Annotated in this window: 46 protein-coding genes (2 of these 46 running past the window's edge); 32 read left to right on the forward strand and 14 right to left on the reverse strand. The window is 52.9% G+C overall.

The genetic code is table 11. The features are described from left to right. The 3 genes from BLW37_RS10005 to BLW37_RS10015 form a co-directional block, all read right to left on the reverse strand. A protein-coding gene (locus tag BLW37_RS10005; RefSeq protein WP_091342402.1) for an EAL domain-containing protein crosses the window boundary here: on the reverse strand, positions 1 to 69 show its 5' end (the start). The gene continues 2511 nt to the left of window position 1, outside the view; the window shows 69 of its 2580 coding nt (coding positions 1-69); the start codon lies at positions 67 to 69; the stop codon falls past the left edge of the window. Between the two features lie 98 nt (positions 70 to 167). Further along, positions 168 to 1355 (reverse strand): acyltransferase family protein, encoded by a 1188-nt coding sequence (locus BLW37_RS10010; RefSeq protein WP_091342404.1) that lies wholly within the window; start codon positions 1353 to 1355, stop codon positions 168 to 170. After that, complete coding sequence (locus tag BLW37_RS10015; RefSeq protein ID WP_245785688.1) at positions 1355 to 3199, reverse strand: glycoside hydrolase family 3 protein; 1845 nt, start codon at positions 3197 to 3199, stop codon at positions 1355 to 1357. The genes BLW37_RS10010 and BLW37_RS10015 overlap by 1 nt, the downstream gene beginning before the upstream one ends. Positions 3200 to 3352: 153 nt before the next feature. Here BLW37_RS10015 and BLW37_RS10020 point away from each other — a divergent pair, with 153 nt between their 5' ends. Further along, a complete protein-coding gene (locus BLW37_RS10020; RefSeq protein ID WP_091342407.1) occupies positions 3353 to 4561 on the forward strand; it encodes an exo-beta-N-acetylmuramidase NamZ family protein in 1209 nt (402 codons plus the stop codon). A gap of 49 nt (positions 4562 to 4610) precedes the next feature. After that, positions 4611 to 5162: an NADPH-dependent FMN reductase gene (locus tag BLW37_RS10025; RefSeq protein WP_091342409.1), complete on the forward strand. Its 552-nt coding sequence runs from the start codon at positions 4611 to 4613 to the stop codon at positions 5160 to 5162. Between the two features lie 75 nt (positions 5163 to 5237). Here BLW37_RS10025 and BLW37_RS10030 read toward each other — a convergent pair whose 3' ends face one another. Beyond that, positions 5238 to 6641, reverse strand: a complete 1404-nt coding sequence (locus tag BLW37_RS10030; protein WP_091342411.1) for a M14 family zinc carboxypeptidase — start codon at positions 6639 to 6641, stop codon at positions 5238 to 5240. Positions 6642 to 6968: 327 nt separating this feature from the next. Here BLW37_RS10030 and BLW37_RS10035 point away from each other — a divergent pair, with 327 nt between their 5' ends. The 4 genes from BLW37_RS10035 (at position 6969) to BLW37_RS10050 (ending at position 11539) form a co-directional block, all read left to right on the forward strand. Then, positions 6969 to 7685: an OmpW/AlkL family protein gene (locus BLW37_RS10035; protein WP_091342413.1), complete on the forward strand. Its 717-nt coding sequence runs from the start codon at positions 6969 to 6971 to the stop codon at positions 7683 to 7685. Between the two features lie 220 nt (positions 7686 to 7905). Next, on the forward strand, positions 7906 to 9297 hold the full coding sequence (locus tag BLW37_RS10040) for a Na+/H+ antiporter NhaC family protein (protein WP_091342415.1): 1392 nt from the start codon (positions 7906 to 7908) through the stop codon (positions 9295 to 9297). After that, positions 9297 to 10007 (forward strand): M15 family metallopeptidase, encoded by a 711-nt coding sequence (locus BLW37_RS10045; RefSeq protein ID WP_091342416.1) that lies wholly within the window; start codon positions 9297 to 9299, stop codon positions 10005 to 10007. Before BLW37_RS10040 ends, BLW37_RS10045 begins: the two co-directional genes overlap by 1 nt. Before the next feature lie 110 nt (positions 10008 to 10117). Then, positions 10118 to 11539 (forward strand): amidase, encoded by a 1422-nt coding sequence (locus tag BLW37_RS10050; RefSeq protein WP_091342418.1) that lies wholly within the window; start codon positions 10118 to 10120, stop codon positions 11537 to 11539. Between the two features lie 217 nt (positions 11540 to 11756). On the opposite strand, the gene BLW37_RS10055 is transcribed toward BLW37_RS10050, so the two are convergent. The 5 genes from BLW37_RS10055 to BLW37_RS10075 form a co-directional block, all read right to left on the reverse strand. Then, a complete protein-coding gene (locus tag BLW37_RS10055) occupies positions 11757 to 12611 on the reverse strand; it encodes a universal stress protein (protein WP_091342419.1) in 855 nt (284 codons plus the stop codon). A 10-nt stretch (positions 12612 to 12621) separates the two neighbouring features. Beyond that, positions 12622 to 14106, reverse strand: coding sequence for a SulP family inorganic anion transporter (locus tag BLW37_RS10060; RefSeq protein ID WP_091342421.1), 1485 nt, complete (start codon positions 14104 to 14106; stop codon positions 12622 to 12624). 305 nt (positions 14107 to 14411) lie between these two features. After that, positions 14412 to 14639 carry an addiction module protein gene (locus tag BLW37_RS10065; RefSeq protein ID WP_091342423.1) on the reverse strand — a complete coding sequence of 76 codons (228 nt, stop codon included), beginning with the start codon at positions 14637 to 14639 and terminating at the stop codon, positions 14412 to 14414. Between the two features lie 106 nt (positions 14640 to 14745). Next, positions 14746 to 16032 (reverse strand): 4-aminobutyrate--2-oxoglutarate transaminase, encoded by a 1287-nt coding sequence (gabT, locus tag BLW37_RS10070; RefSeq protein WP_091342424.1) that lies wholly within the window; start codon positions 16030 to 16032, stop codon positions 14746 to 14748. Positions 16033 to 16075: 43 nt separating this feature from the next. Then, complete coding sequence (locus BLW37_RS10075) at positions 16076 to 17533, reverse strand: NAD-dependent succinate-semialdehyde dehydrogenase (RefSeq protein ID WP_091342426.1); 1458 nt, start codon at positions 17531 to 17533, stop codon at positions 16076 to 16078. A 119-nt stretch (positions 17534 to 17652) separates the two neighbouring features. Between BLW37_RS10075 and BLW37_RS10080 the strand changes: the two genes are divergently transcribed. From BLW37_RS10080 to BLW37_RS10110, 7 genes are all read left to right on the forward strand, one after another. Then, the gene (locus tag BLW37_RS10080; RefSeq protein ID WP_091342428.1) at positions 17653 to 18564 is read left to right on the forward strand and encodes a LysR family transcriptional regulator; all 912 of its coding nucleotides are present in this window, start codon (positions 17653 to 17655) and stop codon (positions 18562 to 18564) included. Between the two features lie 22 nt (positions 18565 to 18586). Then, positions 18587 to 20341 carry a bifunctional isocitrate dehydrogenase kinase/phosphatase gene (aceK, locus tag BLW37_RS10085; protein WP_091342430.1) on the forward strand — a complete coding sequence of 585 codons (1755 nt, stop codon included), beginning with the start codon at positions 18587 to 18589 and terminating at the stop codon, positions 20339 to 20341. A gap of 59 nt (positions 20342 to 20400) precedes the next feature. Beyond that, complete coding sequence (locus tag BLW37_RS10090) at positions 20401 to 21144, forward strand: tRNA-uridine aminocarboxypropyltransferase (RefSeq protein WP_245785689.1); 744 nt, start codon at positions 20401 to 20403, stop codon at positions 21142 to 21144. A 121-nt stretch (positions 21145 to 21265) separates the two neighbouring features. Then, positions 21266 to 21817 (forward strand): GbsR/MarR family transcriptional regulator, encoded by a 552-nt coding sequence (locus BLW37_RS10095; RefSeq protein ID WP_091342432.1) that lies wholly within the window; start codon positions 21266 to 21268, stop codon positions 21815 to 21817. 10 nt (positions 21818 to 21827) lie between these two features. After that, positions 21828 to 23201 carry a cytochrome ubiquinol oxidase subunit I gene (locus BLW37_RS10100; RefSeq protein WP_091342434.1) on the forward strand — a complete coding sequence of 458 codons (1374 nt, stop codon included), beginning with the start codon at positions 21828 to 21830 and terminating at the stop codon, positions 23199 to 23201. After that, positions 23198 to 24202 (forward strand): cytochrome d ubiquinol oxidase subunit II, encoded by a 1005-nt coding sequence (gene cydB, locus BLW37_RS10105; protein ID WP_091342436.1) that lies wholly within the window; start codon positions 23198 to 23200, stop codon positions 24200 to 24202. The genes BLW37_RS10100 and cydB overlap by 4 nt, the downstream gene beginning before the upstream one ends. Positions 24203 to 24312: 110 nt before the next feature. Next, positions 24313 to 25254 carry a LysR family transcriptional regulator gene (locus tag BLW37_RS10110; RefSeq protein WP_091342437.1) on the forward strand — a complete coding sequence of 314 codons (942 nt, stop codon included), beginning with the start codon at positions 24313 to 24315 and terminating at the stop codon, positions 25252 to 25254. A gap of 107 nt (positions 25255 to 25361) precedes the next feature. Here BLW37_RS10110 and aceB read toward each other — a convergent pair whose 3' ends face one another. Further along, positions 25362 to 26981 (reverse strand): malate synthase A, encoded by a 1620-nt coding sequence (aceB, locus tag BLW37_RS10115; RefSeq protein WP_091342439.1) that lies wholly within the window; start codon positions 26979 to 26981, stop codon positions 25362 to 25364. Between the two features lie 259 nt (positions 26982 to 27240). Between aceB and BLW37_RS10120 the strand changes: the two genes are divergently transcribed. The 4 genes from BLW37_RS10120 to BLW37_RS10135 all read left to right on the forward strand — a co-directional run bounded on the left by BLW37_RS10120 (position 27241) and on the right by BLW37_RS10135 (position 29389). Further along, the gene (locus BLW37_RS10120) at positions 27241 to 27936 is read left to right on the forward strand and encodes a DUF2726 domain-containing protein (RefSeq protein ID WP_091342441.1); all 696 of its coding nucleotides are present in this window, start codon (positions 27241 to 27243) and stop codon (positions 27934 to 27936) included. A 244-nt stretch (positions 27937 to 28180) separates the two neighbouring features. Then, a complete protein-coding gene (locus BLW37_RS10125) occupies positions 28181 to 28555 on the forward strand; it encodes a response regulator (protein WP_171907592.1) in 375 nt (124 codons plus the stop codon). A gap of 75 nt (positions 28556 to 28630) precedes the next feature. Continuing rightward, a complete protein-coding gene (locus tag BLW37_RS10130; protein ID WP_091342445.1) occupies positions 28631 to 28825 on the forward strand; it encodes a hypothetical protein in 195 nt (64 codons plus the stop codon). Positions 28826 to 28972: 147 nt separating this feature from the next. Further along, positions 28973 to 29389, forward strand: coding sequence for a response regulator (locus tag BLW37_RS10135; RefSeq protein WP_091342447.1), 417 nt, complete (start codon positions 28973 to 28975; stop codon positions 29387 to 29389). On the opposite strand, the gene BLW37_RS10140 is transcribed toward BLW37_RS10135, so the two are convergent. Then, on the reverse strand, positions 29386 to 32547 hold the full coding sequence (locus tag BLW37_RS10140; RefSeq protein WP_091342448.1) for an efflux RND transporter permease subunit: 3162 nt from the start codon (positions 32545 to 32547) through the stop codon (positions 29386 to 29388). The genes BLW37_RS10135 and BLW37_RS10140 overlap by 4 nt on opposite strands. 5 nt (positions 32548 to 32552) lie before the next feature. Next, positions 32553 to 33611: an efflux RND transporter periplasmic adaptor subunit gene (locus BLW37_RS10145; protein WP_091342450.1), complete on the reverse strand. Its 1059-nt coding sequence runs from the start codon at positions 33609 to 33611 to the stop codon at positions 32553 to 32555. 254 nt (positions 33612 to 33865) lie between these two features. Between BLW37_RS10145 and BLW37_RS10150 the strand changes: the two genes are divergently transcribed. From BLW37_RS10150 to BLW37_RS10165, 4 genes are all read left to right on the forward strand, one after another. After that, positions 33866 to 34882, forward strand: a complete 1017-nt coding sequence (locus tag BLW37_RS10150; protein ID WP_091342452.1) for a hypothetical protein — start codon at positions 33866 to 33868, stop codon at positions 34880 to 34882. A gap of 366 nt (positions 34883 to 35248) precedes the next feature. Further along, positions 35249 to 38611, forward strand: coding sequence for a TonB-dependent receptor domain-containing protein (locus BLW37_RS10155; protein WP_091342454.1), 3363 nt, complete (start codon positions 35249 to 35251; stop codon positions 38609 to 38611). Positions 38612 to 38740: 129 nt separating this feature from the next. After that, the gene (locus BLW37_RS10160; RefSeq protein ID WP_091342455.1) at positions 38741 to 40114 is read left to right on the forward strand and encodes an AlkA N-terminal domain-containing protein; all 1374 of its coding nucleotides are present in this window, start codon (positions 38741 to 38743) and stop codon (positions 40112 to 40114) included. Between the two features lie 19 nt (positions 40115 to 40133). Further along, on the forward strand, positions 40134 to 40604 hold the full coding sequence (locus BLW37_RS10165) for a methylated-DNA--[protein]-cysteine S-methyltransferase (RefSeq protein ID WP_091342457.1): 471 nt from the start codon (positions 40134 to 40136) through the stop codon (positions 40602 to 40604). A 37-nt stretch (positions 40605 to 40641) separates the two neighbouring features. On the opposite strand, the gene BLW37_RS10170 is transcribed toward BLW37_RS10165, so the two are convergent. Continuing rightward, a complete protein-coding gene (locus BLW37_RS10170; RefSeq protein WP_245785691.1) occupies positions 40642 to 41208 on the reverse strand; it encodes a hypothetical protein in 567 nt (188 codons plus the stop codon). A gap of 205 nt (positions 41209 to 41413) precedes the next feature. Here BLW37_RS10170 and BLW37_RS10175 point away from each other — a divergent pair, with 205 nt between their 5' ends. The 11 genes from BLW37_RS10175 to BLW37_RS10225 all read left to right on the forward strand — a co-directional run bounded on the left by BLW37_RS10175 (position 41414) and on the right by BLW37_RS10225 (position 57246). Next, positions 41414 to 42298 (forward strand): pirin family protein, encoded by an 885-nt coding sequence (locus tag BLW37_RS10175; protein WP_091342459.1) that lies wholly within the window; start codon positions 41414 to 41416, stop codon positions 42296 to 42298. 50 nt (positions 42299 to 42348) lie between these two features. Further along, positions 42349 to 43050, forward strand: a complete 702-nt coding sequence (locus BLW37_RS10180) for a 5'-methylthioadenosine/adenosylhomocysteine nucleosidase (protein ID WP_091342461.1) — start codon at positions 42349 to 42351, stop codon at positions 43048 to 43050. 5 nt (positions 43051 to 43055) lie between these two features. After that, complete coding sequence (locus BLW37_RS10185) at positions 43056 to 44021, forward strand: cobalamin biosynthesis protein (RefSeq protein WP_091342462.1); 966 nt, start codon at positions 43056 to 43058, stop codon at positions 44019 to 44021. A gap of 136 nt (positions 44022 to 44157) precedes the next feature. Further along, a complete protein-coding gene (locus tag BLW37_RS10190; RefSeq protein ID WP_245785692.1) occupies positions 44158 to 48687 on the forward strand; it encodes an EAL domain-containing protein in 4530 nt (1509 codons plus the stop codon). Positions 48688 to 48756: 69 nt separating this feature from the next. Then, positions 48757 to 49605 carry a DMT family transporter gene (locus BLW37_RS10195; protein ID WP_091342466.1) on the forward strand — a complete coding sequence of 283 codons (849 nt, stop codon included), beginning with the start codon at positions 48757 to 48759 and terminating at the stop codon, positions 49603 to 49605. Positions 49606 to 49683: 78 nt separating this feature from the next. Continuing rightward, positions 49684 to 51108 (forward strand): tRNA (N6-isopentenyl adenosine(37)-C2)-methylthiotransferase MiaB, encoded by a 1425-nt coding sequence (miaB, locus tag BLW37_RS10200; protein WP_091342467.1) that lies wholly within the window; start codon positions 49684 to 49686, stop codon positions 51106 to 51108. Positions 51109 to 51165: 57 nt separating this feature from the next. Continuing rightward, the gene (locus tag BLW37_RS10205) at positions 51166 to 52197 is read left to right on the forward strand and encodes a PhoH family protein (RefSeq protein WP_091342469.1); all 1032 of its coding nucleotides are present in this window, start codon (positions 51166 to 51168) and stop codon (positions 52195 to 52197) included. Then, positions 52194 to 52655, forward strand: coding sequence for an rRNA maturation RNase YbeY (gene ybeY, locus BLW37_RS10210; RefSeq protein WP_091342470.1), 462 nt, complete (start codon positions 52194 to 52196; stop codon positions 52653 to 52655). The genes BLW37_RS10205 and ybeY overlap by 4 nt, the downstream gene beginning before the upstream one ends. Positions 52656 to 52690: 35 nt before the next feature. Beyond that, positions 52691 to 53563, forward strand: coding sequence for a CorC family transporter (locus BLW37_RS10215; protein ID WP_091342472.1), 873 nt, complete (start codon positions 52691 to 52693; stop codon positions 53561 to 53563). A gap of 64 nt (positions 53564 to 53627) precedes the next feature. Further along, positions 53628 to 55118 (forward strand): apolipoprotein N-acyltransferase, encoded by a 1491-nt coding sequence (lnt, locus tag BLW37_RS10220; protein WP_171907597.1) that lies wholly within the window; start codon positions 53628 to 53630, stop codon positions 55116 to 55118. A 205-nt stretch (positions 55119 to 55323) separates the two neighbouring features. Further along, positions 55324 to 57246, forward strand: coding sequence for a S8 family serine peptidase (locus BLW37_RS10225; protein ID WP_091342473.1), 1923 nt, complete (start codon positions 55324 to 55326; stop codon positions 57244 to 57246). 61 nt (positions 57247 to 57307) lie between these two features. Here BLW37_RS10225 and BLW37_RS10230 read toward each other — a convergent pair whose 3' ends face one another. Next, positions 57308 to 57671 carry the 3' end of a TIGR00341 family protein gene (locus BLW37_RS10230; RefSeq protein WP_245785694.1) on the reverse strand. 1538 nt of this gene lie beyond the right edge of the window, so 364 of the gene's 1902 nt are visible here — the last part of the coding sequence; its start codon lies beyond the right edge, outside the window; the stop codon is at positions 57308 to 57310.

Below are 57671 nucleotides of genomic sequence, written 5' to 3' on the forward strand. Positions count from 1 at the left end.
CGCCCAAAGGATGCCAGGAAATACAAGCAACAAGCACCCAACAAAAGCAAAGCCCGCAAGAAAGTGCATGGTTTCAATTCTGTTAATGAATTAACCTCAAGCTTAAGTCATGTCCCTGAAAATGCAAACCTGCACTCAAGAAGTACCCTCCAGTAACGCGGGTTTATTCAGACTTTCCAAATCCAGCCTTTACGGTAACAGCCATACATGGCCAGGTAAGCCAAGGCTAAAAAGCACAATGCAAAAGCAAGCGAGCCGTTGTAGTTGCCAAAGAGTGGCTGAAACCAGTGACGATACAGCCAGGCCTGCAGCACAGTGTCACCAACCGGGATCATCGACAGCAACCGGGCGGCCAGCCCGGCTGAGACAAAGAATAAAATAGCATTGGCACCAAACACCACAAAGGGCGCAGTCCAGCGCCGGTATCCTTTTACATCACACAACCATAAACAGGTCGCCAGCACCAGCCAGGCATAACCGGTGCTCAGCAGCACGTAACTGGGAGTCCATAAGGGTTTGTTGACTGGTAGCCAGCCATGCCAAAGCTCGGCCAGCAGCACAGCGGCCAGCCCTGCCAGCAGCATGGCTTTGATTTTACCACTGAGCGCACCCGGTTGCTGCAGCCATTGCGCTGTCAGTACTCCAGCCAGACAACTGCTGATGGCTGGTAAAGTAGACCATAGCCCTTCCGGATCAAAGGCAAAAGGGCTAGCGCTGCGGTAATACACATGGTTTGGACCTAGCAAGCTATGATCCAGCCAGGCAGCAAAACTGTTGCCATGCTCCAGCAAGCCGCGGTAGCTGTTGCCGGCATCGTCCTGATAGGAAATACCGTACATTCCCAGCAGGTAAAGGCCGCACAATGCCAGGGCTGCCAGCAAACGGCCTCGCCAGGGCAGCCACAGCACCAACAACAGACAGCAAAAATACACCAGGCCAATCCGCTGCAGGACACCGGGATAACGCAGTGCCAGTAAACGCTGCGCTACCCAGTCAAAATTGGCATCGCGCAGATTGTAGTACGACAATGCCAGCAACAACCCTAGCCCTATCAGTTTCAGACTACGCAGTGCCCCAGCCTGCAATTGCACACCTGGACTGCGCTGGTGCTTGCACAAACTAAGCTGCATCGACACACCGACAATAAAAATAAAAAACGGAAAGATCAGATCGGTGGGTGTCCAGCCGTGCCAGTCGGCATGACGCAGCGGTCCATAGATGTAAGCCCAGCTACCTGGGTTGTTCACCAAAATCATGGCGGTAATGGTCAGGCCGCGAAATACATCCAGCGCCAGCAGCCGATCGGCGGGCAACTGCTGCAAAATGCCATCGGCATGGCGCTGCCATAACCCCATCACGGTAAGACAGGCTCTGGCAACTGAACGGGCAAAACCCCACTGGCAGGATAAAGCCCCAACAAAACATCGGCCAGGGCTTCAAATGCCGGGCCGCTGTGCTGCTTACTGCCTGGTTGCACCACGGTGTGGTAGTCGTAACTGGCCAGCACCGCCTGCGCTTGCTGGCCAAAGGTTGCCACGTCGTAGGGGCTGCGCAGGCTCAGATAGACATGCGGTAGCTGCTGTTGTCCGGCTTGGCGGATAGCGGCCTGCAAGCGCTGCTGTTGCTGCGCAAAAGCCTGCTGCAAACCGCCCAGGGCGGCCACATCATCCATGCCGCCCAATTCGGCCACGCTTTGCATCGGTGTTACAAAAGCACTGATTAACAGGGTGCTTTGCTGAAGCTGTGCCAGCACTTCTGGCCAGTCGCGGCTAAGCAAACTACCGCAACTCAGATGGACAGCGGCGCTAACCCGCGCCTGCAAGGCTGTCATCAAGGCCTGGCACCGGCTGCTGTCGGGCATCAGCAGGAACCAGCGCTGGCCCGGCGTCTGTTGCAATGGCAGCAGTTGGTTGCGGTTTCGCAGTAGCGTGATGCTGTTACGTGCCAAGGCCTGCTCCAGTGCTTTGTGCTCGGGGTGTGCCAGCAAGCTCAGCGCTGGTTGTTGCGTCGGTAGCTGTTGTTTCAGCGCCTGAATGCGGGCTTGTGAGGCTCGCAGCTCGCTTTCATCCAGCTTGCCGCTGGCCACCGCCTGCTCCAATGCATCCAGCAGCATATCCAACTGCTGTAATTCTGCCGGGCTTTGAATTTTTACTGGCATCAATGCAATGTCGGCACCGGCAGCAAAGGCATGGATCACTGCTTGTTCAGCAGTAAAAAAATCGCTGATGCCTTTCATATCGAGCGCATCGGTCACGATCACGCCCTGGTAGCCGAGCTGTCGCCGTAGTAATTCGGTTAGGATCGCACGCGACAAAGTCGCCGGCTTCATGAAAGAACGACCATCCCGGCCTTGCAAGGTGCTGCTATCCAGCGCCGGAAACTGAATATGAGCGGTCATGATCATCGCCGGTGGTTGCTGCTCGATAATGTGAGCAAAAGGTGCCAGCTCCACCGCGGTAATCCGCTCTTTGCTGTGTCGTACCAGCGGCAAACCAAGATGACTGTCAACTTCGGTATCGCCATGGCCGGGAAAATGCTTCAGTGCGCTCAGCAGGCCCTGTTGCTGCATGCCGGCCACCATGGCTGCGCCCAGTTCAGCCACCTTGCTTGGCTCATCGCCAAAAGCACGCACATTGATCACCGGGTTGGCCGGGTTGTTATTCACATCGACCGTGGGGGCAAAGTTCAGGTTAAAGCCAAGTGCCAGCAGCTCTTTGGCCTGCACTTGAGCAACTTGGTTTGCATAACGCACGCCATGTGCCTGGTAGGTGGCACCAATGGCCATATTGCCACTGAAGGTGGTGGCCTGATGCTTGGGCAAACGCGCGACCCGACCACCTTCCTGATCCACCGCAATAAATAGCGGCAAACGATGCTTACTACGACTGGCAGCATGCTGCAATTGCTGATTAAGCCGGTAAATCTGCCTGATGTCTTGTAAATTCTCAGCAAAATGAATCACGCCGCCAAGCTCAGTGCTGGCTATCAGCTGCGCCAATTCGGCAGGCAACTCGGTTAACGGAGCACGGCAATGCCCAGCCGGCACTGGATCTTGGCAGTAGTAACGTAAATCCAGCATAATTTTCTGCGCCAGTACAGTACGGATTGGCAGTGGCTCTGACCGCTGGGCCAACACCGGACCCGACCATGCCAACCAGCCAGTTGCCAGTATCATGGCGGCCCATTTAATCAAACGCATTGTTTACTCCCAGAATTCTTTCGGTCATCTTACCCTGAATGTGCAGCCAGCATACAACCAAAATGCAGCAGCGCTTATTCCCCGCCGGGGGGTTCGCACTGGGGCTTTGGCATGCTATAAAGTAAGTAAGTTCCTGTTTTTGAGAATAATACCATGCTTTTGCTACGCCTACGCCAGTGCCTGCTGCTGCCATGCTTGCTCTGGGCACTGAGTGCCTGCCAGCCAACGATTCCTCCCGCTCAGGCTGAAGCGGCTCCCTTACAACTGGGTGCAGAACAAAGTGGACTTTATTTGCCGATAGTGCAGGGGAAAAAAGTCGGCTTATTGGTCAATCAAACCTCTCTGGTTGGCGAGCAACACCTGGTTGATGTGCTGCTGGCTGAAGGGGTAAGCATCGTGACAATTTTCGCGCCGGAACATGGTTTTCGTGGCGATCATGATGCAGGCGCCAAGGTGGATCACAGTGTGGACCAGCGCACCGGCCTGCTCATTAGCTCAATGTATGGCAGCAACCGCAAGCCCTCTGCTGAGCTGATGCGTGAGCTGGATCTGGTGATTTTTGATATTCAGGATGTCGGTGTGCGCTATTACACCTACATCAGTTCGATGCATTACCTGATGGAGGTTGCCGCTGCTGAAGGCACCGAAGTGCTTATTTTAGACCGGCCCAACCCGAATGGCCGTTATGTCGATGGCCCGGTACTGGACCTGGCGTTTCAGTCTTTTGTTGGCATGCACCCCATTCCTTTGCTGCATGGCATGACGGTGGGCGAGCTGGCCCTGATGATCCAGGGTGAAGGCTGGATCCCCAATGCCGAAGCCCTGCAACTGACCGTGATCCCCATGCAGCAGTACCAACGCGAGCAGCACTATTCCTTGCCGGTGCGTCCCAGCCCCAACTTACCCAATGATCAGTCCATTGCGCTCTATGCCTCGCTGGGCTTTTTTGAAGCCACCCCGATGAGTGTCGGTCGCGGTACCCCCTTCCCTTTTCAGGTGCTGGGGTTTGATCAGTTCGGCCTGACCGAGGATCTCAGCACAGCGTTCTCCTTTACGCCGGTCTCCACCCCAGGCGCAGCTCTGACGCCCCCGCTGCAGGATAAAACTGTTTATGGTCAGGACTTACGCCAGGTGCCGGCAGGCGGGCTGGATCTGAGCTATCTGCTCAGCTGGCAGCGACGCTTTGCCGAGCAAGGCCTGCCACTGTTTAATTCACCTGGCTTTATGGACCGACTGGCTGGCACCGATCAATTGCGCTTGCAACTGCAAGCCGGCGCCTCAGAAGCGGAAATTCGTGCCAGCTGGCAACCAGGGCTGGAGGCTTTTCTGCAACAACGTCAGCCGTATTTGCTTTACCCTTAAGCGCCATCTAGGCTTGGTAACAGCACCAACATAAGCTAAGGAACACAGCATGACGTTAAGGGTACTTGGCCTGAGCGGCAGTTTGCGGGCAAAATCCACCAACCGGGGGCTGCTGCGCTATGCCCAGGCCCATGCCCCTAATGGCATGAAAATCCATATTGCCGACTTGCTGGAAGTACCGCTGTACAACGCCGATCTGGCAGAAAAACCACCGGCGGTCGAGCACTTATTGCAGGAGTTTGCCGAAGCCGATGCGCTGCTGCTGGCCTGCACCGAATACAATTATTCGATTGCCCCGGCGCTGAAAAATGCGCTGGATTGGGCCTCGCGCGAGCCGGACAACCACCTGCTGCGCGGCAAAGCAGCAGCTTTGATTGGTGCCGGCGGCGGCATGGGCACCGCCCGGGCGCAGTACCATCTGCGGCAAATTTGCGTCTATCTGGATCTGCAGGTGATGACCAAACCCGAGTTTTTTGCCAGCGCCTTTAACGACAACTTCGATACCGACGGCAGCCTGCAGGATGAAAAACTGCAGGAAAAACTGCAACAAAGCCTGCAGGCACTGAAAGACTGGCATCAGCAGTTGCATGGTGTGAAATAAACTACTGCCGGCAACGAACCCATAAACAAAAAAAGCGAAGGGCTGAGCCTTCGCTTTTTTAATGACCTATAGCCTTTAACTGCCGTAACGGTACATCACCCGGCCACGGTCCAGTTCAATCACCTGGCCATTCACTACCGCATACTGCACACCATCCTCATTGCGCAGCAAGAAGGTGGCACTTTGCTGACGGACCAATGCCTCACGGGGTAAGCGACGCGTTGGATTGACCAGCACCGGCAGACGACTGTTGTTGCGCAACAGCTCTTCATCGCCAATAAAATGGGTGTAACCGCCGCGCAGTAACTCAATGTACTGCGCCTGCTCCAGGGTCAGCAGCTCGGTTAAGCGGTAAGCACGCCCGGCTTTAAAGTGCAGACCTTCAGCATCAAAGCTGTGGTAAGCACCAAAAATGGACAAATCACCAATGTCGTCAATCCGGGCACGGCGGCTGGCTTCCCAATCCAGATCAAAGGCCAGATCCAGCAGCGCCGGCTGCTCATTCAGCGTGAAAGTCACATTGTGAATAAGCACATCTTTCATACCGCGCTGGTTAAAAGGGATGGCATCGTGATCGGCCACATCCGCAGTGCGGTAGCTGCCACTGGCAATGCCATCCAGCCACTTCACGTACATCAAAAAGTTCAAGCGGCGCGGCACCTGACGGTTGTCGTCATTGCGATGCCCACCCGCTTCCACCAACACCGTACTGATACCAAAGGAAGAGAAGGTATCGCCAAAAGAGCGTACCGAGAAGGTATCGTCGTAACGGCCCAGATGGTTCGGGATTTCACGGTCAATCAAGGGTTTGACATAGGCAATCAGCTGCATCGCCCGTTTACGGCTTTCATTGATGTCCCGCGCTTCGTTAAAGGCAGGCGCCAGCAAGGAAATGGTAGCCGGGTTTTTCGCATCGCCCGCCGCATGAAAGCGGTTCTGATCGTGCAAGTTAAAACCATAGTGGGGCTCAATGCGCTTGGCAGCTTCCATCAGAATGCGCCCTTCCGGGCTTTGCAGCGCCAGCGCATCCCGGTTGATATCAATGCCCTGAGCGTTGACCCGGGTGTTTACCTCGGCGCCATCCGGGTTCACCATCGGAATAATGTACAGCGTAATCTGCTCCATCCAACTTCCGCGCCAGCTGGCCTGCTCCTCAGCGGCAATGTACTTGAGTAAATCAAAAATCGCTGCCGTAGCCGTGGGCTCATCGCCATGCATCTGCGTCCAGGCCAGTACCTTGGTATCCCCCCGGCCCATTTTAATCTGGTAAATCGGTGTGCCCAGCAGCGAATGGCCTAACTCGGTAAATTCAAACAAAGGGTTTTGCCGGTGTTGCTGCAGAAGTGGCTCGATATCAGCATAACGGATCACCGGTTTATCCAGCCCTTCTTGCTTGAACGCCTCAAACTCTTCCACCGTCATGGCGCTGACTCCGCTTAGTAGTCCAAGACAAACCCCCAGTACAACCAACCACTTCATAGCAACTCCTTATTAGCCAAGCTCAGTACGCAGTGTGCATGCCTGCTAAGCATAGTACAACACTACTAAAGGGGTGCCATTACGGCCTGCCGCCTTCACCTGCGTTTTGTCGTATTTGTTCCTGCTTCAGTGTATTGATTATTTATTCAGCCATCAACCCAGCATTGGAATATTTTATTTTTAGCGGCAGCCCCAGCAAAACTTAATCTGCATCAAAGTTTTGCTCTGCTGCAGCAAAGATCGCAGGGAAAGCTTGATCTGGCACAGGTTTTCAATCACCAAATTCAGCACAATAGCGGCCAGAACCTATCCCAAATGGAGTATGCCATGCACAACAACAAACGAACTTCAGCGCTTCAGCTATCGGCCATCGCAGCGGCCTTGTTTTCCCCATTGGCGCTGGCCAATTTCAGTGTCAATGTCGGTGCCATCAATGTGAGCCCAAATGATGACAGCAGTTATCTGAATGTGGTGGAAACCGTCGCTGGCTTGCCTGCCAACTCGGCTAAGGTCGGGGTAAACAGCAATACCCAGCTGGGCCTGACCTTCGACTATGCGCTGGATGACCACTGGAGTGTGCAACTGATTGCTGCCACGCCATTTTCCCACAACATCAAAGTAAAAGGCTCGGCCGTTGATGGCCTGCCGGTGGGTAAAACCAAGCACCTGCCGCCAACCTTACTGGCACAGTACAACTTTGGCAGCGTCAATGCCGATTTCCGGCCTTTTGTTGGCGCCGGTTTAAACTACACGCTGTTTTTCTCGGAAAAAGCAGCTCCTGAGCTCAAAGACACCCTGGTAGCCATCGGTGCCGCTCAGGCAGGCGATGATGTGTCTTTATCGCTGAAGAACTCGGTTGGGATCGCACTGCAAGCCGGCTTTAACTACAAACTTAGCGACAACTGGGGCCTGCATGCCATGATCGCCTGGGCCGATATCGATACCGATGCCATGGTGAAAATCAACGGTGCGAATGTACAACCGGTGGATGTCAGCATCGACCCGACCATTGTGATGGTTGGTCTGCGTTACAGTTTCCGCTAAGCAACCTCATCCTGCCCTTCCCAACCACAGCAGCAGCCTGACTGCTCCTGTGGTTGCTGCGTTTACCCTCAAGCAGGGAATGACAAGCTCCCCATCCTGCTCTACAGTATCCTTGCCAGTGAATGCGTTTCGCTGCACGCGCAAATATTGATTTATTCCAATTTTGCAGGCTTAATAAGAATAATTTAGTAATAAGAACAAGCATTCTGGGGAGCGTATTTTGTCTGACTGGTTAACCATCTTACCGGCCCTGGTGGCCATTGCGGTTGTGCTGTGGCGTAAAGAAGTGATCCTGGCCTTGCTGGTGTCCTTGTGCAGTGCTGAGTTGTTGCTGTTGCTGCAAGCCGGCCAGTTTGGGGTAGGTTCGGCGCTGCTGGACGGGCCGGTGCAAACCCTGGAGCGCATTGTCGGCGTTACCTCCTCCACCGACAACGCCCGCCTGCTGATGTTCTCTTTAATGGTTGGCGCTGTGCTGGCCTATATGCGCTACTCCGGCGGTGTCTCGGCCATGGTTGAGCTCTTTGTGAAAAAAGGCATTGCCCGCAATCAGCGCCAGACCGGCTTACTAACATTTTTCATCGGCGTGATGGTGTTTATTGAGTCGAACCTCAGCTCACTGACCGCCGGTATTACCGCCCGTGGTTTGTTCGATAAATTTAAAATGAGCCGGGCCCGGCTGGCCTACATCATCGACAGCACCAGTGCACCCATTTGTATTCTGATCCTGCTAAACGGCTGGGGCGCCTATATTCTTGGCCTGGTATCGATGTACGAGCTGGAAAAAAGTACCGTAGCGGTACTTATTGGCACCATACCGCTGAATTTCTATGCCCTCATCACCCTGACCGTGGTGTTATACACCATTATCAGCGGCAAAATTTATGGCCCGATGCGCCAATCGGAGAAAGAGCTGAATACGCTGGATAAACACACCGAACTGGAAATCGCGCCCAGTCATCCATCCTTTATGCTGGTGCCTTTGCTGACGCTGGTGTTTGCTATGGTTGGCTTTATGATGTGGACCGGCAACGGCAACCTGGTGGATGGCTCCGGCTCAAAATCGGTGCTCTATGCCACCACCCTGGCCTGCCTGGTGGCTTACAGCATGATGCTGATTAGCCGCCGCTTCAGCCACAAAGAGCTGGTTGGCATTGGTTTTAAAGGCATGAACGAACTGCTGCCGCTGGTTACCATCGTCTTGCTATCCTTAGCCCTTGGTGCCAGCATGCGCCAACTGGGCACCGGTGACTTTATTGCCTCCATCGTCAGCGATGCACTGCCGCTATTTTTGATCCCGGCGTTGTTGTTTTTAGCCGGCGCGCTGATTTCTTTTACCACCGGCACTTCCTGGGGCACCTTTGCCATTCTGATCCCCATAGGCATGCCGATGGTGATCGTGCTGGGCCTGCCGCCCGAGCTGGTACTGGCAGCGATTTTAAGTGGCGGGGTCTTTGGCGATCACTGCTCGCCTATCTCGGACACCACTGCGGTCAGTTCCGTAGCGGCTGGCTGCGATCTGTTGGAGCATGTGAAAACCCAGCTGCCCTATGCCCTGTTCTGCGGCATCCTGGCCCTTTTCGCCTTTATGACCGCAGGATGGGTGATGATTTGATGAATGTAAGAACCACAGCCGGCTATGTTGCCGGCGCACTGTTACTCAGCGCCTGCGCCAGCCAGACCGAGGCCCCGGCAACGGATCCGAGCCAGCAACCGGCTGATTTTTACGATATGGCGCAGCTGATCCCAAAAGCAGAGTTTCATATCGCGTATTTTGGGCCCTATAACTTTGTTGGCACAAAAGTAGATGGCTACGAAGCCAATAAATGTTTTCTGCAAGCCAATGCTGCTTCCGCCTTGCAACGGGTATGGCAGGCTGCCTGGCAGCAGGGCTACAACTTGCGCATCTTTGATTGCTACCGGCCACAACGGGCGGTGGATCACTTTGTGCGTTGGTCGCAGGATTTGGCCGACACCCGTACCAAAGACGAGTTTTACCCAAATCTTGGTAAAGATCAGTTGGTCGGTCAGTACATTGCCGCCCGCTCTGGCCACAGCCGTGGCAGTACGGTCGATCTAACCTTAACCCGTCGTCTTAGCCAGGGGAGCTATCAGGCGCTTGATATGGGCAGCCCCTTCGACTTATTTGACCCTGTGTCCAATGTCGATGACCCAGGCATTAGCCCGGAGCAGCGCGCCAACCGACAGTTGCTGATTGATTTGATGGCAGCTGAAGGCTTTGCGGTTTATTCCATGGAGTGGTGGCACTTTACCCATCTGCCGCCGGCCTACCCAGACACTTATTTTGACTTTGTGGTGCGCTGACACCAAAGCAGAAACAGCCATCGGCTCAACCGATGGTTAATAACTTGGCTGATGGCTGACGCCTGCAATAATAGCGGCATGTTTCTGGCTCTGGCAGAAGGTGAGCAGCATTGGCCATTCATTATTTAGCGGTAACCGAGATCCTACAGCAGTTCCGTCAAGGCAGCCTGACGCCCACCGAACTGATGCAGGCCTATCAGCAACGTATTCGCCAGCTGGATCCCAAACTCAATGCCTTTACCAGTCAGTTTCAGCAGGATGCGCTAAACAAGGCAGAGCAAGCTACTGCACGGTGGCCACAAAGTCAGGCTCGGCCACTGGAAGGCTTGGCCGTGGCCATTAAAGATGAAACCTACATTGAAGGCCAAATCACCACCAATGGCTCCCGTCTGCTCACCGAAGCCATGGCCACCAGCACCGATCCGGTACCGGCCCGCCTGCTGCAAGCCGGAGCCATCGTGCATGGCCGTACCACCACACCAGAGTTTTCTACCGCCGGCGTCACCTGGTCGGAATTGTGGGGTGTTAGCCGCAATCCATGGAATCCGGCCATCAGCTGTGGCGGCTCTTCCGGTGGCTCAGCCATTGCCGTCGCTACCGGCATGTGCAGCTTTGCCAATGGCACCGATATCGGGGGTTCGGTGCGGATCCCGGCCGCCTTTTGTGGCCTTTATGGCTACAAGCCACCGCATGGCCGGGTACCAGAGATCAGCCCGTACAACATCGACCCTTACTGCCACCACAGCCTGCTAACCCGCACGCTGGATGATTTACTGTTGCTCTATCCGTTTATTAAAGGCCCGGATTGGATGGACTCGCACTCCTTTATTCCAGATGACAACCCCGGCTTAAAGCCGCGCAAACCCTTGCAGCAATTAAAAGTGGCCCTGGCACCGACGCTTGGTTTTTATCAGGTGGCGGCCGACATCCGTCGCGAGCTCGACCATACTGCCGAGGCACTGCGTGCTCAGGGCGTGCAGGTGGATTTGATAGAGCCAGCCTGGGATGAACGGGTCATTGAAACGGCCAAGATCCATCAGCGGGCTCTGATGGGCATGACGCTGAAGCAAAAATTTGGCGCACCCGATGCTCGCAAGCAACTCACCTCCTATGTGCAGCATTACCTGGAGATGGTAGACCAATTAACAGTGGATGCTATTTTTCAGGCCAATCTGCACAGCTGCGCCATGTGGGATGCACTGGCCGTAATTTTCAAAGACTATGATCTGCTGCTGTGCCCGACCCTGGCCACCAGTGAAGTACCAGCCGATTTTGATTACAGCAAGGATGGTATGCAAATCAATGGCGTCGATGTGGATGCCAACAAGGGCTGGTTTATGACCTATCCGTTCAATACGCTGGGGCAATGCCCGGTGCTGGCGATGCCGAATGGCTTTTGCGACAACGGGGTACCCAGTTCAGTGCAGATAGTGGGCCGCCCTTATCAGGAAGCCGATGTGTTTCAATTGGCCAGAGCGCTTAGCACCACCCTAGCCAAAGACTTCTACACCAGCAAATTTCCAGAGCTTTAACCAAACCCGGCAGAGCCGGATGGTTGGTACTACTTACGCAACAGCAGCAGGGATGCTGCGGAGGCTGAAAGGGCACAGGGATGTGCTCCTTGAAGCCGGTGGAGTAAGTAGTACCAGCCAGCCGGCTTTTACACTGATCATTGTCGTTCAGCTCTATCCGCTGTTACGTAAGCACTCCAGCCACTCGGCCATCAGGGGCAGTTTATCTTTGGTAAAATTAACGCAGCACCAACAAGGAGCACTTGGCCTTGCTGATCATCGCCGTGGTGGTGCTGCCTAAAAAGAACTGCCGAATGCGACTATGGCCGTAAGCACCCATCACCAGCAAGCCGATGCTGTGATCCTGCTGGTACTGGTTCAGTACCACATCCGGCTCACCGGCCACTATGGCCACCGTCACCTCAAAGCCTTCGCTGCGTAATTTAGCGGCCGCCTGCTCCAGCTGCACCCTGGCCGCTTCGACATCGGCACCCGCCATCACCAGATGGCACGGCAAGCCTTTGCATAAAGGGCTTTCCGCCAGCATGTTCAGGCTTTTGGTGGCGGTTTCACTGCCATCAAAAGCCATCAGCAAACTTTTCGGCTCCACAAAGTGTTGCTGGGTCAGCAGCACTGGTTTTTGCATGCTGCGGATCAAACCTTCGACATGCAGCCCAAGTTGGCCATGCGCATCGGCACTGCTAAAGCCACGCTTACCCAGCACCAGCAAACGGATTTCATCTTCCAGCTCCAGCAAGCTGGTGACAAAGTGGCCATGGCGCAAGCGCTCATCCACTTCGGAGACACCAGCCGCTTCAGCCCGCGCCTTGGCGGCATCCAGTATTAAGCGGCCGCGCTCCAGCGCCAGTTTGGCGTGCTTTTCATCCAGCTCGGCCAGTTGCTCCAACAGAATTTCCTGCGAACCAAGGCCAATGGTGCCACTTAAATCCGGCGTGTTGGTGTGTTGGGCCCGATCCAGGATATGCAGCATCGACAAAGGTGCATTCAGGCGGTTGGCCGCCCACACACTGTAATCGCAGACCGCCTCAGCATAAGGAGAGGCATCAATGCAGGCCATTACTTTTTTAATCATGGTTATTCTCCTAATGTCCCATCAATTTTTCGACCGCATCCGGGCGGTTGTGCACAGCGAACTTATCCACCAGAGTAGCACTGGCTTCATTCAAACCCACCAGTTCCACTTCGGTACCCTCACGACGGAACTTGATCACCACCTTATCCAGCGAACTGATGGCGGTAATATCCCAAAAATGAGCCCGGCTTAAATCAATGCGGACTTTTTCCACCGCCTCTTTAAAATCAAAGGCACCGATAAATTGCTCAGAGGAGGAGAAAAATACCTGCCCCACCACCTGATAGGTCCGCTCATGGCCATCTTTCGACAAGGTAGAGCCGATGTACAAGATCCGGCCCACTTTGTTGGCAAAAAACAGCGCACTTAACAGCACACCCACCAGTACACCATAAGCCAGGTTATGAGTAAATACCACCACCACCACGGTTGCTATCATCACCACACTGGAGCTTTTTGGGTTGGTTTTCAAGTCTTTAATTGAGCTCCAGTTGAAGGTACCAATGGATACCATAATCATCACAGCCACCAAAGCAGCCATTGGGATCAAACCGACCCAGGTATCCAGAAACACCACCATGACCAACAAAATAACACCGGCCAATAGAGTCGATAGCCGGGTACGACCACCGGATTTCACATTGATGATGGATTGACCAATCATGGCACAACCAGCCATACCGCCAATCAAACCAGAACCCAGGTTGGCAACGCCCTGGCCAACACACTCGCGGTTTTTATCGCTGCTGGTATCGGTTAAATCATCTACAATAGTGGCTGTCATCAGGGATTCCAGAATGCCTACCACGGCCAACGCCAGCGAGTATGGGAAAATAATGGCTAAGGTTTCAAAATTGAGCGGTACATCCGGCCACAGGAATACCGGCAGGCTGTCTGGCAATTCACCCATATCCGATACCGTACGGATATCCATGCCGAAATACAGCGCCAAGGCGGTCAGTACGACGATACAAACCAAGGGGGATGGGATCGCTTTGGTGACATAGGGGAACAGATAGATGATACCCAGGCCCAGCGCCGTCATACCATACACCATGACAGTGCCATGCTGACCACTTAGCTCAGGTAGCTGTGCCATAAAGATCAAAATAGCCAGCGCGTTGACAAAGCCAGTGACTACCGAGCGCGAGACAAAGCGCATTAACTCGCCTAATTTAAGCAGGCCAAACACAATTTGGATTAAGCCACAGAGCAAGGTCGCGGCCAGCAGATACTCCAGACCATGATCCCGCACCAGCGTAATCATCAGTAGCGCCATGGCACCGGTAGCAGCAGAAATCATGCCCGGCCGGGCTCCGGTAAATGAAATAATCAGACAGATGGCAAAGGAGGCGTACAAACCTACTTTTGGGTCGACCCCGGCAATAATAGAAAAAGCAATGGCTTCAGGGATCAGCGCCAACGCAACCACTATGGCAGCAAGCACATCACCACGAAGATTAGAAAACCAGTTTTGTTTTATAGTAGCAAGCATGTATATCGTCCTGCGTAGTTCGATTGAAAGTAAAGATAGCTGGAACAGGCATGCAACTGATGACAGTGCGTGCTTTTCACAGCAATTTCATTGGATCGTACGTAGGAAAAACAATTACATTGGCCTGCGTCCTGTTCGCGATTGCTTAGCAATAGGGGGTGAAAAAGGCGCGTAGTGTACAGTAAGGCAGTGAAAAAGGCCAGAAAATGGCTATTTCAGAGGTTTTTGTAGATCAAAGTAAAAAAATATACTTTCTATACTCGTGACGCCCAATAATTGGGCTTGCGCGACAAACTTTACCCGCTTCACCTGACGATACGTTTTGCTTCAGCAAAAACGTCTTCAGCAGCAAAGACCGGCATTTCGCCTTTATCATACGCAGCTACACGCTTTTCAATTTCCAGTTGCCAAGCAGCTTCAATTTCTGTCAGCGCTGGACTCAATGACTCGAGCATAACTTCTGCTAATTTCGCGCGCTCTTCAGAGTTCAAACCCAGTGCTTGCTCTTCGATTTGCTTTAATGAAGTTTGCATAAAAACCTCCTGCCTGATACATCAAGTCTACACCATTTCTGCACCATGCTGAGTACAAATCTGCAAATGGCTTAGAGTTGACAGCACATGTAGCCGCGGGCAGGCATTAGTGCTGACTCAGCAAAGAATGCATCAAGACTTCCAACTTTTCCAAGCCTTCATGCAGCACCTCAAACTCGATGGTCAGAGGGGGCAGGAACCGGATCACATTGCCGTAAAAACCACAGGCCAGCAGGATCAAGCCGTGTTGCTCTGCCGCCTTGATAATGCGTTGCGTCAGCTCCGGGTTGGGCTGATTGGGATCCGCGTCTTTTACCAGCTCCATCGCAATCATGGCACCTTGCTGGCGAATATCACCAATCACAGCCGGGAACTGACGTTGCAGGCTGTGCAGACTTTCGGCAAAAGCCGCACCGATGGCGCGGCTGCGCTCAACCAGATTGTCCTGCTCAATCACATCCAGCACGGCCAGGGCTGCAGCACAGCCAACCGGCGAGCCACCATAGGTACCGCCGAGGCCTCCCGGCAGTGGCGCGTCCATAATCTCGGCCTTGCCCACCACAGCCGCAATCGGGAAGCCACCGGCAATGCCTTTGGCCATGGTCATCAGATCCGGCTCGATGCCACTGTATTCGGTGGCAAAAAATTTGCCGGTACGACCAAAGCCGGTTTGGATTTCATCGGCGATCAACACCATACCATGCTGATCGCACAGCTGCCGCAAGGCCTGCATAAATGCTTTCGGTGCCGGATAAAAGCCCCCTTCCCCTTGGACGGGTTCAATAATAATGGCCGCCACATCCTCTGGCGCGATGTCGGTTTTAAACAACGTCTGCAAGGCTTTTAACGCCTGCTCAACCGAAACACCATGGTAGGGGATCGGAAAAGGCGCATGGAAGATATCGGCCGGGAAAGGACCAAACAGGTTTTTATAAGGGGTCACTTTGCCAGTCAGCGCCATCGTCATATTGGTACGACCATGAAATCCACCGGTAAAGGCAATCACACCGCGACGCCTGGTATGCGCCCGGGCTATTTTCACACAGTTTTCCACCGCTTCAGCGCCCGTGGTGACAAAGATGGCTTTTTTTGCCGATGCGCCTGGTGCCAACTGAGTCAACTTCTCGGCCAGCTCTACCGCTTGCGGATAAGGATTGATCATCACGCAGCTATGGCTGAACCGGCCGACTTGCTCTATCACCGCAGCGACCACTTTTGGGTGCGAATGACCGGTATTGCAAACCGCAATGCCGGTGCCAAAATCAATGTAGCGTTTACCCTCGACATCCCAGACTTCGGCATTACGGGCATGCGACACATACACCGGGTACAGGTTGCCTTGCCCGCGGGCGATGACGGCTTGTTTTCTGGCTTGCAATTGCTGGTTACTCATATCAACCCCATCGTTGTTCTATACGCTTATGTTTCACATTGCATTAGCGGCTCAGACCGCCAAGACAGACATACTTCACATCCAGATAGTCGTCCAAACCATAGCTGGAGCCCTCCCGGCCATAGCCTGACTGCTTCACTCCGCCAAAAGGAGCTGCGGCATTGGAGATAATGCCTTCATTTACCCCCACCATGCCAAAAGCCAATCCTTCGCTCACCCGCCAGATCCGGCCAATATCCCGGCTGTAGAAATAGGCTGCTAAGCCGTATTCGGTATCGTTCGCCTGCTGGATGACTTCATCTTCAGTCTCAAAGCTTTGCAGCGCCAAAACCGGGCCAAATATTTCTTCCTTAGCGACCGCCATGTCAGCCGTAACGCCCGTTAATAACGTGGGTTGGTAAAACAACTGCTCCGCCTCGCTGCGTTTACCACCACAGTGCAAACGCGCACCTTGTTCGGAGGCCTGTTGCACCAGCTCATCCACCTTATCGCACGCATCCATGCTGATCAGTGGGCCTATGGTCACGCCATCGTCTGTACCCACACCGAGCTTCAGTGAAGTCATGGCTTGTTGTAGTTTCTTAGTAAAATCAGCCATCACCCCTTGCTGCACAAACACACGGTTGGTGCAGACACAGGTTTGACCGGCATTCCGGAACTTAGACGCCATCAGCCCCTCGATCGCGGCATCCAGATCGGCATCCTCAAACACGATAAAAGGCGCATTGCCGCCCAACTCCATTGAGACCCGCTTGACGGTATCCGCACATTGTTTGATCAGTTGTTTGCCAATCTGGGTAGAGCCGGTAAAGCTGAATTTGGCGATACGTGGATCCTGAGTCAGTACTTTGCCAATGGCTTTGGCATCGGTTCCTGCTACCACATTAAATACCCCGGCAGGAATACCGGCCCGATCCGCCAGCTCGGCCATGGCCAGAGCAGATAAAGGTGTTTGCTGGGCAGGTTTCACCACAAAGGTACAGCCGGCCGCCAGGGCTGCGGCAGCTTTACGGGCAATCATGGCGTTTGGGAAATTCCATGGTGTAATCGCAGCAACCACCCCCACCGGCTGTTTCAGTACCAAAATACGCTTATCGGCTGCAGGGCCCGGAATGGTATCACCATAGACCCGCTTGGCTTCTTCAGCAAACCACTGCACATAAGAGGCGCCGTAGCCAATTTCACCTTTGGCTTCCGCAATTGGCTTGCCTTGCTCCAGCGTGAGCAGTAACCCTAAGTCGTCCTGATGCTCCAGCATCAACTGATGCCAGCGTAATAATAGGCGTGCTCGTTCCGCAGCGGGTAAGGCCGCCCACTCTTTGAATGCCCCGGCAGCAGAAGCCACAGCTTGTTCAGCGTGTTCAGCGCTGGCATCCGCCACCCGGACCAGCACCTGGCCGGTTGCCGGGTTGGTCACATCAAATTGCGCTGCAGCCCCATGCCAGCGGCCTTGCCAATAGGATTGTGATTTGAGTAATTGCTTGTCTTTAAGTGATTTCATTCTTGCCTCCTGCAGCTTCTATCTGCTGATGATTGCTATTGAACACCAAATCAAACTAAGATTAAATATCAACGTATAAACGTTTAGTTTGAATTTTATCAAACAAAAGAGTCTGGTGTATGAACAATCTGACCCAATTCGACCTGAAACTGCTGCAAGTATTTCGTACCGTGGTGGAATGTGGTGGTTTTACTGCCGCAGAGACTAGCCTGAATATTACCCGCTCCACCATCAGCATTCACATTGCTAATCTGGAGCAGCGGCTCAAGCTGCGGCTGTGTCACCGCGGCCGTCAGGGCTTTGCGTTGACCCAGGAAGGTCAGCAAATATACAATGGCATCCTGCAATTAGGCGAAGCTCAGCAACACTTTTCCCGGCTGGTCGCCTCACTCGACAATCAGCTGAGCGGCGAGCTGGTGGTGCTTAGCTCGGATCAACTGCCACCATCCAGGTTAAGCTGGCTGGCCAAAGTGATCGATCGGCTGGCCGAGGTGGCGCCTGAGCTGGAACTTTGCCTGGATACAGCACCACTGCAACATATTGAGCTGGCAATGCTGCGCGATGAGGCCCATCTTGGCTTGATGCCCGGCTATCGGCAGATCGATGGCCTGAGCTATCAGCCTTTATTCAGTACCCCCATCTATCTGTGCTGCGCACAAGGGCATCCGCTGTTCGAGCGGCCAGATGCCGAGATTGACGACGCCCTGCTGGCCAGCTACCCGGCCATTTACCCCGGGGTCGATATTGATCCGGCCGGCCGGGCGCAACTGCAAAAGCTTACCCCAAAGGCCAAAGCCTACCAGTTCGATACCCGGCTGGCGTTGCTGCTATCAGGCCGCTACCTGGGCTATCTCCCAGAAGAGCTGGCGAAACCGTATCAGCAGACAGCCCAAGGCCCCAGGCTGCGCTTTATTAAGCCTCAGCACTATCAGTATGCCTTTCGCCAGTCGCTGGTACGTAAACAGAATCCGAAAGAGCAAACCAAGGTTCAACTTGCATTTGAGTTGTTTCATGCGATGATGGACAGCTGATGTTCGGCCACTCGACGTTGCTATGCAGCTTACCGCTAAAACCATCGCTGAATTGATTTTAAAAGGCTTTAAACGCCACTTTGCGTTGTTTCAGGACAGCACAGCTGCGGCCAGCCGCTATTTTAATCAAGCCGATTGGCCGGGCTTTTTGCAGCTAAGCTCCGAGCGGATTTCGTTTTACGATCAGCGCGTTAATGAAACGCTGCTGCTGCTGAAAAAAGAACTGCCGGATCCGGGCGGCTCCGCCGGTTTCTGGCAAGAGGTGAAGCAACACTACAGCGATTTGTTGCAGATGCACCCGCAGGCTGAGTTGGCCGAAACCTTTTACAACTCGTTGTTTTGCCGGTTGTTTGAGCGCAAGTATTTCCACAACCAGAATATTTTTGTGCAAAGCACCCTCAATCGCCAGCAATTGCCGGCCCCGGTGGCTTCGGTGTACGACAGTTATTTTCCGGTGCAAAACAGCCTGAAACAAACCCTCCGCCACATCATTGCAGACTTTCGTTTCGGGCCCGATTTTATCGATTTGGAGCGTGATATCCGCTATCTGGTGCGCAGCTTTCTGGATCAGTCCAGCCATGGCCGTTTCCCGCTGCACCTGATCCGTTTTGATATTTTAAAAAGTGCTTTTTACCGCAACAAAGCCGCTTACATTATTGGCAGGGTAGTGACCCCCGAAGGCCAGCAGCCCTTTGTGATCCCGGTGTTGCACCAGCAAGCCTGCTCCACAGCACCTAGTGAAGGCCTTTACTTAGATACCCTGATCACCGAGCCCGAGCAACTGTCGGTGGTGTTTGGCTTTTCCCGTGCTTATTTCATGGTGCAAAGCCAGGTTCCCTCGGCCCTGATCCAGTTTCTGCGCGAACTGATGCCACACAAAACGCTGGCCGAGCTGTACGCCAGCATAGGATTGCACAAGCAGGCCAAAACCGAGTTTTACCGTGAGCTCTTGCAGCATTTAACCCGCTCCAGCGATCACTTTGTCGCCGCGCCCGGTATCCGCGGCCTGGTAATGATGGTGTTCACCCTGCCGTCTTTTCCCTATGTGTTTAAAGTGATCCGCGATGAGTTTCCGGAGAGCAAACCGATCAGCCGCGCCACCGTCAAAGCCCGCTACCTGCAGGTGAAAAAACACGATCGGGTCGGCCGCATGGCCGATACCATGGAATACTCGGATGTGGCGCTGCCTATAGACCGTTTTGCCCCCGAGCTGCTGGAGGAGCTTCAACAAAGCATCGGCGGCTCGCTGCGCATCGAAGACGACTTGGTCGTGATCAAGCACTTGTACATTGAGCGGCGCATGATCCCGCTGAATTTGTATCTGGAGCAGGTGGGCAGCGACGAAAAATCCCGCATCATGAAGGATTACGGCCAGGCGTTAAAAGACATTATTGCCGCCAATATTTTCCCTGGCGATATGCTGCTGAAGAACTTTGGTGTTACCCGCCACAAGCGGGTGATTTTTTACGATTACGACGAAGTGCAGTACCTGCTGGATGTGAATTTTCGCGCTCTGCCCAAAGCCGAATCGATTGAGGATGCGCTCTACAGCGAGTACTCGGTCGCACCGGGCGATGTGTTTCCTGAGCAAATCAGCACCTATGTCACCGCCCAACCCGAGCTGCGCGATTTACTGCTCAAGTTCCACCCCGAGCTGATGGATCCGGCATACTGGCAGCAGATGCAGCAACGCATCCGCGCCGGCCAGTTTGATGATGTGTTTCCCTACCCGGATGGCATGCGTTTTAGCGTCCGTTACAATGAGCATTCGGCCTGAGCTTGCTGGCTTGGGTAAGGGTTTGTATACTGCCGGCTCTTTTACGGGAGCAGCAGCCTTTGTCGCAACAACAGCCATCAGCCAAGCTACAACACCCCTCACAGCAAAACTCGGTGCTGGCTTTGCGCGAGCGCGAATTGCTGGCCTCGAAACGGGTGTTTTTGGCCCGTGGCGCCAAACTCAAGCGCTGCCCGGCCTGTTTGCTGGCTGAAGCCCACTGCATCTGCGCCGCCAAACCCAAGCCACAGCAAGGTGCAGCCTTTTGCCTGCTGATGTACAAGGGCGAAGCCTACAAACCCAGCAATACCGGCCGCATCATTGCCGATGTGATGGCCGATAACCATGCCTTTTTATGGCAACGCACCGAAGCCGACCCTGCCCTGCTGGCACTACTGAGCGATCCGGCCTATGCCCCCATACTAATTTTCCCCCACCAATACATAGCACCAGAGCGCTGCATTGGCAGCAAAGCCGATATCGACCGGGTCTGCGGCGGTAAAACACCGCTGTTTGTACTGCTGGATGGCACCTGGCGCGAAGCCAAGAAAATGCTGAAAAGCCCTTATCTGCAAGCCTTGCCGGTGCTTGGCATTGCGCCAGAGCAGGCCTCGGACTACCGGCTACGCGAAGCAGCGCACCTGCACCAGCTATGCACTGCTGAAGTGGCCATCGAAGTGCTGCGCCTGGCAACCTTGCCTGAAGCCAGTACCGCCTTGCAACAGTATTTCCGCGCCTTTCGCGCCGCTTACCTGAAAACCAAACCACATTTGGATCCTGACCGCCACACGGCTTCCAACTGCTAGCAAAGTAGACAACAAGCATCAGGGCCTGGCATAGGCCAAAAGTTCCGATTTTTATTGATCTGGATCAAATCTCATTTATAATGCTTTCAGAAATTTCTGAACATTCAAAAGGAAGATAGCTATGCGGATGACACCCATGATCGAGTCCTTTGTCTGTCACTTTGGTGAAATGGGCAGTCGCTGGGGCTTTAACCGTACCGTTGGTCAGATCTATGCGCTGTTGGTGATTAATCAGCAGCCACTCTGTGCCAACGATATCGGTGAGTTGCTGGGTATTTCCCGCGGCAATGTCAGCATGGGTTTAAAAGAGTTGCATAGCTGGCAACTGGTGCAGACCACCCACCGCCCGGGCGATCGCAAGGATTACTACCAAAGTCGTGGCAGTATCTGGGATATGGCCAACCGGGTGTTTGAAGAACGCCGTAAACGAGAAATTGATCCAACCCTGTCGCTGCTGCGCGATATCCTGCTGGATGAGGCCGGCAATGCCGAAGAAGCTTATGCCCAGGAGCGCATCGCCGAAATTCACGACTTGCTGGAAAACATCACCGACTGGGCGCAAAGCCTGCAGTCGTTATCGCCGGAAAAGCTGAACACCCTGATGAAGCTGGGCTCCGGCGTTGGCAAGGTGCTGGAATTTAAAGACAAACTGATGACAAAAAAAGCCGACTAGCGAGGTTCTCATGTTGGATACTCTTATGCTGTCGCGGATCCAATTTGCCGCCAATATCAGCTTTCATATTCTGTTTCCTACCATCACCATTGCCCTTGGCTGGTTGCTGTTTTATTTCAAAATCCGTTTTGATTTCTCCAAACATCCGATCTGGATGCGGGCCTACCGGTTCTGGGTGAAGGTCTTTGCACTCACCTTTGCCCTGGGGGTGGTCAGTGGCATCACCATGTCGTTTCAGTTTGGCACCAACTGGCCGGGTTTTATGGAAACCGTTGGCAACATCGCCGGCCCTTTACTGGCCTATGAAATTCTGACCGCCTTTTTCCTCGAAGCCACTTTGCTTGGTATTATGCTGTTTGGTTTTCAACGCGTACCTGGCTGGGCCCATACCGGCGCTACCTTCCTGGTGGCTTTGGCAACCACCTTATCTGCGTTTTGGATCCTGGCGCTTAATTCCTGGATGCAAACCCCGGTTGGTTTTGAGATGCGTGATGGCGTGGCTCACGCTACCGACTGGCTGGCGATTATTTTCAGCCCTTCCTTCCCCTACAGGCTGGGGCATATGTTGTTGGCTTCGGCGCTGACGGTGTGTTTTCTGGTGGCCGGACTTTCAGCTTACCGCTTGCTACGCGGTGATCAGAAAAAAGCGCCCAAAATCACTTTAAAAACTGCCTTGTTCAGTGCAGCCCTACTGGTACCACTGCAGATTTTTGTTGGCGACCTGCACGGGTTAAATACACTGGAACATCAACCACAAAAAATAGCAGCGATGGAAGGCATCTGGGAAACGCAGCAAGGAGCGCCGCTGGTACTGTTTGCAATACCGGATGAAGAAAACCGCCAAAACCGCTTTGCGCTGGAAATTCCGAAGCTGGCCAGCCTGATCTTAACGCACCAGCTTGATGGTGAACTAAAAGGTCTGAATGAGTTTGAAGGCGAGCACCCGCCGGTGGCGCCGGTGTTTTACAGCTTTCGGGTGATGGTTGGTATTGGCATGCTGATGCTGCTAATGGCCTGGTGGTGCAGCGCCCGTTTGTACCGCCACGACAGCCTGACCCCATTGCAATTGAAGCTGCTGGTCGGCATGACCTTCTCTGGCTGGGTAGCCACCCTGGCCGGCTGGTATGTCACCGAAATCGGTCGTCAGCCCTATCTGGTCTATGGCGTACTGAAAACCCGTGATGCCGTCACCACCATTGCAAGCGAGCAGGTCGCTATTACGCTCAGCCTCTACCTGCTGCTTTACGCCGTGCTGCTGTTTGCTTACATCAAAACTCTCTTCGTGCTGGCAAGAAAAGCCGTGGATGTCGAAGAGTACGACTTAACACGGCCAGGCCTGCCTGAACGCAAAGCCAATCCCATGCCAGAAGGAGCCCCTGTATGAGCTGGTTAACTGCCGAAAATCTGGCGCTGGCATTTGCTGCCCTCACCGCCCTGTCGCTCTTGCTGTACGGGATTTTGGATGGCTACGACCTGGGGGTAGGCATCACCCTGCCAATGCAGAACGAAGCCTGGCGTGACACTGCCATCGCCTCCATCGGCCCTTTCTGGGATGCCAACGAAACCTGGCTGGTGATGGCGGTTGGCTTGTTACTGGTAGCCTTTCCCGCTGCTCACAGCGCCATTTTGCACGCCATGTACCTGCCTGCAGCTCTGCTGCTGATTGGCTTGATCCTGCGCGGTGTGGCCTTTGACTTTCGTGCCAAGGTCAAGCCAGCGCAAAAACGCAACTGGGACTGGACCTTTAAAGCCGGCTCTTTGCTGGCGACCTTCAGCCAGGGCTTTATGCTGGGTATTTATGTGATGGGGCTGAACTACCAACTGAGCAGTGTGCTCTTTGCTTGCTTCAGTGGCCTTTGTGTCACCGCCGCCTACGCCATGATTGGCAACGCCTGGCTGATAGGCAAAACCAGCGGCGAGCTGCAGCGCCATGCGATTGCCACTTGCAAAAAAGCCGGCGTGCTGACCTTTGGCGGTATTCTGGCAGTCAGCATGATCAACCCGCTGGTCAATGCCAATGTGTATGCGGTCTGGACCGAGCCGCCATTGGCGTATTTCTATGCCGCCATTCCCCTGCTTTGCTTTGGTATGTTTGCACTGGGTTATTTGGTGTTAAAGCGTTTGCCCTTGCCGGATGACAAAGGTGCCTGGCTGCCCTTTTGGCTAACGCTGATTATTTTTGTCTGCTGTTTTGCCGGTCTGGCACTGAGTTTCTATCCTTTTGTGGTGCCGAACGAAATGACGCTGTACGAGGCGGCCAGCTCGAAAGAATCGCTGCAGATTATTTTCTTTGGCGCTATCTTTGTGCTGCCCTTTATTCTGGCCTATACCGCAGTAGCTTACTACGCCTTTCGCGGCAAGGCCGATGATTTGAAGTACTATTAACCAAAAACCCAACCGAACACAGTGGGCGCTGTTATAAATTTTAATGCAGTGCCCATTCACCGGTGTTATGATTCAGACAATCAATGTCCAACCAAATAAGCATTGAACGGATGAATATCAACAAAGTCGATTTAAACTTGCTGGTCTATCTGGATGTGTTGCTGCGGGAGAAAAACGTCACTCGCGCTGCCAACCAGCTGAACATCACCCAGCCGGCGATGAGCAACGGCTTAAAGAGGCTACGCGACTTACTGAACGATCCCATATTGGTCCGCACCTCGGAAGGCATGGTGCCGACCGAGCGAGCCAAAGAGCTGGCACCCATTGTGCGCGGTGTGCTGCTGACGCTCGAAGAAAGCCTGCAGCCACACAAAGATTTTGACCCCAGCCAGAGCAGCCGGGTGTTTCGCATTATGGCCAGCGACTACGCCGCCTCCACCTTGATCCCGGCATTGCTGAAAAAAATGCGCGAACAGGCACCAGCCACCACGCTGGATATTATGACGCCATCCGACGTCACTTTTCACGATGTGGAAAACGGCAAGGTCGATATGGCCATCAACCGCTTTGATCAACTGCCACAATCCTTTCACCAGAAAACCGTCTGGCGCGATAATTTTGCCTGCCTGGTCAACCGCAAAAACCCGGTACTGAAGCAGTTTAATCTGGAAGGCTATTTAAAAAGCCGCCATATCTGGGTTAGTAAAACCGGCTTTGGCGTTGGTGTGGGCATGGATCCAAAAGACATTCAAAAACTCGGCTGGGTGGATGAAGCCCTGGCTAAACTGGGCAAGCAGCGCACCATCAGCGTTTTTACCCGCAACTACCATGTCGCCATGCATTTGGCGGTGGAAATGGATCTGATTGCCACCTTGCCACTGCGGGCCGCTCGGCTGTACGAAAACGACGACAGCATGGCGATTTTAGATCCGCCTTTTGCCATCCCATCCATAGAGCTGAAAATGATCTGGAGTCCGCTGCTGCATCAGGATGCCAGCCATATCTGGCTACGCCGCCTGATCACCGAAACGGCGGATGAGATCAATGCCTAATGATTGAAAAACGTACTTTGAAAGTTCAGCCGCTGCCAACATCAGCAAGATCAGCAGCGGCTGCAGTGGCTCCCAGCATCCCAGGTTAGGGAGAGCCAAAGTCGTTTTTACGGCAGTAAATCGTAGGCCGGTAGAGTTAAAAAGTCCACCAGCTCATCGGCCGTGGTAATGTTCAGCAGCAAACTTTTAGCCCGCTCAAAGTTCTGGTTGGCCCAGACATCGGCGCCCACTTCCCCTTTCACTACCTCAGCTTCTTCATCCAGCATACTGGCAAACAATGCTTTGGTAACCAGCTGGCCATTGCTCAGCGTTTTGCCATGCTGGATCCACTGCCAAATCGAGGCACGGGAAATCTCGGCGGTGGCAGCATCTTCCATCAGGCCGTAAATGGGTACACAGCCTTTGCCACTGATCCAGGCAGCCAGGTACTGCAGCGCCACACGGATATTGGTGCGCATACCGGCTTCGGTGCGCTCGCCGTCGCAAGGCGCCAGTAAGTCGGCGGCCGTCACCGGTGCATCCTGCTCACGCAGTACGTTCAATTGATTTGGTTTATCCCCCAGATGCTTGTTCAGCACTGCGCCAGCGGTAGCTGCTAAGCCAGGGTGCGCAATCCAGGTGCCGTCGTGGCCATTGCTGGCTTCCAGTTCTTTGTCGGCTGTAACTTTAGCTAAGATGGCTTTATTCTGCTCCGGATCTTTGGCTGGAATAAGGGCCGCCATCCCGCCCATCGCCAAAGCACCACGCTTGTGGCAGGTTTTAATCAGCAAACGTGAATAAGCGCTTAAAAACGGCTTATCCATGGTCACCACCTGCCGGTCTGGCAGCACCCGATCCGGATGGTTTTTCAGCGTTTTAATGTAGCTAAAAATATAATCCCAGCGACCACAGTTCAGTGCCACGATATGTTCGCGCAAACTGTAGAGAATTTCATCCATCTCAAACACCGCCGGCAGAGTTTCAATCAGCACGGTGGCGCGAATGGTGCCTACCGGCACGCCAAATTTTTGTTCGGTGAAACGAAACACATCATCCCACCACTTGGCTTCCTGATGGCTTTGCAATTTCGGCAGGTAAAAATAAACGCCGGTGCCCATGTTCTGCCGCTGCGCCAGGTTATGAATAAAGTAGAGCGCGAAGTCCATCAGAGCACCAGGTACCTGGCCGCCATCCACCTGCAAGTGTTTCTCCCACAGGTGCAGGCCACGTACCCGAGCGATTAACAGCGCTGGGTTGTCTTTGAGCGCATAGTGCTTGCCACTTTGCGGATCGGTATAGCTAATGGTACCCAGGTTGGCATCTCTAAGATTGATCTGGCCCTCGACAACGCCTTGCCAGGTGGGTGATTGGGCATCCTCAAAATCGGCCATGAAGACTTTCACATCGGCATTTAGCGCATTGATCACCATTTTACGATCAACCGGGCCGGTTATTTCCAGCCGGCGATCCTGCAGATCGTTCGGAATAGCAGCTACTTGCCAGTCACCATCCCGAATGGCCTTGGTCTCTGGTAAAAAATCCGGCAAAGCACCAGCATCAAAACGCGCCTGCTTTTGTCCACGCTCAGCCAGCAATTGTTGCAGCCGGGGCCGAAACTCGCGTGTCAGCTCCACTAGCAATGCACAAGCCTCCTGGGTAAACACCTGTTCCAGTTGCTGCTGAAAGTCGGCATCGGTCGGATAGCTTTGAATGGACAGGCTCTGGCGTTCAATCGCTGTGGTCGTCATGGGCATCTCCTTCACGGCCAGCACAGCTGGCCTGATGATTCATGGTTCACCTGAAACTCAGTCTCAGGTGGAAACTTAGTTGCTGTACCTCACTATAAGCCGCCAGCAACCATAATTAAAATCAATGAGCGATATACTTGCGATTCATACTGAAAATATCACTATTGCCACCCACTCATAATGTTGGCATAGCTTGTGCTTTACTCTCACCAGTACAGGAAAATTCTTGTGGCTATGTCAATTTCTTGTCGGAGGGATTATGGAGTTTATCTTGCTATTGCTGGTTGCCCTGGTGGTGGTTGCCGCGCTTGTCGCCAGCCGTTTTGTCGAGCAGGGCAATCCGTTTCCATTTCAAAAACGTGGTCCTGTTTTTACCCAGGTTGAACGTGGATTTTTACGATTACTGGAGCAAGCGGTCGACAAAGAGTACAAGGTACTCAGCCGGGTAAAGCTGGCCGATGTGCTGGACTTTAAGAAAAACACCAGCAGCAAAACCCGTCGCAACGCCTTGCTAAAAATGAACCACAAGTACCTGGACTTTGTACTCTGCGATCCAAACGATATGACCATAGTAGCGGTGATTGATTTGGTGAACCCCAACAGCAAACAGGGGCACAAGGCAAGCCACGACTGGTATGTCAGTGGAGCACTGGAAGCCGTTGGTCTGCCCTATCTGCGCATGAAAATTAAGCAAGGCTATTCGGTCGGGGATATTCAGCAGTGTCTGATCAACCGGCTGGGAGCCAACATTAAGAAAACCGAGCCCATCATTAAAGGCCGCTTCAAGAAAGGGCCAACCCGACCGGTTCGCCCTATCCGCCCATTGATGCCGGCAGCGGTACAATCGGATACAATAGCAACCTTACCTTTAAAACCGGCTAGTCCAAGATTTACACCAGCCTTGTCGCAATCGCAAATTAAAGCGCAATCGACAGCTCTGGTCCAGGCTTCTTAACGCATTGGAGAAATGAGTCACTCCTGCGATAAGTCGGATGCCGCCTGCTGCAACAGGCGGCATCATTTTTCCTGCTGATGCACCGAGAGCGGCAAAAAAGTCCTCCACTCCCTTCCAACTGACTGCTGATGAAAGTCTGATAAATTTCGGATAGTTGCGTTCCCATATTCCCAAAACAGCAGTCTCTCATCTACACTCAGAGCTAACCCCACACTCTATGCTGATTTTGCCAGGGAATGACAGAATGAAAAATGCGTTGATCATTGATGATAATGCCGTAATCCGTGAAGTATTACGACAAATTCTGATGACGATGGACTTCACCCGAATTATTGATGCCCCAAACGGCCGACTTGGGTTGCAACATGCCATCTACGACCAGGTGGATGTGGTATTTCTGGATTTGGAGTTGCCAGATATCCATGGTATCAGCCTGCTAAGTCAGCTAAAAGAGGCCTGTACGGCCCCTGTCGTGGTGATTACCTCACACAGCACGCGTGAAAATCTACAGCAAGCGATTCAGGCCGGAGCAGCAGGTTTTATTACCAAACCTTTCTTTGGCCAAAAAATTGCCGATGTACTGCAAAAACTCAGAAAGAGAACAACCAATGTGGCCTAAGCCACATAATAGTTTAAGTTTAACCAGTGTCTGCCGATACCATGATGACGACTTGCTCTAACCCAAGGAGGTTTTATGAGTCAATCCGTTGGCGCCACGGCTTCGGCCCAGGCGTTTGAAGTCCTGGGGGCTGTGATGGCAAAAAAGCAGTTAAACCAGGAAGCACAGATGACTAATCTGTTAGTGGAAAGTGCAATGCAATCATCTGCAACAGCACAAAGCCCATCACAGGTTGGCAATCTGGGTATGAACATCGACATCAAAGTCTGATGCGAGTAAGGCAAGTCAGCACAGTATCAGCCGTTGCTGTGTTGTTTGCCTTTTTTATAACAGCCACCAGAGCAGCGACTATACTTTGAGCTGAGTCGGTCATTGCATTGAACCGACAAAAGTTGACTGCGGCAAAAGGAACTTGCGATGAACATCACCACAGCACTGATCATCGATGATAATGCCACCATCCGGGAATTGCTGCGCCAAACGCTAAAACTGCTTGGCTTTTCACTGGTAGTGGATGCCAATTCTGGCCAACAGGGGCTGCAACAATTGGAACATCAGAGCTACGATGTGATCTTTCTTGATCTGGAGCTGCCTGATATTCATGGCACCAAGCTGATTCACCAACTAAAAGCTCTGGCCCCTGCCTGCCCTGTTGTCGTGGTGACCGCACACAATACCGTAGAAAATTTGAAGTTTAGCGTGCAAGCCGGCGCTGCTGGCTTTATTGCCAAGCCCTTCTCTGCCGGTAAGATCCAAAGCATTTTGCAAAAAAACCTGAGCAACCCACAGCGCCCGACGCCTGCAAAAGGCTTTGGCTGGGCCAATCGCTCTTAATGCCGCACTGGCCGCTTGCCAGTCAGCGCCTGCACCAATTGCTCACTGGCACCGATAATCAACAGATACAACACAGGAACCAGCAACAAGGTGAGCAACATAGCTCCCAGCAAACCACCAATTACGCTGATCGCTAGTGGTTGCATGATCTCAGCTCCCTCGCCCAACCCTATCGCCAGCGGCGTCATGCCCAGCACCGTGGTCAGCGTGGTCATCAAAATAGGCCGCAGCCTAACCTGACCGGCTTCAATAATAGCTTGCTCCATAGCTTTGCCTTCAGCACGACCAAGCTCAATGTACTCCACCAACAAGATGGCATTGTTCACGACGATGCCAATCAATAGTACCACCCCAATCAATACCGGGGCCGACAGCAAACTACCGGTTAGCCATAATGCGAGCACCACACCCATCAATGACATGGGTGCGGCAGCGATAATCACCAGCGGATTGCTCAGCTTCTCGTACTGCACCGCCAGCACCACAAACACCAGAAAAATCGACAGCACAATCACCAGGCCAAGCTCACGCTGGGTTTCCTGCATGGTTTCCCACTGGCCGCCTAAAATCAGGCTAAATTGATCCGGTAGCTCCAGATCGACCAGCCGTCGCTCCACTTCAGCCATTAGGCTGGCTACATCCGACTCGGCGGTATTGATATCGGCATTCATGCGCAGCAAGCGGCTTTGATTCTCCCGCTCAATATGAGCCGGGCCATCGGTCAGTTCAAACTGGGCCAGATCACGCAAGAACACCGTCTGCCCCTGCTGACGAAACAGCAGCAAATTACCGAGTTGTTCAGCATCCTGCACCTGAGCGCGTGGCAATTGCACCCGAATATCGTACTCACGGGTCTGATCAACAAAACGTGACGGTACAGCGCCATGCACCGCTTGCCGGATAGCCTGGCCAACCTCTGCCACGCCCAAACCAAAATCAGCTGCCCGCTCACGATCAACCCGAATTTGCAGCAAAGGGCTTTGCTCTTCGCGGGCGGTTTCCAGTCCCTGCAAGCCAGGTACATCCTGCAATAAAACCGCAATCTGATTGGAGACCCGGTGCAGGCTGGCTAAATCTTCCCCGACAATGGCCACCGAGAAATCAGCTCCGGCACGGCCAAAACGTAAACCGCGGATGCTAGGTGGCCGCACACTGATACGGGCACCGGGCAAGGACAGCTGCTGCAACGCCTGCTGGGTATGACTCACCCACTGTCCAGCGGTCATTTCGGGTCGCTGACTAGCAGGTGTTAGCTGCAGGCGAAAGTTCGCCACACCGGGGCGCTCATTAACAATGCCGCCACTTAAATGGCCCCCCACCAGAGCAAACAGCGTCTCCACATGGGGCATTGAGGCCAGCAGCGCTTCTACTTCGCGGCTGATGGCTTCTGTTTCCTGCGGCGGTGTGCCAGGTGGTAAAGCAATACGTACTGAAACACTGCCATCATCGACCGGAGGTAAGAATTCGCCGCCCAACTGCTGAAACAGCTGGTAACTGCCGAGAAATGCCACCACAGTAGCCGCCAGCACCCACCAACGTGCTTTCAGCACCCAAGCCAGCAAACAGCCATAGCCCTGCCGGAGTTTATCCAACAAGCGGTGAAAGCTTCGTACTGGCAGGCTTTGGCTCAAACCACTTTGCCAACGCACTTTACCAAGCAAAGCTGCCAGCATCGGCACCAGTGTCAGGGCCGCGACCAAAGTGGCTAAAATTGCAAAGGAGATGGTTAGGATCATTTCCCGAAACACCAGCGCCGCCATGCCGGTGATTAATAAAAAAGGCACCACAGCAGCCAGGTTGGTCATGGTACCAGCGATGACCGCTGAAGCGACTTCCGCCGAACCCTCTTTGGCTGCCTGGTTTGGCGCTTTATGCAACTGCTCGTTGTGGCGGAAAATGTTCTCCAGCATCACAATGGCATTATCCAGCAATAAGCCAATGCCAAGCGCCAACCCGCCCAAACTGATGATGTTGATGGTCAACCCACCCTGCCCCATCAGAGCAAAAGTCGCCATCAAAGCAATCGGAATGGATAAGCCGATAACAAAGCTTTTGCGCACACTGCCCAAAAACAGCCAGACCACCAGCATCGCCAGACTGCCGCCCAAAATGGCGGCACTGGAGACGCTGGCAATGGCACCGCGGATAAAAAAGGCCGGATCATTAATGGCCTGCACCGCCATATCCGCCGGAATAAAACCTGAACGATCCAATTGCGCTATCACGCTTTGCACCTGCTCCACCACGTCGACGGTATTGGCTTCCGGCAACTTAAACACCGACAGCTGCACTGCAGGGACGCCATTTAACCGGCTGAACACCCGTTGCTCGCGAAAGCTGTCAGTGACGCTGGCCACTTCTCGCAAACGAATGCGTTGATCGGAGCCTGGTAGCGGCAGCAGCAGCTGCTCGATGTCTTCAACGCTACGAAAACGGCCCTCGGTTTTGGACATCACATCAAAACGAGCCGAAGTGACCCAGCCGCCAGCGATATCCACATTTTCTGCAGCCAACTGCTGTATCACATCCTGCATGGTCAGCTGATAGGCGGCCAAGCGATGCTGGTCCAGTACCACCTGCACCTCACGCTCCAAACCGCCCGCAGCCTCGACCGAAGACACCCCTTCTATGGCAATCAAATGCGGGGTTAACCGGTTTTCGATCCAGTCGCGCACATCCACTTCGGTACGGATCGGTGAGCTAAAACCAGCCTGCCAGATAGGCGCCTGCGAGGGATCAAACTTATACAGCCGGGGTGGTTCGATATCCCGTGGTAACTGAGTGCGCGCTAGCTCCAGCGCACGGGATGCATTTTGCAAGGCGACATCCAGATTGGTACCATAACTAAAGTGCAGATTGACATTGGTACGCCCTTCCGATGCCCGGCTGTCGATATGCACCAGATTTTCGACCGAAGCCAGATTGCGTTCCAGTACCCGGGTCACCTGCTCTTCCATCACCTCCGGTGCGACCCCGGAGTAATTCACCGTGACCCGGATTTGCGGGTATTCAATATGCGGCAATAAATCCACCGGCAAGCGCTGAATAAAAAACAGCCCCAGCACCAAAATAACCGATGCCAGTGCCAGCGTGCCGACCGGACGATCAATCGCCCAACTGGTGATGGCGGAAGTACGACTGGTTGAAGTTTTACTCATAAGGCTTAGCCCCGCCAACCAACAATACGAACCCGTTGGCCTTCCGTCATCTCTCCAGCCAGAGCTGCTAATACCACTTCGCCGGCAGTGACCCCTTCGGTGATCTCTAGCCACTGACCGCGCTGCACACCGGTTTGCACCGCACGTTTTTCCAAATGCTCGTTGGCGATAACCATGACAAAAGCCCCCTCATCCTGCTGCACCACAGCCGAGGCAGGTACGGCCAGCGCATCCTGCCTGGCATCGATCATCAGGTTGACCCGGCCCAGGAAGCCAGGCCGCACACCTTGCTGCCAGGCACTCGCTGACAAGGCGACTTCCACCGTAATAAAACGGCTGCTGAGTTCAGCCGTGGGGAAAATTCGGCGGATCTCCGCTGTCATGGTGCGACCCGGCATGGCATCCAACTGCACTTCGACCTGTTGCCCCAACCTCAGATAAGCCACATCGAGTTCAGACACGCCCAGATGCAGCACCAACTGCGACACATCAGTCAGCTCCAGCAAAGGATCCTGTTCGCGGATGCTTTCACCAAGTTCGATCCAACGCCGGCTTACCACCGCATCACGCGGGGCCAGCACAGTGCCAAACGCCACCCGGGTTTGCCATAATAGGTACTCACTTTCAGCGACCCGTAAAGCCGCCGCCTGGGCCTGGTATTCGGAGGAGCTGGTCAATTCACGCTGGTACAGCTCGGCCTGACGACGGTACGCCAGTCGCGCTTGCTCCAACAAGGCTTCAGCGCGGGCCAGTTCAGCCTGTTGCTCAGCCTGATTCAAACTCAGCAACAATTGGCCAGCACGAACATGATCGCCTTCTTCTACCAGAAGTTGCTGCACAATACCGCGGGTTTGCGCTGACAAGCGCACGGTTTCACGTGGCCGCACGGTAGCAGACAGCAGCAAGCGACGCGATAAGTCCCGGCTTTGTACTTCGGCTGCAGCCACAGCAATGGCTCTGCTTTCTGTGGTTGTGCTGGCTGAACGCCCTGCCTGCTCAGCTGGCTCACAGCCTGACAATAGCAGCAATGACAGCAACAACAGCAGCAACCATCCCCCTTGCATCCAACCACTTGCCCCGCCTACCTTCACAACGTTCCCCTTTGCATCATTCGATGATGGCCGATTAAAATGCTTCACTATCATAGTTATTCATTAAAGATACTGACTAACTATACCAATGGTTTTTTACAAAACAGACCACTATCGGTTCTGCCGCCCGGCAAATACGACAAAACACAGTAAAATCGCTCAAAAAACACTCAAGTTGTCTGCGTATGGGTCGATAGCAGGGTATCATCCCCCAGCCGGAGCCTGTGATGGAACTTATGACAGCAATGCAACAACTCCGGGCGACGGAAGTCAGTGCAGTGTTTCAGGGTCGCCAGGAGCAACGAAGCCAGGTAGCCACCAATCGGGCTGCTAGCCCTACCTTGCCTGCCCAGGCAGCGCACCAAGCACAGTTGGCGCAGCAACGTAATCGCCTTGAGCCTGCTACGTCAGAACCTGCTGATAGGCAGCCGGTCGACGAAGAGCAAGCACTGGAAGAAACAGCTTTCAATGCCTATCAGACCGTAGGCATGGTCAAACGCATTCTGGAGCAGTTATCCAGCCGTCAGATTGAACTCTACCAGCTTAGTCCCTCAGCAGATAAGCCTCAAACCAGGCCAACTGAGCTAGCCAACAACAATGAGCTGATACGGGTCACTGAATGGGAATTTGGCTATCAGGCGGTGTCCGCCAGTTTCAGTGGTTCTGCGCAACTCGCAAATGGCCAGCAAGTTAGCTGGGACTTATCGTTTCAAATGAAGTACAGCTGGGCTTCAGTGAGCAGCCGTACCTTATTGGCCAGTGAACTACAGGACCCTCTGGTGATAAGTTTAAATGGTATGCCCGCCCAACTGACCGGCGATAGCTTCAGCTTTGATCTCTTTAATACCGGTGTGCCGGTGCAACTGCCGAACCTGGCTGCTCAGCAATTTTACTTAGGACTTGATAAAACCGGCAATGGTCGGATTGAATCCGGTGCCGAGCTGTTTGGTCCCCGCACAGGAGAAGGATTTGCCGAACTTGCGGCCTATGATTTGGATGGCAACGGTTTTATTGACCAGCAAGATGCCATCTGGCAAAACCTGTATCTGTGGCGGCCGGATGGCCAGCAACTGAGCATGGCAGAGGCGCAAATAGGCGCTGTTTCCGTGCAGTCAGTTCCAACCAGAATGCCGCTGTTCTTTGAGCGCAGTGACCAACTTGGCGGCATGCTGCAACGCAGCAGTGTTTATTTAAACACCAGCGGCCAGGCAGGCCTGGTGCAGCAAATTGATTTATTGGTGTAGACCTCAACGCAACTAAAACCCGTAAAAATTGTAATTAGAAAAGGGCTTTCAATGTAAACGAAGCCCTTTTTTTTTTCCTGCATAATTATTTTCAACGCCAGCCGCACCATAGTGGTACAACAAGTACTACTTTTGGGACAATTCATTTTAACTGATTGCTTTTACAAAAATTAACCTTTCACCACTTCGCACCGATTCTGTGCACCAGCCACCTCCAACAAGGAGATTATGCAAAAAAAACAGGATAAACCGCATAATAATGCACATTTCCAGGTTAATGGACCGATTTTGGTGTATAAAAAAACTTGTCAACGGCATAGTTTTTGCCATGCTCTTTAAAGAACCCATGCGACAAATGGAGCAAAAATGAAGACGAAGCAGGTTGACTTGTACCAAAAATCGATAATCGCCATTGCGCTATCCACCCTATTCACTACACCGGCTTTGTTTGCCGAGCAAAACGAAGCTACTAGCGAGGAAACCGATAGTGTTGAACGAATATTCGTAACCGGCTCGCGAATTGCCCGCGATGCTAATCTGGCATCCCCATCGCCAGTGCAATCCATTAGTGAAGAAGAAATCCGTATGTCCGGCGAGTTTTCCATCGCCGATGTGGTAAACGATATCCCGGCACTCTTTTCCTCCACAACAAGTTCCATGGCCAATGAGAGTGGCTTTGCCAGCGGTACTAACGTCTTGAACCTGCGCAGTATGGGTTCTAACCGCACCCTGGTACTGGTGAATGGCAAACGCCATGTCGGCGGTACCCAGGGCTCCTCGGCCGTCGATGTTGGCTCCATCCCTGCCAGTTTGGTGCGCCGGGTGGAAGTGCTGACTGGCGGTGCCTCCGCCGTGTATGGCGCCGATGCCGTAACCGGCGTAGTCAACTTTATTTTGCGCGATGATTTTGAAGGTTTTGAGTTTGATGCCCAGATCAGCGCCGCCGATGAAGGCGATGCCCAGCAATACACCCTGGATGGCACCTGGGGTACCAACTTCGCCGATAACCGCGGTAATTTTGCTGTGAATGTGTCTTATGGCCGGGATAAAGGTCTGCGCGCTAATGAGCGGAAGAACGGGGTCTTGATAGGCTCTGGTCGCGACTGGGTGAATCCAGCACGCCGTTTTCAGATTGGCGATCTGACTGCTGGCGATACGCCTAACTTTCATGCCTTTTACAATCCATCACAAGGTCGGCCCGGTTATGGATTAAATATCCCTGGTTCAGCCGATGCCTTTTTGAATAACTTCGAAGCGACCTTTGGCACCCGTCCTAATCTCACTCCAGCGGAGCTAGCCTTAATTGACCGGGCAGCCAATGCGCCGCAACGTGCTATTTTACCGGGGCGTACTTTCCCATTTACATCCGGCTATGGACTTATAGCACCGGGTAATGGTTTTACTTTTGCCGGCTTTGATGAATTCACCCCTATTGATTTGGATGGCAATGGTGTGCCGGACTGTCTTGATTCCTTCACCGGCTGGACCTCCTCCTTTGCACCTGGTGCTTTTGGTGCTTTAGGTGGCTGTTGGACCGTCCAACCAGATGGAACTTACCGTCCGGTTCAGGATGGATTGGTTGCCAGCCCTACCCAGGGTTTCGGCGGCGATTCTTTCGACACCATTCAGCAAAACACCAGCTATTTACTGATCCCGGAAGAGCGTATCGCGCTGAATTTACTGGGCAGTTATGATCTGACCTCAGATATCGTGCTGCGCGGTGAGTTGAAATATGTCTATCAGGAAGCCAAGAACACCATTCATCCAACCTCTTTTTGGGATTTACTGTTGGGTGCGCCAGATAACCCGTTTTTACCTGAGTTTATTCGCCCAATTGCAGAACAAACCGGTGGCGTCAGTTTAACCATTGACCCCATCGGCCTTGGCGATGCCATGACAACGAATAAGCGGCAAACTTTACGCGGTGTAGTTAGCATCGATGGCTTCCTCGACAATGGTTGGAGCTGGGATGCCAGTGCCGTCTATGGCCAATTCACCCGTAAGTCCGAGTCGACTCACCAGGTGATTGTCGATCGCTTCTTTTCTGCGATTGATGCGGTCACCAACCCAGCGACAGGTCAACCTGACTGTCGGGTCAATGTGGATCCGACCACGCCAGCTATGGGAACGCCCTTTAACATTCCCACCTATGAACCGGGCTATTTTACCTTCACTCCAGGCGATGGTAGCTGCGTACCACTGAATATTTGGGCTGGCCGTACAGGAGTAACCCAGGAAGCTCTGGATTGGGTTACCCGCACCAACGACAGCAAAATCACGCTGGATCAAACAGTCTTAAGTGCCTCTTTAGCAGGTGATTTTGGTGATTACTTTGAGCTACCCGGTGGTGCCATCGCCTTTGCCGCCGGTGTCGAGTATCGCCGTGAAAGCTCAAAAGCAGAGTTTGATGCCTGGCGTCGCGGTGTGATCCCAGCAGGAGCCCCTCACCCTGCCGGCAGTAACATCGCTGATGTATCCAGCAATGCCAGCCTGACGTTTCGGCCAGAAACTATCGTCCGCAACGAAAGCGGCAGCTACCATGTGTACGAGGCTTTTGCTGAACTGTCCATTCCATTGCTGTTTGATGCGCCTTTGGCGGATGAGTTAACGCTGGACCTAGCTGCACGGGTATCCGATTACTCCACCATCGGCAATACCACTACCTGGCGTGCCAACCTGTTATGGGCTCCAGTGCAGGACTTACGCATTCGGACCAGTTACTCCGAAGCAGTTCGGGCTCCGAACATTACCGAACTATTCGGACCCGAGACAGGAACAACCTTCCGTCCTGCCGATCCTTGTGATGCGGCGCAAATCAACGCCATCCGGGCCAACGATCCTGAGCGAGCCAACAACACTCAGGCCAATTGCGTGGCATTTTTCAGCACTATTGGTTTGGATCCCTTTGATGCCGATGGCAACTACAGCTTTGCCGATCCATTGACCGCAGCCTTCGGCGGTGTTGTCGGTGGGAATCCGGATTTACGGGAAGAAACCGCAGAAACCTTAACGGTGGGTTTTGTGTATACTCCTGGCTTTTTGCCTGGCTTTAACATGAGCGTGGATTACTGGAAAATCAGCCTGAAAGATGCCATTAATGCGGTGAGTGGTCAGAACATTGCTGATGGTTGTTTTACTGGCGGCAGCTTAAATGCTCAGTTCTGTGAGCTGCTGACCCGGAACTCTGATCCGAACTCACTGTTCTTCGGCGGCTTTAACTTTATGAAATCAACTGATATCAACTTCGCCAAACGAGAAGCTGCTGGTGTTGACTTCAGTGTAGGTTATGATTTTTCTCTGGGTGATCATCAGTTCAATGCTAGGATTGCTGGTACCAGACTATCCAAACTGAATGATTTTACCAACCCGTTGGATCTGAACGATGTTGATAACCGGCTGGAGGAAAACCGTAACCCGAAACTGGCGGGAAACTTCAGTCTGGGTTGGCAATACGATGAACTGAAAGTGAGCTGGCGCACCCAGTATCATGGCAAGCAATTGCTGATGTTTGCCCGAAAAGATACCTATCAGTCATTGTATGGTGATGCTGTTATGATGCCATCCACCTTAGTGCATAACATTAATGCCAGCTACCAATGGAATACCGAGTTGATGATCTATGGCGGTATCAATAACCTGACCAACGAAGAGCCCTTTATCACCAATTACGCTTATCCGGTCAGTGCCCGCGGACGTTCTATCTTCCTCGGCATTAACTACCGCATCTAGTAAGCGATAGCAGTATGACTCAAGCCCCGGGTTCTGCCTGGGGCTTTTTTATTCAGTGCCGGATCCGGCCAGTGTCAGCCTGATTAAGTTGGTATACTGCAATTCATCCCATAAAAGCTGGTACCTGCAATGCTAAGTGCTGATGTTTGCCAACAAGCGCGTTTAAGTCGCGATCCGCGCTTTGATGGTGTATTTTTTACGGCCGTCAAATCGACTGGCATTTTTTGCCGCTCTATCTGCCCGGCCAAAACACCCCTGGAAAACAATGTGGAGTACTTTGGCACAGCAGCTGCCGCCAGCGCAGCCGGCTATCGCCCTTGTCTGCGCTGCCGGCCAGACAGTGCTCCCGGCTCTCCGGCCTGGCAAGGCAGCCAAACCACCTTGCAGCGCGCACTGCGTTTAATTGACGAAGGCGCCTTGCGGCAAAGCAATCAGGCACAATTGGCAGACCGGCTTGGCATCAGCGAACGCTATTTACGGCAACTGTTTAAACAGCACTTGGGTATAGCCCCCAAACAATATGCGTTGCATCAACAAGTACTCTTTGCCAAGAAGCTTCTGCACGAAACCCATTTCCCGATTCATCAGATTGCATTGATGGCAGGCTTTCACAGCATTCGCCGTTTTAACGATGCCTTTGTCAAACAGTTGCAACTTAGCCCTAGCCGAATCCGACGCAACGCTACGCAACCGCCGGATGGCCTGCTCACGCTTGAGCTGAGCTACCGCCCACCGCTGGCCTGGCAATCCTTACTGGCCTTCTGGCAAGCCCGTGCGCTGGATCAGGTGGAGTGGTGCACAGCGACTGGTTATGGCCGCAGCTTTGATTGGCAAGGACACGCAGGTAGTTTTTATGTTGAACCTGGTACCAGCAACCAGTTACGCTTGCAATTGCACTACCCTGCTGCAACCGAAATATGGTCATTGGTTCGACATATTCGGCGCCTGTTGGATCTGGATGCCGATTGCACCCTCATTGAGCAACAGCTTCGCCAGCATCCCTGGTTTAAGCAGCAATTGGTCACTGGCCTGCGTATTCCTGGGATCTGGAGCTTGTGGGAAGCGGGAGTACGCGCCATTCTTGGACAACAAGTCAGCATCACAGCTGCCAGAACCCACCTCAACCGCCTTGTCGCCGCTTTGGGCGAGCCACTGCCACAACAACCAGAAAAGCGTCTGTTTCCGACAGCGGAGGCTGTGGCCACTAGCGATCTGCAGATGCTGAAACTGCCCCAGGCTCGTCGCCAAACTCTGCATGACTTTGCCAGCCTGATGCGACAGCAACCGGATTCGCCACCAGAGCAATGGTCTGCGATCAAAGGCATAGGCCCCTGGACCTGCAGTTACGCCAGCTTGCGCGGCCAGCAAAACACTGACATATGGTTAGCTGGTGATTTAGGCATCAAAAAAGCCCTGCAACAGCACGATGACAATCTCAACCACCAACACTTAGCACCCTGGCGTAGTTATGCCACTCTGCAGCTTTGGTTTCAAACAGCATAAGCACATACAGGATATCACTATGACTGAATGCATCATCCCCAGCCCTTTTGGCAGCATTTTAATTTGTGCAAATTCACAAGGGATCACAGCCATTCGCTTATTGAGCAGTGAGGTTGCGCTGGCTTCCCCAACATCGGCTTTGCTGAAAGAAGCAGCCAAGCAACTCGAGAACTACTTTCTTGGTGCTTTGCAACACTTTAGTATTCCACTGGCACCGGCCGGTACCGCTTTCCAGCAACAAGTGTGGCAAGCGCTCCGGCAAATCCCTTTTGGTGCCACCTGCAGCTACCAGCAGATTGCCAATGCCATTGGCAATCCCAAGGCCGTTAGGGCCGTTGGTATGGCGAACAGCCGTAATCCGGTTGCCATCGTGATCCCATGCCACCGAGTGATTGGTGCCAATGGTCAGTTAACCGGCTATGCCGGCGGTCTGGATAAAAAAGCCTGGCTACTGCAACATGAGCAACAACCAGGCCAGACGCGCTGCTGAAGGATGGGCAGCAACGCAAAAGCGGGGAGCTTAACGGTTAAAACTGATAAGAAACACCCAGACGGAACTCATTGGAGCGATTGCCGCTGTTAAGCGCAACACTGGTACGGGCCGCCCATTCCGGACTGAAGTAAAAAGCAATGCCACCGGCAAAGCTGGTGTAATCACGGCCAATGGTGTGATAGCTCAGTTCAGTAAACCACTCGACTTCCGGCGTCAGCTTATCGGTGATGCCAACACCTGCATAGACTCCGGTATCACTGGCGTCTTCAAAGGCATGCTGCAAACCACCACGAATGTAAGTCTGGATGGATGGTGCAAAATCCAGCTTAAATTCGGTCAGATAATTAGCGCCCAATGAAAACTCACTGACATCCACTGAATGCTTTGACACCCGCGCTAAATCAGCGCGCACTACCCAGCGTGGCTCTAACTGATGACTCAGATTCAGATAGGCACCAGAACCAAAATGATCAACATAACCAACACCCACATAATCCCAGTTCACTGCAGCTGCATTGGCTGCAGCCAGGCCTAACGCCAGAGCACAACTTACTTGGGTTATACGCATTGTTCGGAACAAGCTAGGGGTCATTTTTTTCATTCTGTTCTCCTTGTAACTGCTTTAGAAGGACCTGGAGTCCCGGCAGTGAGGTTGTTTGTCAGTCTTCAGGCTAACAAGCAGCAACTTAACCATAGCTGAACCCAAAATATTCTATAAAATAGAATTATCAGTGCCAATATATGCAATTTTCTTTCGAATGAACTTAGTGTTCAATAAGAACACTGCCCTTACCGAGGAATTGATGATGAGTATTCGAACCCTACGACAGCTGATACCCGCCCGGCAGGTATCCGATGGCGCCGGAGTAAAAATCAAGCGAAGCCTGGGCCTGAGCCAGCAACTGCGGCTGGATCCATTTCTGATGCTGGACTGTTTTGGCTCCGACGAAGCCAGTGATTACATTGCTGGTTTTCCCCCTCACCCGCACAGAGGCTTTGAAACCGTGACCTATATGCTGCATGGCCATATGCTGCATGAAGACCATATGGGCAATAAAGGCCATCTGAAAAGTGGTGGCGTGCAATGGATGACAGCAGGCCGAGGCATTATTCACTCAGAAATGCCTCAGCAGGAGTCCGGTTTGATGCAGGGTTTTCAACTCTGGTTAAATCTACCTGCGGCAGAGAAGATGAAAGCAGCCGCCTATGTCGATATAGCACCTGAGCATATTCCGCAAGCGGCGTTGGCAGGTGGTGGCCAGGTTAAAGTGATAGCGGGTCGTTTTCAGACGGATGAACTGACATTGGAGGGTGCCATTCGTGGCTTGAGCACGGATCCACAGTTTTACGATCTGCACTTGCTTGCAGGACAGCAAGTCACACTGCAGTTGCCGGCGGCTCACAATGCGCTGCTTTATGTGTACGAAGGTAGCGCGGAACTGCCAGCAGGCCAGCAACCGGCAAGCGCAGGGGTCCATCATGCAGCCGTACTCAGTCAGGGCGATACGGTGCACATAAAGGCACTGGCCGATACCAAGGCTATCTTGTTAGCCGGTAAACCCATTGGCGAGCCGGTTGCTCAGTACGGACCTTTTGTGATGAATACGCCCGCGGAGATAGAGCAGGCGATCCGCGATTATCAGGCTGGCCAACTGACAGGCGATCAGCCTATGCAAGCCATTCAAATCTGACGGGAAAAGCCGTATACTGCGGCTTTCTCCCTTCAAGAAGACGAGTGACGATGCAGCGGATTGGAATTATTGGTGCCATGGAGCCGGAAGTGGCGCTATTAAAGCAACAACTGACTGAAGCCACCACCAAGCAGGTTGGGCCTTACCAGTTTTATTGCGGCCAACTGGCCGGCATGGCCGTGGTGCTGGTGCAATCCGGTATTGGCAAAGTGGCATCCGCCCTGGCTACCAGCCTGATGATACAAACTTTCCAGGTGGATGCTGTTATTAACACGGGCTCAGCCGGCGGCTTTGATCCTGAGCTGCATGTCGGCGATATTGTGATTGGCACCGAGCTATGCCATCACGATGTGGATGTCACCGCCTTTGGCTATGCTCCAGGCCAGGTGCCACAGATGCCCGCGACTTTCCCAAGCGACCCGCGTCTGGTTCAAGCTGCTTTGAAAAGCATAACGCAGCTGGGTTTTTGTCAAACCAAGCAAGGGCTGATTGCTACGGGTGACAGCTTTATGTGCGATCCCGCTCGTATTGAGCAAACCCGCCACACTTTTCCGACCATGTTGGCAGTCGAGATGGAAGGCGCAGCCATCGCCCAGGTGTGCTATCAAATGAAAGTACCTTGTGTGGTGATCCGCAGCCTGAGTGATATTGCCGGCAAGGAGTCGCCTGACTCTTTTGAAGCTTACCTTGCCATGGCGTCGAAAAACAGTTCCGCCATGGTGGTAGGTTTGCTGCATCAACTTGCTGCCTGATACAGATGCCATGGCTTGAACAGCTGCAAACCAGCCCGGCAATGCTGTGGCTGGTTCTGCTGCTCGCAGTACTACTGCCTTTGCCAGCGAGTTACCATCCGCTGACATTCTTTCGTTTCTTCGCCCAGAAGCTTGCGCAAAAAGTCAACCCGGATCCCAAGCGCAGTATTTCACAATTACGACTGTCCGGTACCCTGGCTTTACTCCTGGCGTTGCTGCCTTTTCTGGCCCTGTTATACACCAGCAACTGGCTGATGGCCTGGCCAGAGCTGTACCAACTGCTGTTGCTGTATTTGTGCCTTGATTTTGCGGCCATTCGTCAACGCATCATCCGCTTGCAGCAGGCGCTTAAAGCGCAACAGCTTAATCTGGCACGCGATCTGGCCAGTCGGGTTTTGCTGCGACAAACGCGTTCCTTGTCCTCGCTGGGACTCAGCAAAGCCGGTATTGAAAGCTTGTGGCTGCAATTTGCCCAGGTTTGGCTAAACACACTATTCTGGTATCTGCTTGGTGGGATCTGGCTGGCCGTTGCCGTGCGGCTACTGCTTATTCTACAACAGGAATGGAGCATCAAACTCAGCCACAACCGACATTTTGGTGCCCCTGCGTCCTGGCTGGCACGTTACCTGCTCTGGCCCGGTTATTGGTTGTGTTTCTTATTGGTGTGTATTCGTTTGCGCTGTCGTGAGTCATTCCGACAACTGCAGCGAGCGCCAAAAAGCACCTTTAATTTGGCGCAAAGCGCCTGCCTGGCCAGTGCCTGCGCCAGTTTAGGCTGCCGACTTGGCGGTCCTGCTGTCTATGAAGCAGAGCGGAAAACTGTCCGGGATAAGCTGGCAACCGATTACCCCGAACCAGATCCCCGCCATTTGCAAAAGGCATTACAAGCTCAGCAACAAGTATTGCATCTTGTGCTATTACTGATAGGCATGGGAGTTGCGGCATGGTACCTGCTGTTCTGGTATCACTGAAGCTGGACTTATTTCTAAGGCCCAGTATAGTGAAAGTTCAAAGCAGTAAAGGCTTGTTTGATGACGGTAACAATGAGTGCACACGAATGGTTCAGCATAAAACAACAAAAACAATGCTGTTGACTGAGGGCTGGCAGTGAAGCTTTTTAGCCAGCTCTTTATTTTCTGCGCTGTGATGATTGCAGGCTCGATGGCTGCTCAAGCCAAACCTGTGCTGCAACCACTTACCCCAGAACATGGCTTATCTCCGGGTGCCGTGACCCATTTGATGCTCGACCAAGATGGCTTTCTGTGGTTAGCAATGGAGGGCGGATTAAATCGTTACGACAGCAACCGGGTCATCCAACTCAATAACGCACAAAAATCTCTGCAAAACGTTCAATTTTCCAACACCCTCCAACTGGATGATGCCAGTATTTGGGTGGCCACCAGGCACACTGGCATCTATCGATATAACCCTGACACTGCCGAGCTTGAGTCTAAGTTTATCTTGCCTGATCTCGTTGAAAGTTCCTTTCAGGAAGTCACCGACATGGTGGCTTTCTCGGCAAATCAACTGGTGGTATCAACCACTCAGGCTATTTTTTTATTGCATCTAGACAGTGGCGACATTCAAAAAATCTATCAGCTTCCAGGCGAACACAGCCTGGAACGTTTTATTCGCACCGTCTATCCATATGGCAGTAAAGTCTTTATCGGCACTCATGACCAACTGTTGCTATTGGATCCAGCGACCTTGCAGACAACCGCTATTCCTTATCTTCCTGCTGATGCCAACCGGGCACAACGGCATATTAAATTCTTCTCCATTCAGAATGCACAGTTGTGGATTGGTGCCGTTGAAGGACTGTATAGTCTGCCTTTATCAGCCATTACTGCGTATCTGGAGTCCGGTGAACCAACGCAAATCGAGCCACGGGTACCAAAACGCAATATATGGCATCTTGAATGGATGGATAATGAGGCCATTATCGCCACCGATCAGGGCTTGTATCGTTTTCAGCCAGACAGCGGCTCTCTCGACTTTCTCTGGGGCTTTCAACAGAGTGGCTTGGAGCTCACAGACAATAATATGATCAGCATGCTGCGCGATCATTCCGGCGGCTTCTGGTTAGGAACCCGCTACGATGGCGCTTACTACTGGCACCCCCGCACCACCGCATTTAAGCATTACGGCCACAAAAGAGACCAGCATACCCTGACCGATCCGCGTGTTTTTTCCCTGACCGAAATCGAGCCAAATCAGCTTTGGATCGGTACCAGTAACGGATTAAATCATTTCGATCTGCAAACAGGTCAGATTGAGCACTTTTTGAAAAACCCAGATCCGAAAGCCTACCTCCATGAGGCGACAATTCTGAAGCTTTTTCCTCAACGTAGCCAACATCTCTATTTTATGTCACCTTATGGACTTTCCTTATTCGATACAAAATCCCATCGTTTAGTGCCAGCTCCGCTGGTTGACGAAAGTCAGCGCCCTCTATTGGGCCAAGGCTCCAGAAGCTTTTGGCAGGATCGTTCAGGTGCATTCTGGTTCGTTCATCACGACCACATTTACACCTATCAACCAGATCCCGGCATCATTACCGCTGTCGACGCCTTGAAGCACCTCGATACCAGTGCTTTTGGAACCTTTTTAGGCTATGCACCAGGCTCCGAAAATCAGCTGCTGCTGACAACCGCCAATCAGCTTTGGTTATTTGATCTGACCTCATCTGCATTAAAACTACTGTTTGAAGCAAATCACCCAAACCCAGGAGTTTCGCTGTTTGCTGATAGTTTTTTGATAGATTCTCAACAACGACTATGGGTTGGATTCAACGGTATTGGCTTACTGGTGTTTAGCATACCCAATTTTGAGTTATTACATCACTTCGATCAAGATAACCAGCTGAAAAGCCAGTTGGTTTTTAGTCTTAAACAAGATGAATACGGCTGGATATGGTTCACAAACCCTCATGGTTTGTACCGCATGGATCCGAGTAGCTTTCACATTGAACAATTTACCAAAGTCGATGGGCTCATCAGCCATACCTACAATAGCCGGGCAGGGTTGAAATTAAAGGACGGACGACTGGTGTACGGCAACATGCACGGCATCACTTTAATTCAGCCCAGCTACCTTCTGACTGAATCATCCCCACCACAAGCTGTCATTACAGAGCTCAATTCGCTGGATGGTGGTTTTAGCACATCGTATGGCAGTCTGAATGATGCCCAGATAGTGATCCCTTATGATGTGGAAGGGCTAAAATTACACTTTAGCAGCATGAGCTTCCGGGATAAAAATAAAGCCCGCTTCCGGGTATCGCTAACTGGCAGGCAATCATTTCAGTTTCCTGAACAAACAGAGACCCACATCATTATTCCGAAGCTGCCGTCTGGTGATTACAGTTTTCAAGTGGTAGCAGTCTCTCCGCTTACCGGTCAGGAAAGCGAGCCAGCGCGTCTTTCTTTGCGTATTCAGGCTCCCTGGTGGGCCAGTCGTTGGGCTTATTTTGGCTATGCCTTGCTCAGTTTATTGATCCTGCTCACCTGGCTTCGCAACCGCCAGCAACATCAACGCATGCTAACCATGGCGCACCGAAAACTCAAAGCCAGTGAGCAGCGCATGAAGCAGGCATTGGCGGCTGTCGACAGTGGTGCCTGGGAGTGGTATGCCAGCAAAAACAGCCTGTATGCCTCGCGTATTCACACCATGCTGGGCTATCGTGAGTCACTGAACCCGTTGACACTGGAGCAGCACCTATCGTTGATCCACCCGGAAGATAAAATACAGTTTGAACAAAAATGGCAGCTGTTTATAGAGCAAAAAGCCGGTAGCTTTGATCACACTTACCGGCTGCAGCACAAAGATGGCCACTGGCTGTGGTTTCGCGACATAGGCAAGATTGCAGAGTTGGATGAAGAGCAAGCAGTCATCCGAGTTATGGGTACCTTTAGCAACATTACTGAAACCAGAGCCAGCCAGGAAAAAGCACGTCTCTTTGGTGAGGCCTTCCAAAAAACCCGCGACTGGGTGGTGATCCTGGATGAGCAGCAGCGGATGATTGCTGCCAACCAATCCTTTGCCGATGCCTTTGGCCCGGTCGAGCATTACCTGAGTAACCCGCAAACCCACCATCTGGGTATCAGTCTGGACCGCCGCCGTTACTACACCAAGTTACTGCGTGATTTCCAAGTCAATCAACACTGGCAAGGTGAAGAGATCATTGTCACACCGGACGGACGGGAACGCCCTACCCTGATCAACATCAGTGCTGTCGGTGAGCAGGACCGGGTAGGCTTCTTCGTGCTGGTATTTACCGATATCACCGATCAGAAACTGGCCGAGGATGAATTGCGCTATCTGGCCAATTACGATGCACTGACCGGTTTGCCTAATCGCGCACTATTGACAGACCGGATTCATCACGGGATTGAAACAGCCAAGCGCTCAAAGCGTTCGCTGGCTTTGTGCTTTTTGGATCTGGATAAGTTCAAACAAATCAATGACTCACTCGGTCATGATATAGGTGATTTACTGCTTAAAGAAGTTGCCCGGCGACTGAGCCTGACCTTACGGGAAAGCGATACCGTCGCGAGGTTGGGTGGCGATGAGTTTGTGGTGCTGCTGGAAGGCTATAAATCCAACGATAATCTAAGCCACGTGGCGCGCAAAATGCTGCAGATCATCGGTGAGCCGATGAAGCTGGGTCCACACACCGTCGGTGTTTCCCCAAGTATTGGCATTGCTGTCTATCCGGATGATGCTTTCACCGCCTTCGAGCTCATGAAGCACGCAGACGTAGCCATGTACCATGCCAAAGAGGCTGGTCGCAACAACTTCCAGTTCTTCACCAAGGAAATGAATGAGAAAGCCCATATGCAGCTGGCTCGGGAAACCCGCTTGCGTAAAGCTTTTCAACAGAAAGAGTTCGTCAACTACTACCAGCCCATTATCGACAGCAAGGACAAAAGCATGGTCGGTGCAGAAGTCCTGCTGCGTTGGTACAGCAGCGACGGGGTGGTATCACCGGCCGAGTTCATCCCTCTGGCCGAAGATCTCAGCCTGATTATTCCAATGACCCAGCAACTGCTGGAGCGCGCATTGGCCGACTTACAACAATGGCATCAAGCGGGTCACCCACTATATCTGTCGGTGAATTTATCCGCTCGTCACCTTGAGCAACCCCAACTGGCGGAACATGCAGAACAATTACTGCATAAATACCAACTTCCGGCCAGTAGCCTGCGATTCGAAGTGACAGAAAGCGCTCTGATGCGTGACCACGCCAGTGCCATCGCCACCATGCATGAACTCAGCACACTGGGGATTAAGCTGGCTTTGGATGATTTTGGCACCGGTTATTCCTCACTGAAGTATTTAAAAGAGCTACCCATTGATGCGATCAAAATCGACCGTAGCTTTGTCAAAGACATTGGCATCGACCAAAACGATGAGGCCATCATCGAAACCATGCTCAGCATGGCGGCCAGCCTAGGCATGTACTGTGTAGCTGAAGGTGTTGAAACTGAACAACAGTTACGCTTCTTCACGGACCGCCAGTGCACCCTGATTCAGGGCTACTTTTTCGCCCAGCCCATGCCTGCCAGTAAGCTCAAGCAGCTGCTTGAAAGCAAGCGCTTCGTAACCCACAGCACCGCTGAACCGGAATCTTTGTAAGCCGGGCTCAGGGACGCAGACATTACCTGGCGATCTGTTACAATAACCACTTTTCAAACCGGGCCCATCATGCGAAATCCTCTGCTGCAAGGTGCTTTATTATTGCTGTTGGCAGAAGCCTGTTTTGCTGGCATTGGTGCCCTGGTCAAATACAGCAGTGGCATGGCCACCGAAGCTCAGGTGGTCTTTTTCCGCAATGCCTTTGCGTTGATACTGATGCTGCCTTTTTTATACAGCAGAGGCTGGAGCCTTTTGAAAACCCAGCGTTGGTACCTGCATGCGTTTCGTGCTTTGACAGGCCTGGTCTCGATGTACTGCTTTTTCTATGTATTGGGCCAACTGCCGCTGGCGCAGGCCATGGCGGTTTTATTACTCACTCCCTTTATTATTCCGGTCATCGCCCGCATCTGGCTGAAAGAGCGTCCCAGCCAGCTCACACTCATTGCGATTGGCTTGGGTTTTATCGGGGTCTTATTGGCGCTGCCTACCCCGGCCCCAGGCATGACCATGGTGTTGCTGGTAGCATTGGCTGCCGCGACCCTGGTCGCTGTGACGAAAACCACCATCCGCTATATGTCCAGTACCGAGCCTGCGGTGCGCACCGTGTTTTACTTCTCCTTACTCACCGCCGTATTTTCAGTGATCCCACTGCCCTTTTACTGGCAACCGCTGCCAAACGAAGCCTGGCTGGCTTTTATCGGCATGGGCATACTGGCAGCCATCGGTCAGTTGGCAATGACCCGGGCTTACGCCCTGGCACCGGCCAGTTCCATTGGCATGTGGACCTACAGCAGTGTGATCTTTGCAGGTCTCTTTGGTTACCTGTTCTGGCAGGAACCCGTCACCATGAGCTGGCTGGCCGGCGTACTGGTGATCTTCTACGCCGGTTACATCACCACCCGACAACGCTTGCTTTGACAGGGCTGGTACTTCCAGCCCGGCTAGGCTAAAATATGCGCCCTTTACGCGCAGTAACGACACAGGGTCCATCAGAGCATGAGCAAAAAGCTACACATCAAAACCTGGGGCTGTCAGATGAATGAGTACGATTCATCAAAAATGGCAGACCTGTTGGATGCCACCCATGGCTACAGCCTCACCGAGCACGCTGAGGAAGCCGATGTGATCCTGCTCAACACCTGCTCGATTCGTGAGAAAGCGCAGGAAAAAGTATTCCATCAGCTGGGTCGTTGGCGACCCCTGAAAGAAAAAAACCCTGCCTTGGTGATTGGCGTGGGTGGCTGTGTCGCCTCGCAGGAAGGCGCAGCTATCCGTGAACGTGCGCCCTATGTCGATATTGTCTTTGGCCCGCAAACCCTGCACCGCTTACCTGAGATGATCAAAGCTGTCACCGGCGATCGGGCGCCTGTGGTGGATGTATCTTTTCCGGAAATTGAAAAGTTTGACCGTTTGCCAGAGCCAAAAGCCGATGGCCCCAGCGCTTTTGTTTCCATTATGGAAGGCTGCTCCAAGTACTGCAGTTTCTGCGTAGTGCCCTATACCCGGGGTGAAGAAGTGAGCCGACCGCTGGATGATGTGCTGTTTGAAATTGCACAATTGGCTGATCAGGGCGTACGGGAAGTCAATTTGCTGGGCCAGAATGTCAATGCCTACCGTGGCAGCATGCACGATGGCAGCATTTGCAGCTTTGCCGAGTTGTTGCGGCTGGTCGCTGCCATTGATGGCATTGATCGCATTCGCTACACCACTTCGCATCCGGTAGAGTTTACCGACGATATCATTGAAGCCTACCGCGATATCCCGGAACTGGTGGATCACCTGCACCTGCCGGTGCAATCCGGTTCTGACCGCATCCTGACGCTGATGAAACGCGGTCATACTGTGCTGGAGTTTAAATCACAGGTGCGCAAGTTGAAAAAAGTCCGGCCCAACTTGAGCATGTCGTCCGATTTTATCATCGGCTTTCCTGGTGAAACAGCGCAAGACTTTGCGGAAACCATGGCATTGATCCAGGCCATCGACTTTGATATGAGTTTCAGCTTTATTTACAGCGCCCGGCCAGGTACACCAGCCGCCGATTTGCCGGATGATGTCAGCGAAGATGAAAAGAAACAACGGCTGTACATCCTGCAGGATCGGATTAACCAGCAGGCCCTGCGCATTGCCCGAGGCATGCTGAACACAGAGCAACGCATTCTGGTGGAAGGTCCGTCGAAAAAGAACCTGATGGAGCTGTGCGGCCGTACTGAAAACAACCGGGTGGTTAACTTTGAAGGCGATCCGAAACTGATTGGTCAGTTTGTCGACGTGCTGATCACCGATGTCTACGCCAATTCATTAAAAGGCACTCTAATTCGGACTGAACAGGATATGGGCCTGCGCCGCGCAGTATCCCCTCAGCAAATTCTGGCGCGTCAACCCAAAGCCGATGAGCTGGGAGTGACTCAGTTTGCCCCTTAAACGTACCTTCTTGCCAACAGGCTGGCTCTGCCAGCCTGAGCCATTGAGAGTTTGCTATTGAGCACTGCAACCAAACAGAAAACCTTTACTGCCGTGCCGGCCGAGCAGCAACGACTGGTGTCTTTGTGTGGTCCATTCGATGAGCATCTGCGTCTACTCGAACAACGTCTGCAGCTTAGCATTGCACACCGTGATGAGGTCTTTAAACTCAGCGGCTCTGCCAGTGCCGTTCAGGCCGGTCATTTTGTGCTGGATCAGCTCTACCGTGAGACGGCACATCACGGTAAAGTGGTGGAACTTAGCATTGAACAGGTGCATTTAATGATTCAACAGGCGCAAAACGCCAGTACCGACCAACAAGCCGGCTCCGATTTTAGTCTGAAAACCAAAAAGGGCTTGCTGACCCCGCGCAACCCGCACCAAAAAGCCTATGTCAAACATGTGCTTGAATACGATGTGATCTTTGGCATAGGTCCGGCCGGCACCGGTAAAACCTATTTAGCAGTTGCTTGCGCCGTCGATGCGCTGGAAAAAAATCTGGTACGGCGCATTGTACTGACCCGCCCGGCAGTGGAAGCTGGTGAAAAACTGGGCTTTTTACCGGGTGATTTGTCACAGAAAGTCGATCCCTACCTGCGCCCCTTATACGATGCGCTGTTTGAAATGCTGGGCTACGACAAAGTAGAAAAGTACCTGGAACGTGGCATTATTGAAATTGCTCCACTAGCTTACATGCGCGGCCGTACCTTAAACGATGCCTTTATTATTCTGGATGAAGGCCAGAACACCACGGTCGAACAGATGAAAATGTTTTTGACCCGCATTGGTTTTAACTCCAAGGCCGTGATCACCGGCGACGTCACTCAGGTCGACTTACCACGTGGTCAGTATTCAGGCCTCAAGCATGCCATTGATGTGCTGTCCAATGTCGATGCCATCAGTATGAATTTTTTCGATGCTAAAGACGTGGTACGCCACCCCATAGTGCAGAAAATTGTGTTGGCTTACGAAGCACACGAAGCTGAAAAACTGGCTGCCGAGGCGGCTGAAGCCCCCTCAGAAAAACGCCCGCGCAGGCCCAAAGCATGAAGCTGGAACTGGATCTGCAACTGGCCAGTACAGCGCCCGATGTACCGACTGAAGCCCAGTTTGCCCGCTGGGCCGAGCTGGCACTGGCACCCTATCGCAGCGAAGCCGAGCTAACCATTCGCCTGGTCGATAGCAATGAAAGCCAGCAGCTAAATGGGCAGTACCGTGGCAAGGACAAAGCAACCAATGTGCTGAGCTTTCCTTTTCAGTGCCCACCTGGCCTGAGCCTGCCTTTACTCGGCGATTTGGTGATTTGCAGCCAGGTGGTTGCTGAGGAAGCCAATCAGCAAGGCAAAACAGCGGAAGCCCACTGGGCGCATATGGTCATTCATGGGTGCTTGCATTTACTGGGATTTGACCATATAAAGGAAGACGAAGCCGAGCAGATGGAGCAGCTGGAAATAGCGCTGCTGGCAGAGCTTGGTTTTACGAACCCTTACCTGACGGATGCAGAGTAAGATACCGATGATTAGCTGGAGCATACAGTTCATTAATGAGTGACGACACCCCCCACTCTAGCCGCGGCTCTGCGCCGAAATCCTGGCTGGATCGCATTGCCGGAATGTTTAACGCAGAGCCACAAGATGTCTCGGAACTTGAAAACGTCATCAGCGAGGCTGCCAATAACCTGTTGATCGACGAAGATACTAAAGGCATGCTGCATGGTGTGCTGGATGTTTCCAAGATGCGCGCCAGGGATATTATGATCCCACGTTCACAAATGGCGACACTGGATATCGAGCAATCCATTACCGACATTCTGCCCATTTTGCTGGAAAACAACCACAGCCGCTACCCGGTGGTCAACGAAGATAAAGATCACATTGAAGGCATCCTGCTGGTAAAAGACCTGCTTAAATTCGCCTTTCTGCCCGATGCACCTCAGTGTCATCTGCGCGACATCATGCGGCCGGCCGTGATTATTCCGGAAAGCAAACGGGTGGATGCACTACTAAAAGAATTCCGCCAAAAGCGCTATCACATGGCGATGGTGGTGGACGAATACGGTGGCGTTTCCGGCCTGGTGACCATTGAAGACATTCTGGAGCAAATCGTCGGTGAAATTGAAGACGAGCACGATGATGCCGAAGATGCCGATATCAAAAAAATGGCCAGCAATATATTTCAGGTAAGCGCCTTAACGCCTCTGGACGAATTCAACACCCACTTTGGCAGCCACTTCAACGAGGAAGAAGCCGATACCATTGGTGGTATTGTATTGCATGCCTTTGGTCATATGCCGGAGCGTGGTGAAACCATTGAGCTGGATGGTCTCTTGTTCAAAGTCAGCAAAGCCAACAGCCGACGGTTATTGCAACTCCAGGTGATCAATGGCAAAGCACCGGTCGTTAGCGAGCCGGATTAAGGTGCTCAAACTGCCAACGCTGACAACCCTACTGTTTGGCTCGCGCTGGTTGAGCGCTTTACTGATGGCACTGACAGGTGCCAGCAGCACCTTCGCTTTTGCTCCCTACAGCCTGGCCCTGTTGCCTGTGTTGACCCTAGCCACCTTGTGTTACGCCGCCTGCTACAGCAGCCGCTGGCAGCAAGCTGCCTGGCTGGGTTTTAGCTGGGGACTGGGTTACTTTGCTGCAGGTCTTAACTGGGTGCATATTCCGATTGAACAGTTCGGTGGTTTGCCCTTGCTGCTTAGCCTGGCGTTGCTGCTGCTGTTAAGCGCCTATCTTGCACTCTATCCGTTGCTTTTTGCCCTGTTGGCTTTTCGCCTTAAACAGCACCCGCTGCTGACCTTGTACCTGGCTGCAGCCTGGATGCTGCTCGAAGCTCTACGCTCCTGGTTTCTGACCGGCTTTCCCTGGCTGTCGCCTGGCTACAGCCAAAGCGACAGCCTACTCAGGCACTGGGCCCCATTGATTGGTGAAACAGGCCTGACTTTTATTTTGGTGTTAACTGCCGCGGCCCTGATGCAACTGCTTGCCAAGCGCCAGCTTCGGCCATTATCAGTCGCAGCCCTGCTTTGGCTCAGCGCGCCACTGGCCAGTCACTGGCATGGCTGGCAAGCTACCGGGGAAACGCTGGCTGTTGCCCTGGTGCAAGGCAATATAAAGCAAGAGCTGCGCTGGGATCCGGCCCTTGAGGTCAGCACCATGCGCCTGTATCTGGAGCTAACCAAACCACATTTAGGCACGCCGCTGATCATCTGGCCAGAGGCCGCTATCCCACGGGTAGAGATTCTGGCGGAACCTTACTTGTTTGAGCTCGATGCCATTTTAGCAGAGCACGACAGCAGCCTGATTACCGGCATTATCGACTACAACTTTTACACTGAAGAAGCCTGGAACAGCCTGATTACCTTAGGCAAGCGCCGGCAAAGCGATGCTGGTGGCCATTACCAGCCCAGGCACAGCAACCGCTTCGAGAAACACCATTTACTGCCTATCGGTGAATTTGTGCCTTTCGAAGACCTACTGCGCCCATTGGCGCCGATTTTTGATTTACCGATGAGCTCTTTTAGCCGTGGCAGCTATGTACAGCAGAATCTACTGGCCAACGATCATAAGCTCTTACCAGCCATATGTTTTGAAATTGCCTTTCCTCGCCAACTGGCAGCTAATTTTCAAGCCGATACCGGGCTGCTGCTCACCGTCAGCAACGATGCCTGGTTTGGCGACAGCATAGGGCCGCACCAACACTTGCAGATCGCCCGCATGCGCGCGCTGGAGTTTGGCCGCCCACTGCTGCGCGCCACTAACAATGGCATTACCGCTACCATAGCGGCTGATGGCCGTATCCAGCAGCAACTGCCTCAGTTTACCGCGGGGGTATTAACCGACAGCATGCAACTGACCACAGGCCAAACCCCCTATAGCCGTTATCGTGACTGGCCACTGTGGCTCTTGTCTTTTGGCGTATTATTATCGGCCATCTATCCTGCTATCAATCCAGTAAAAACAAGCTAAAAACAACCACTGCAAGCAAGTTGTAAATACCGTCCAAACAAACCACTATAAATTAGTAAAATCTGTAATTAAGTGTTGCGAACCATAAAAGATCCCTGCTATAAAAAACCACAGTTGGCAATGACCAACGCGGTAAAACACCTGCCTGTCGCGATAAACGGCACGCCAGGTGTTTATAATAATAAATTACCAGGAACAACGAATTATGAAGTTACGTCACTACACACCGGTAGCAGCGTCATTGCTGCTTGCTTTAGGTTTTTCTGCACAAGCAGCTGACAATCACCGTTACATCATCCAGGTCGACAACGATAAAAAAGGTCTGATCAAAGCACTGAGCGTCCGCATGGGCGGGAAGATTGAGTTGGACTCGAATGGCTTTATTGCTGCAACCTTCGATGGTAAAAGCCTGGACCAGGTACGCGGCTTACTGAACAACCCACATATCAAGCTGATTGAAGTGGATCAGCGCCGTTACCCAATGTCTCTGTACCAGGACGATGCCGGTAACCCAAACACGCAGCAGTTAACTCCTTATGCCGTTTATCAGTCACAAGCCAACCTGGTTGATTTGCAGCTGAATAACGCCAAAAAAGTCTGTGTGATTGACTCGGGCATCGCTCGTGAGACCGGTGAAACCGGCGGTTACAACCCGGATTTCGTCTGGTCCCGTATCACAGGTGACAGCAACTCCGGCACCGGCGACTGGTTCCGCGATGGCGGCCCACATGGTACCCACGTTGCAGGTACCATTGCTGCGGCAGATAATACCTTTGGTGTGATCGGTATGGCTCCGGGCAACCCGCTGCATATCATTAAAGTGTTCAATGACAGTGGTTGGGGTTACTCGTCCAGCCTGGCCCATGCTGCAAACCTGTGCGCTGCAGCAGGCTCTAAAATCATCAATATGAGCCTGGGTGGTGGCGGTGCCAGTAGCACCGAAGAAAATGCCTTTAATACCTTCACGGCTAATGGCGGCCTGGTATTGGCGGCTGCAGGCAACTCCGGCAATACCACCCGCTCTTACCCGGCAGGTTATAAATCGGTAATGATGGTCGGTGCCAATGATGCCAACAATCAAATTGCCGATTTCTCACAGCATCCAGGCTGTACCATCACCTCAGGTCGCGGCAACAACCGTACCACAGAAACCCACGATGGCTTCTGCGTCGAAGTCACCGCCGGTGGTGTGGATACCCTGTCAACCTACCCGGCCGGTGGCGCCACTCTGGCCAGCCTGAGCATGGACAACACCGGCTTTGCTGCGTCCGCTATGGAGAATCAGGGCTCTGCCAATGGCCAGACCTACTACATGGGCCTGGCGACCGCGACCGATGCAGGTGCTGCCGGCAAAGTCTGTACCATTGACCGTGGCCAAATCTCCTTCTACGATAAGGTCCGCAATTGTGAGCTGTCGGGCGGTATTGGTGCCATCATCATCAATAATGAGCCTGGCATGCTGTACGGTACTTTAGGTACCAGCAACAACACCTCTATTCCTGCCGTTGGTGCTACTTATGAAGATCGCAGCAGCATCATTGCAGCTGGTACCGCCAGTATCTCTGTTGGTGCTGCCGATTACGGTTACATGAGTGGTACTTCAATGGCTACGCCTGCTGTCGCTGGTGTTGCAGCGCTGGTCTGGTCGAATCATCCACAATGTACTGGTACTGAAATCCGTGAGGCTTTAAAAGCTACGGCCGAAGATGCCGGCGCACCGGGTAAAGATGTCTACTTCGGTTATGGCATCGTCAAAGCGCTGGAAGCGCATCAGTATCTGGCCACCTTCGGGTGTGCCGGTGGCGACAATGGTGGCGGCGATGACGGAGATAATGGCGGCGGCGATGACGGAGACAATGGTGGCGACAACGGTGGTGACGATGGCAATAGCATTCAGCTGGATGCGTTCACCTATAAAGTATCAGGCCGGGTCCGCACCGATCTGAGCTGGTCTGGCGCTTCTTCCAGCCAGATGGATATTTTCCGTAACAACAGCAAAGTGGCCACTGTGAACAACAGCGGCAGCTACACCGATGTCACCAACATTCGCGGTGGTGGCAGTCTGACCTACCGGATCTGTGAAGCCGGCACCAACACTTGTTCAGACAGTGTGACAGTCAACTACTAATAGCTAACCTGTAGTTCAATCACAAAGGCCTGCAATCATGCAGGCCTTTTTTCGTCAATGCTTAGCGAATGACCCGGGTGCCGACTTCCAGCTCCACCGGCTGGGCCAGCTTCTGCTCAATCAACCCTTTAATATCATCCATCTGCGCTTCGTCAATGGTCGAACGCGACACCAGCGTCAAGGATATCCGGATCGGATTGCCCGGCCTCACCTGCACATGACGCAACTGAATATCTTCCAATACAATGCCTTCCAGCTGCTGCTTGATGCGCCCCTCCTGCACCATATGAGAGAAACTAAGCGCCAGCGGAATACTGAGTAGCACCACCAGTAAAAACGTCAGCGCCAGGCCTCGACGTGCCCGGTGAAAGGGGCTGTAGCCAAGAAACAAAAAGGTTAGAACTGCAGCCAGAATAATCCCCACC

This window comes from Alkalimonas amylolytica (assembly GCF_900107845.1).
Taxonomy (GTDB): Bacteria; Pseudomonadota; Gammaproteobacteria; order Enterobacterales; family Alteromonadaceae; genus Alkalimonas; species Alkalimonas amylolytica.

What these genes read in the sequence shown, in the direction of transcription:
- aceB (WP_091342439.1), bottom strand. Translation starts at nt 26,981, where the DNA reads ATGACGACCACAGCGATTGAACGCCAGAGCCTGTCCATTCAAAGCTAT.
- lnt (WP_171907597.1), top strand. Translation starts at nt 53,628, where the DNA reads ATGGCACTGACAGGTGCCAGCAGCACCTTCGCTTTTGCTCCCTACAGC.
- BLW37_RS10175 (WP_091342459.1), top strand. Translation starts at nt 41,414, where the DNA reads ATGAGTATTCGAACCCTACGACAGCTGATACCCGCCCGGCAGGTATCC.
- aceK (WP_091342430.1), top strand. Translation starts at nt 18,587, where the DNA reads ATGCAGCTTACCGCTAAAACCATCGCTGAATTGATTTTAAAAGGCTTT.
- BLW37_RS10045 (WP_091342416.1), top strand. Translation starts at nt 9,297, where the DNA reads ATGAATGTAAGAACCACAGCCGGCTATGTTGCCGGCGCACTGTTACTC.
- cydB (WP_091342436.1), top strand. Translation starts at nt 23,198, where the DNA reads ATGAGCTGGTTAACTGCCGAAAATCTGGCGCTGGCATTTGCTGCCCTC.
- BLW37_RS10180 (WP_091342461.1), top strand. Translation starts at nt 42,349, where the DNA reads ATGCAGCGGATTGGAATTATTGGTGCCATGGAGCCGGAAGTGGCGCTA.
- BLW37_RS10025 (WP_091342409.1), top strand. Translation starts at nt 4,611, where the DNA reads ATGACGTTAAGGGTACTTGGCCTGAGCGGCAGTTTGCGGGCAAAATCC.
- BLW37_RS10165 (WP_091342457.1), top strand. Translation starts at nt 40,134, where the DNA reads ATGACTGAATGCATCATCCCCAGCCCTTTTGGCAGCATTTTAATTTGT.
- BLW37_RS10110 (WP_091342437.1), top strand. Translation starts at nt 24,313, where the DNA reads ATGAATATCAACAAAGTCGATTTAAACTTGCTGGTCTATCTGGATGTG.
- BLW37_RS10015 (WP_245785688.1), bottom strand. Translation starts at nt 3,199, where the DNA reads ATGCGTTTGATTAAATGGGCCGCCATGATACTGGCAACTGGCTGGTTG.
- BLW37_RS10060 (WP_091342421.1), bottom strand. Translation starts at nt 14,106, where the DNA reads ATGCTTGCTACTATAAAACAAAACTGGTTTTCTAATCTTCGTGGTGAT.
- BLW37_RS10035 (WP_091342413.1), top strand. Translation starts at nt 6,969, where the DNA reads ATGCACAACAACAAACGAACTTCAGCGCTTCAGCTATCGGCCATCGCA.
- BLW37_RS10065 (WP_091342423.1), bottom strand. Translation starts at nt 14,639, where the DNA reads ATGCAAACTTCATTAAAGCAAATCGAAGAGCAAGCACTGGGTTTGAAC.
- BLW37_RS10195 (WP_091342466.1), top strand. Translation starts at nt 48,757, where the DNA reads ATGCGAAATCCTCTGCTGCAAGGTGCTTTATTATTGCTGTTGGCAGAA.
- BLW37_RS10160 (WP_091342455.1), top strand. Translation starts at nt 38,741, where the DNA reads ATGCTAAGTGCTGATGTTTGCCAACAAGCGCGTTTAAGTCGCGATCCG.
- BLW37_RS10130 (WP_091342445.1), top strand. Translation starts at nt 28,631, where the DNA reads ATGAGTCAATCCGTTGGCGCCACGGCTTCGGCCCAGGCGTTTGAAGTC.
- BLW37_RS10080 (WP_091342428.1), top strand. Translation starts at nt 17,653, where the DNA reads ATGAACAATCTGACCCAATTCGACCTGAAACTGCTGCAAGTATTTCGT.
- BLW37_RS10155 (WP_091342454.1), top strand. Translation starts at nt 35,249, where the DNA reads ATGAAGACGAAGCAGGTTGACTTGTACCAAAAATCGATAATCGCCATT.
- BLW37_RS10095 (WP_091342432.1), top strand. Translation starts at nt 21,266, where the DNA reads ATGCGGATGACACCCATGATCGAGTCCTTTGTCTGTCACTTTGGTGAA.
- miaB (WP_091342467.1), top strand. Translation starts at nt 49,684, where the DNA reads ATGAGCAAAAAGCTACACATCAAAACCTGGGGCTGTCAGATGAATGAG.
- BLW37_RS10225 (WP_091342473.1), top strand. Translation starts at nt 55,324, where the DNA reads ATGAAGTTACGTCACTACACACCGGTAGCAGCGTCATTGCTGCTTGCT.
- BLW37_RS10055 (WP_091342419.1), bottom strand. Translation starts at nt 12,611, where the DNA reads ATGATTAAAAAAGTAATGGCCTGCATTGATGCCTCTCCTTATGCTGAG.
- BLW37_RS10075 (WP_091342426.1), bottom strand. Translation starts at nt 17,533, where the DNA reads ATGAAATCACTTAAAGACAAGCAATTACTCAAATCACAATCCTATTGG.
- BLW37_RS10140 (WP_091342448.1), bottom strand. Translation starts at nt 32,547, where the DNA reads ATGAGTAAAACTTCAACCAGTCGTACTTCCGCCATCACCAGTTGGGCG.
- BLW37_RS10145 (WP_091342450.1), bottom strand. Translation starts at nt 33,611, where the DNA reads ATGCAAGGGGGATGGTTGCTGCTGTTGTTGCTGTCATTGCTGCTATTG.
- BLW37_RS10215 (WP_091342472.1), top strand. Translation starts at nt 52,691, where the DNA reads ATGAGTGACGACACCCCCCACTCTAGCCGCGGCTCTGCGCCGAAATCC.
- BLW37_RS10030 (WP_091342411.1), bottom strand. Translation starts at nt 6,641, where the DNA reads ATGAAGTGGTTGGTTGTACTGGGGGTTTGTCTTGGACTACTAAGCGGA.
- BLW37_RS10100 (WP_091342434.1), top strand. Translation starts at nt 21,828, where the DNA reads ATGTTGGATACTCTTATGCTGTCGCGGATCCAATTTGCCGCCAATATC.
- BLW37_RS10185 (WP_091342462.1), top strand. Translation starts at nt 43,056, where the DNA reads ATGCCATGGCTTGAACAGCTGCAAACCAGCCCGGCAATGCTGTGGCTG.
- BLW37_RS10170 (WP_245785691.1), bottom strand. Translation starts at nt 41,208, where the DNA reads ATGAAAAAAATGACCCCTAGCTTGTTCCGAACAATGCGTATAACCCAA.
- BLW37_RS10120 (WP_091342441.1), top strand. Translation starts at nt 27,241, where the DNA reads ATGGAGTTTATCTTGCTATTGCTGGTTGCCCTGGTGGTGGTTGCCGCG.
- ybeY (WP_091342470.1), top strand. Translation starts at nt 52,194, where the DNA reads ATGAAGCTGGAACTGGATCTGCAACTGGCCAGTACAGCGCCCGATGTA.
- gabT (WP_091342424.1), bottom strand. Translation starts at nt 16,032, where the DNA reads ATGAGTAACCAGCAATTGCAAGCCAGAAAACAAGCCGTCATCGCCCGC.
- BLW37_RS10150 (WP_091342452.1), top strand. Translation starts at nt 33,866, where the DNA reads ATGGAACTTATGACAGCAATGCAACAACTCCGGGCGACGGAAGTCAGT.
- BLW37_RS10135 (WP_091342447.1), top strand. Translation starts at nt 28,973, where the DNA reads ATGAACATCACCACAGCACTGATCATCGATGATAATGCCACCATCCGG.
- BLW37_RS10125 (WP_171907592.1), top strand. Translation starts at nt 28,181, where the DNA reads ATGAAAAATGCGTTGATCATTGATGATAATGCCGTAATCCGTGAAGTA.
- BLW37_RS10020 (WP_091342407.1), top strand. Translation starts at nt 3,353, where the DNA reads ATGCTTTTGCTACGCCTACGCCAGTGCCTGCTGCTGCCATGCTTGCTC.
- BLW37_RS10010 (WP_091342404.1), bottom strand. Translation starts at nt 1,355, where the DNA reads ATGGGGTTATGGCAGCGCCATGCCGATGGCATTTTGCAGCAGTTGCCC.